General features: G+C 52.5%; 68 protein-coding genes and 1 other annotated feature (1 of these 69 only partly in view). Of the genes, 1 reads left to right on the top strand and 67 read right to left on the bottom strand.

Annotated elements, in window-relative coordinates:
* Together sat and HRQ60_RS19730 are read right to left on the bottom strand one after the other, a co-directional pair.
* A protein-coding gene (gene sat, locus HRQ60_RS19735) for a sulfate adenylyltransferase (protein WP_172199176.1) crosses the window boundary here: on the bottom strand, positions 1–642 show its 5' portion. It extends 522 nt beyond the left edge of the window; the window shows 642 of its 1164 coding nt (coding positions 1–642); it begins with the start codon at positions 640–642; its stop codon lies beyond the left edge, outside the window.
* 54 nt (positions 643–696) lie between these two features.
* Complete coding sequence (locus tag HRQ60_RS19730) at positions 697–1389, bottom strand: phosphoadenylyl-sulfate reductase (RefSeq protein WP_172199174.1); 693 nt, start codon at positions 1387–1389, stop codon at positions 697–699.
* Positions 1390–1668: 279 nt separating this feature from the next.
* On the opposite strand from HRQ60_RS19730, the gene HRQ60_RS19725 reads away from it, so the two are divergent.
* Positions 1669–3423, top strand: a complete 1755-nt coding sequence (locus tag HRQ60_RS19725; protein WP_172199172.1) for a methyl-accepting chemotaxis protein — start codon at positions 1669–1671, stop codon at positions 3421–3423.
* A gap of 73 nt (positions 3424–3496) precedes the next feature.
* Here the strand turns inward: HRQ60_RS19725 and rpsI are convergent, their stop codons facing one another.
* The 65 genes from rpsI to HRQ60_RS19400 all read right to left on the bottom strand — a co-directional run bounded on the left by rpsI (position 3497) and on the right by HRQ60_RS19400 (position 55071).
* Positions 3497–3889, bottom strand: coding sequence for a 30S ribosomal protein S9 (gene rpsI, locus HRQ60_RS19720; protein WP_018978338.1), 393 nt, complete (start codon positions 3887–3889; stop codon positions 3497–3499).
* A 19-nt stretch (positions 3890–3908) separates the two neighbouring features.
* The gene (rplM, locus tag HRQ60_RS19715) at positions 3909–4346 is read right to left on the bottom strand and encodes a 50S ribosomal protein L13 (RefSeq protein ID WP_172199169.1); all 438 of its coding nucleotides are present in this window, start codon (positions 4344–4346) and stop codon (positions 3909–3911) included.
* A gap of 258 nt (positions 4347–4604) precedes the next feature.
* Positions 4605–5390, bottom strand: coding sequence for a tRNA pseudouridine(38-40) synthase TruA (gene truA, locus HRQ60_RS19710; RefSeq protein WP_172199166.1), 786 nt, complete (start codon positions 5388–5390; stop codon positions 4605–4607).
* Positions 5391–5522: 132 nt separating this feature from the next.
* On the bottom strand, positions 5523–5888 hold the full coding sequence (gene rplQ, locus HRQ60_RS19705) for a 50S ribosomal protein L17 (protein WP_018978341.1): 366 nt from the start codon (positions 5886–5888) through the stop codon (positions 5523–5525).
* 34 nt (positions 5889–5922) lie between these two features.
* On the bottom strand, positions 5923–6867 hold the full coding sequence (locus HRQ60_RS19700; protein WP_172199163.1) for a DNA-directed RNA polymerase subunit alpha: 945 nt from the start codon (positions 6865–6867) through the stop codon (positions 5923–5925).
* A gap of 70 nt (positions 6868–6937) precedes the next feature.
* The gene (gene rpsK, locus HRQ60_RS19695) at positions 6938–7333 is read right to left on the bottom strand and encodes a 30S ribosomal protein S11 (RefSeq protein WP_172199160.1); all 396 of its coding nucleotides are present in this window, start codon (positions 7331–7333) and stop codon (positions 6938–6940) included.
* Positions 7334–7352: 19 nt separating this feature from the next.
* Positions 7353–7721 carry a 30S ribosomal protein S13 gene (gene rpsM / locus HRQ60_RS19690; protein WP_172199157.1) on the bottom strand — a complete coding sequence of 123 codons (369 nt, stop codon included), beginning with the start codon at positions 7719–7721 and terminating at the stop codon, positions 7353–7355.
* A gap of 21 nt (positions 7722–7742) precedes the next feature.
* On the bottom strand, positions 7743–7856 hold the full coding sequence (rpmJ, locus tag HRQ60_RS19685; protein ID WP_026688601.1) for a 50S ribosomal protein L36: 114 nt from the start codon (positions 7854–7856) through the stop codon (positions 7743–7745).
* A 108-nt stretch (positions 7857–7964) separates the two neighbouring features.
* Positions 7965–8180, bottom strand: coding sequence for a translation initiation factor IF-1 (gene infA, locus HRQ60_RS19680; RefSeq protein ID WP_018978345.1), 216 nt, complete (start codon positions 8178–8180; stop codon positions 7965–7967).
* A gap of 2 nt (positions 8181–8182) precedes the next feature.
* On the bottom strand, positions 8183–8491 hold the full coding sequence (locus HRQ60_RS19675; RefSeq protein WP_172199154.1) for a KOW domain-containing RNA-binding protein: 309 nt from the start codon (positions 8489–8491) through the stop codon (positions 8183–8185).
* 9 nt (positions 8492–8500) lie between these two features.
* Complete coding sequence (gene map / locus HRQ60_RS19670; protein ID WP_172199151.1) at positions 8501–9253, bottom strand: type I methionyl aminopeptidase; 753 nt, start codon at positions 9251–9253, stop codon at positions 8501–8503.
* 5 nt (positions 9254–9258) lie between these two features.
* The gene (locus HRQ60_RS19665; RefSeq protein WP_141447275.1) at positions 9259–9903 is read right to left on the bottom strand and encodes an adenylate kinase; all 645 of its coding nucleotides are present in this window, start codon (positions 9901–9903) and stop codon (positions 9259–9261) included.
* 89 nt (positions 9904–9992) lie between these two features.
* Complete coding sequence (secY, locus tag HRQ60_RS19660; protein ID WP_172199148.1) at positions 9993–11291, bottom strand: preprotein translocase subunit SecY; 1299 nt, start codon at positions 11289–11291, stop codon at positions 9993–9995.
* Entirely contained in the window at positions 11291–11731 is a 441-nt protein-coding gene (gene rplO, locus HRQ60_RS19655) for a 50S ribosomal protein L15 (RefSeq protein ID WP_037291547.1), read from the bottom strand. Before rplO ends, secY begins: the two co-directional genes overlap by 1 nt.
* Before the next feature lie 57 nt (positions 11732–11788).
* A complete protein-coding gene (gene rpmD / locus HRQ60_RS19650; protein ID WP_172199145.1) occupies positions 11789–11974 on the bottom strand; it encodes a 50S ribosomal protein L30 in 186 nt (61 codons plus the stop codon).
* Between the two features lie 13 nt (positions 11975–11987).
* The gene (gene rpsE, locus HRQ60_RS19645) at positions 11988–12488 is read right to left on the bottom strand and encodes a 30S ribosomal protein S5 (protein ID WP_037291553.1); all 501 of its coding nucleotides are present in this window, start codon (positions 12486–12488) and stop codon (positions 11988–11990) included.
* Between the two features lie 23 nt (positions 12489–12511).
* Positions 12512–12880: a 50S ribosomal protein L18 gene (gene rplR, locus HRQ60_RS19640; RefSeq protein WP_141447278.1), complete on the bottom strand. Its 369-nt coding sequence runs from the start codon at positions 12878–12880 to the stop codon at positions 12512–12514.
* 80 nt (positions 12881–12960) lie between these two features.
* Positions 12961–13503 (bottom strand): 50S ribosomal protein L6, encoded by a 543-nt coding sequence (gene rplF, locus HRQ60_RS19635; RefSeq protein WP_141447279.1) that lies wholly within the window; start codon positions 13501–13503, stop codon positions 12961–12963.
* A 31-nt stretch (positions 13504–13534) separates the two neighbouring features.
* Positions 13535–13933 carry a 30S ribosomal protein S8 gene (gene rpsH, locus HRQ60_RS19630; RefSeq protein ID WP_141447280.1) on the bottom strand — a complete coding sequence of 133 codons (399 nt, stop codon included), beginning with the start codon at positions 13931–13933 and terminating at the stop codon, positions 13535–13537.
* Between the two features lie 33 nt (positions 13934–13966).
* Positions 13967–14152, bottom strand: a complete 186-nt coding sequence (locus HRQ60_RS19625; RefSeq protein WP_037291562.1) for a type Z 30S ribosomal protein S14 — start codon at positions 14150–14152, stop codon at positions 13967–13969.
* A gap of 72 nt (positions 14153–14224) precedes the next feature.
* Positions 14225–14767 carry a 50S ribosomal protein L5 gene (rplE, locus tag HRQ60_RS19620; RefSeq protein WP_172199142.1) on the bottom strand — a complete coding sequence of 181 codons (543 nt, stop codon included), beginning with the start codon at positions 14765–14767 and terminating at the stop codon, positions 14225–14227.
* 32 nt (positions 14768–14799) lie between these two features.
* A complete protein-coding gene (gene rplX, locus HRQ60_RS19615; protein ID WP_172199139.1) occupies positions 14800–15156 on the bottom strand; it encodes a 50S ribosomal protein L24 in 357 nt (118 codons plus the stop codon).
* A gap of 58 nt (positions 15157–15214) precedes the next feature.
* On the bottom strand, positions 15215–15583 hold the full coding sequence (rplN, locus tag HRQ60_RS19610) for a 50S ribosomal protein L14 (RefSeq protein ID WP_018978358.1): 369 nt from the start codon (positions 15581–15583) through the stop codon (positions 15215–15217).
* 35 nt (positions 15584–15618) lie between these two features.
* Positions 15619–15885, bottom strand: a complete 267-nt coding sequence (rpsQ, locus tag HRQ60_RS19605) for a 30S ribosomal protein S17 (RefSeq protein WP_172199136.1) — start codon at positions 15883–15885, stop codon at positions 15619–15621.
* A gap of 51 nt (positions 15886–15936) precedes the next feature.
* Positions 15937–16137: a 50S ribosomal protein L29 gene (gene rpmC / locus HRQ60_RS19600; protein ID WP_018978360.1), complete on the bottom strand. Its 201-nt coding sequence runs from the start codon at positions 16135–16137 to the stop codon at positions 15937–15939.
* Complete coding sequence (rplP, locus tag HRQ60_RS19595; protein WP_172199133.1) at positions 16127–16561, bottom strand: 50S ribosomal protein L16; 435 nt, start codon at positions 16559–16561, stop codon at positions 16127–16129. Before rplP ends, rpmC begins: the two co-directional genes overlap by 11 nt.
* A gap of 2 nt (positions 16562–16563) precedes the next feature.
* The gene (rpsC, locus tag HRQ60_RS19590) at positions 16564–17229 is read right to left on the bottom strand and encodes a 30S ribosomal protein S3 (protein ID WP_141447285.1); all 666 of its coding nucleotides are present in this window, start codon (positions 17227–17229) and stop codon (positions 16564–16566) included.
* A 12-nt stretch (positions 17230–17241) separates the two neighbouring features.
* On the bottom strand, positions 17242–17574 hold the full coding sequence (rplV, locus tag HRQ60_RS19585; RefSeq protein WP_141447286.1) for a 50S ribosomal protein L22: 333 nt from the start codon (positions 17572–17574) through the stop codon (positions 17242–17244).
* Positions 17575–17613: 39 nt separating this feature from the next.
* The gene (gene rpsS / locus HRQ60_RS19580) at positions 17614–17892 is read right to left on the bottom strand and encodes a 30S ribosomal protein S19 (RefSeq protein ID WP_141447287.1); all 279 of its coding nucleotides are present in this window, start codon (positions 17890–17892) and stop codon (positions 17614–17616) included.
* Positions 17893–17962: 70 nt separating this feature from the next.
* Positions 17963–18793 carry a 50S ribosomal protein L2 gene (gene rplB / locus HRQ60_RS19575; RefSeq protein WP_172199130.1) on the bottom strand — a complete coding sequence of 277 codons (831 nt, stop codon included), beginning with the start codon at positions 18791–18793 and terminating at the stop codon, positions 17963–17965.
* 14 nt (positions 18794–18807) lie between these two features.
* Positions 18808–19101 (bottom strand): 50S ribosomal protein L23, encoded by a 294-nt coding sequence (gene rplW, locus HRQ60_RS19570; RefSeq protein WP_088491090.1) that lies wholly within the window; start codon positions 19099–19101, stop codon positions 18808–18810.
* Positions 19101–19724 carry a 50S ribosomal protein L4 gene (rplD, locus tag HRQ60_RS19565; RefSeq protein ID WP_172199127.1) on the bottom strand — a complete coding sequence of 208 codons (624 nt, stop codon included), beginning with the start codon at positions 19722–19724 and terminating at the stop codon, positions 19101–19103. Before rplD ends, rplW begins: the two co-directional genes overlap by 1 nt.
* Before the next feature lie 30 nt (positions 19725–19754).
* Positions 19755–20378: a 50S ribosomal protein L3 gene (rplC, locus tag HRQ60_RS19560; RefSeq protein WP_172199124.1), complete on the bottom strand. Its 624-nt coding sequence runs from the start codon at positions 20376–20378 to the stop codon at positions 19755–19757.
* A 39-nt stretch (positions 20379–20417) separates the two neighbouring features.
* Positions 20418–20726, bottom strand: a complete 309-nt coding sequence (rpsJ, locus tag HRQ60_RS19555) for a 30S ribosomal protein S10 (RefSeq protein WP_172199121.1) — start codon at positions 20724–20726, stop codon at positions 20418–20420.
* 309 nt (positions 20727–21035) lie between these two features.
* A complete protein-coding gene (gene tuf / locus HRQ60_RS19550) occupies positions 21036–22226 on the bottom strand; it encodes an elongation factor Tu (RefSeq protein WP_141447291.1) in 1191 nt (396 codons plus the stop codon).
* Between the two features lie 101 nt (positions 22227–22327).
* Positions 22328–24406: an elongation factor G gene (gene fusA / locus HRQ60_RS19545; RefSeq protein ID WP_172199118.1), complete on the bottom strand. Its 2079-nt coding sequence runs from the start codon at positions 24404–24406 to the stop codon at positions 22328–22330.
* A 48-nt stretch (positions 24407–24454) separates the two neighbouring features.
* A complete protein-coding gene (gene rpsG, locus HRQ60_RS19540) occupies positions 24455–24925 on the bottom strand; it encodes a 30S ribosomal protein S7 (RefSeq protein ID WP_018978372.1) in 471 nt (156 codons plus the stop codon).
* 46 nt (positions 24926–24971) lie between these two features.
* Entirely contained in the window at positions 24972–25394 is a 423-nt protein-coding gene (gene rpsL / locus HRQ60_RS19535) for a 30S ribosomal protein S12 (protein WP_026293957.1), read from the bottom strand.
* A 160-nt stretch (positions 25395–25554) separates the two neighbouring features.
* Positions 25555–25803, bottom strand: coding sequence for a ribosomal L7Ae/L30e/S12e/Gadd45 family protein (locus HRQ60_RS19530; protein WP_172199115.1), 249 nt, complete (start codon positions 25801–25803; stop codon positions 25555–25557).
* A 150-nt stretch (positions 25804–25953) separates the two neighbouring features.
* A complete protein-coding gene (gene rpoC / locus HRQ60_RS19525; RefSeq protein ID WP_172199112.1) occupies positions 25954–29568 on the bottom strand; it encodes a DNA-directed RNA polymerase subunit beta' in 3615 nt (1204 codons plus the stop codon).
* A gap of 43 nt (positions 29569–29611) precedes the next feature.
* Complete coding sequence (gene rpoB, locus HRQ60_RS19520) at positions 29612–33160, bottom strand: DNA-directed RNA polymerase subunit beta (RefSeq protein ID WP_172199109.1); 3549 nt, start codon at positions 33158–33160, stop codon at positions 29612–29614.
* Between the two features lie 434 nt (positions 33161–33594).
* Positions 33595–34206, bottom strand: a complete 612-nt coding sequence (locus HRQ60_RS19515) for a class I SAM-dependent methyltransferase (protein WP_172199106.1) — start codon at positions 34204–34206, stop codon at positions 33595–33597.
* Between the two features lie 107 nt (positions 34207–34313).
* Positions 34314–34673: a 50S ribosomal protein L7/L12 gene (rplL, locus tag HRQ60_RS19510; protein ID WP_172199103.1), complete on the bottom strand. Its 360-nt coding sequence runs from the start codon at positions 34671–34673 to the stop codon at positions 34314–34316.
* A gap of 222 nt (positions 34674–34895) precedes the next feature.
* Entirely contained in the window at positions 34896–35402 is a 507-nt protein-coding gene (gene rplJ, locus HRQ60_RS19505) for a 50S ribosomal protein L10 (RefSeq protein WP_172199100.1), read from the bottom strand.
* Positions 35403–35505: 103 nt separating this feature from the next.
* Positions 35506–35640 (bottom strand) — a sequence feature (ribosomal protein L10 leader region).
* A gap of 74 nt (positions 35641–35714) precedes the next feature.
* Positions 35715–36407 (bottom strand): 50S ribosomal protein L1, encoded by a 693-nt coding sequence (rplA, locus tag HRQ60_RS19500; RefSeq protein ID WP_172199097.1) that lies wholly within the window; start codon positions 36405–36407, stop codon positions 35715–35717.
* 90 nt (positions 36408–36497) lie between these two features.
* Entirely contained in the window at positions 36498–36923 is a 426-nt protein-coding gene (rplK, locus tag HRQ60_RS19495; RefSeq protein ID WP_018978381.1) for a 50S ribosomal protein L11, read from the bottom strand.
* A 24-nt stretch (positions 36924–36947) separates the two neighbouring features.
* The gene (nusG, locus tag HRQ60_RS19490) at positions 36948–37481 is read right to left on the bottom strand and encodes a transcription termination/antitermination protein NusG (RefSeq protein ID WP_141447301.1); all 534 of its coding nucleotides are present in this window, start codon (positions 37479–37481) and stop codon (positions 36948–36950) included.
* Positions 37482–37505: 24 nt separating this feature from the next.
* Positions 37506–37697, bottom strand: a complete 192-nt coding sequence (gene secE / locus HRQ60_RS19485) for a preprotein translocase subunit SecE (protein WP_026293958.1) — start codon at positions 37695–37697, stop codon at positions 37506–37508.
* A 21-nt stretch (positions 37698–37718) separates the two neighbouring features.
* Positions 37719–37868 carry a 50S ribosomal protein L33 gene (gene rpmG, locus HRQ60_RS19480; protein WP_083923737.1) on the bottom strand — a complete coding sequence of 50 codons (150 nt, stop codon included), beginning with the start codon at positions 37866–37868 and terminating at the stop codon, positions 37719–37721.
* Between the two features lie 236 nt (positions 37869–38104).
* Positions 38105–38752, bottom strand: a complete 648-nt coding sequence (gene sigH, locus HRQ60_RS19475) for an RNA polymerase sporulation sigma factor SigH (RefSeq protein WP_172199095.1) — start codon at positions 38750–38752, stop codon at positions 38105–38107.
* A 183-nt stretch (positions 38753–38935) separates the two neighbouring features.
* Complete coding sequence (locus HRQ60_RS19470) at positions 38936–39457, bottom strand: NYN domain-containing protein (RefSeq protein ID WP_172199093.1); 522 nt, start codon at positions 39455–39457, stop codon at positions 38936–38938.
* 8 nt (positions 39458–39465) lie between these two features.
* Positions 39466–40212, bottom strand: coding sequence for a 23S rRNA (guanosine(2251)-2'-O)-methyltransferase RlmB (rlmB, locus tag HRQ60_RS19465; RefSeq protein WP_172199090.1), 747 nt, complete (start codon positions 40210–40212; stop codon positions 39466–39468).
* Between the two features lie 55 nt (positions 40213–40267).
* A complete protein-coding gene (locus tag HRQ60_RS19460; RefSeq protein ID WP_246281407.1) occupies positions 40268–40735 on the bottom strand; it encodes a Mini-ribonuclease 3 in 468 nt (155 codons plus the stop codon).
* Between the two features lie 76 nt (positions 40736–40811).
* Positions 40812–42215, bottom strand: a complete 1404-nt coding sequence (cysS, locus tag HRQ60_RS19455; protein ID WP_172199087.1) for a cysteine--tRNA ligase — start codon at positions 42213–42215, stop codon at positions 40812–40814.
* 30 nt (positions 42216–42245) lie between these two features.
* Positions 42246–42929 (bottom strand): serine O-acetyltransferase, encoded by a 684-nt coding sequence (gene cysE / locus HRQ60_RS19450; RefSeq protein WP_172199084.1) that lies wholly within the window; start codon positions 42927–42929, stop codon positions 42246–42248.
* 417 nt (positions 42930–43346) lie between these two features.
* Positions 43347–44804, bottom strand: a complete 1458-nt coding sequence (gene gltX / locus HRQ60_RS19445; RefSeq protein WP_172199081.1) for a glutamate--tRNA ligase — start codon at positions 44802–44804, stop codon at positions 43347–43349.
* 35 nt (positions 44805–44839) lie between these two features.
* Positions 44840–45328, bottom strand: coding sequence for a 2-C-methyl-D-erythritol 2,4-cyclodiphosphate synthase (gene ispF, locus HRQ60_RS19440; protein ID WP_172199184.1), 489 nt, complete (start codon positions 45326–45328; stop codon positions 44840–44842).
* Positions 45328–46026: a 2-C-methyl-D-erythritol 4-phosphate cytidylyltransferase gene (gene ispD / locus HRQ60_RS19435; RefSeq protein ID WP_172199078.1), complete on the bottom strand. Its 699-nt coding sequence runs from the start codon at positions 46024–46026 to the stop codon at positions 45328–45330. The genes ispF and ispD overlap by 1 nt, the downstream gene beginning before the upstream one ends.
* Before the next feature lie 165 nt (positions 46027–46191).
* Positions 46192–47265, bottom strand: a complete 1074-nt coding sequence (disA, locus tag HRQ60_RS19430) for a DNA integrity scanning diadenylate cyclase DisA (RefSeq protein WP_172199075.1) — start codon at positions 47263–47265, stop codon at positions 46192–46194.
* A gap of 37 nt (positions 47266–47302) precedes the next feature.
* Positions 47303–48679, bottom strand: coding sequence for a DNA repair protein RadA (radA, locus tag HRQ60_RS19425; protein ID WP_172199072.1), 1377 nt, complete (start codon positions 48677–48679; stop codon positions 47303–47305).
* A gap of 257 nt (positions 48680–48936) precedes the next feature.
* Entirely contained in the window at positions 48937–51393 is a 2457-nt protein-coding gene (gene clpC, locus HRQ60_RS19420; protein WP_172199069.1) for an ATP-dependent protease ATP-binding subunit ClpC, read from the bottom strand.
* Positions 51394–51459: 66 nt separating this feature from the next.
* A complete protein-coding gene (mcsB, locus tag HRQ60_RS19415) occupies positions 51460–52524 on the bottom strand; it encodes a protein arginine kinase (RefSeq protein WP_172199066.1) in 1065 nt (354 codons plus the stop codon).
* Between the two features lie 15 nt (positions 52525–52539).
* On the bottom strand, positions 52540–53064 hold the full coding sequence (gene mcsA, locus HRQ60_RS19410; protein WP_172199063.1) for a protein-arginine kinase activator protein McsA: 525 nt from the start codon (positions 53062–53064) through the stop codon (positions 52540–52542).
* A gap of 51 nt (positions 53065–53115) precedes the next feature.
* Positions 53116–53583, bottom strand: coding sequence for a CtsR family transcriptional regulator (locus HRQ60_RS19405; protein ID WP_172199060.1), 468 nt, complete (start codon positions 53581–53583; stop codon positions 53116–53118).
* 306 nt (positions 53584–53889) lie between these two features.
* Positions 53890–55071, bottom strand: a complete 1182-nt coding sequence (locus tag HRQ60_RS19400; RefSeq protein ID WP_172199057.1) for a glycosyl hydrolase family 28-related protein — start codon at positions 55069–55071, stop codon at positions 53890–53892.
* Positions 55072–55425 lie beyond the last annotated feature (354 nt).

Genomic DNA, 55425 nt, shown 5'->3' with positions numbered 1-55425 from the left:
ATCTACCGTCTCAAGCGCCGACTTCTGGATATACTCGTGCGCGCGGTGTACCGGATTGCGGGTCTGGAAGCCTACAACCGACTTCCAGCCTTTTTCCGCAAACAGACGCCGCGTCTCCGAAGGGTCAAAGTAAAACTCGTTAAACCGTTCCGGCTGCGGACGATTGAGCACACGTACCGATCCGCCGATCCGCTCTACCGGACGCTCAAAAAGCTTTTTCACGCCAGGATGCTCGGGATCGTCCGTCTTGAACACATTGACCGCTTCCTGCTTGCGATCGATCGTGTAGACGCTCTCCACGTCCAGGATGGCGTACACGATACCGTCATTCTCCCCAATCAGTGCCACACGTTCTCCCTGAAGCGCGGCGTCCGCCCCTTCGAGCGGCAGCGTGATCGGAATACTCCATACCGTGCCATCCGCCAATCTCATCCGCTGGACCACACTTTGGTAATCTTCTTCATTCAGGAATCCGGTCAATGGGGAGAATGCGCCTACCGCGATCAGATCGAGGTCGGACAGCACCCATGTGTTGATCGGGATTTGACGCAGGCTTTTCGCTTCTTCCAAAAGAGTATCGCGTTCCGCACCTTCGGCGAGACGGTTGATCAACGTGCCGCCGTGCGGCTTGATGGCAGTCATAATGGGGAGTCGCTCCTTTATCGGATGGTAGAGTACGGAATTCGGTCTTATGCCTTACTTATGCAGTCCGCATTCCGTCTTGTCATTGCCGGCCCAACGTCCCGCGCGCGGATCTTCGCCAGGCATAACCTGGCGGGTGCACTGCTCGCAGCCGATGCTCGGGAAATTGCGGTCGTGCAGCGGGTTATAGATCACATCGTTGTCACGGATATATTTCCAGACGTCTTCACTGGTCCAGTCCGCAAGCGGATTGAATTTCATCAGACCAAACTTGTAGTCGTACTCGACCTTTTTGGAGTTGGCACGGGTTGGAGCCTGATCGCGGCGGATTCCGGTAATCCAAGCCTCGTAGCGTGACAGATTGCGGGTCAGCGGTTCCACCTTGCGGATATTGCAGCAGAGGTTCGGATCGGACGTCCACAGCTCGGGAGCATGCTTCACAGCTTGTTCCCCAGGCGTCAGCAGCGGAGAGACCCGGACAAACTCCAGACCGTAGCGGTCTGCCATGCGGTCTCTCGTCTCGTAGGTTTCTTGGAAATGAAAGTCCGTATCGAGATAGAAAATATCCGTAGAAGGACTGACATGCTGCAGCATATCGACAATTACTACATCTTCCGCCCCAAAGCTGCAGGCAAACGTCAAACTTGTATACTGCTGCGCGGCGAAACGGATTACTTCTTCCGCGCTCAGCTGTTCCAGCTCTTCGGCTTTTACACGTGCGAATTCTTCTTTTTCCAATAAGTTCATCTTAAAAACCCTCCATCTCTGAATGGCAAATTGAATAAGGATTGAAGCGCCCGTGCGGCAGCAGATAAGAAGAAGGAAGCCGGACAGGACGTACATCTACGGGCAAATCAGTACGTTAACGGGTAAAACCAACTATTCTAATCTGAATTATTTATAAGTATAAAACTTTACGCGGCAACAATCAATTCTTTATTTCAAAATGACAAAAACTTTTGGGCCCCTATCAAATAAATGCAGCCATAGTACAATGAACACAGAGAAATCAGAGAGATGGAACTCATGTCAATTCTTACTAAAAAACTTGCCTTCAAGTTGGCGTTGGTCATTCTTCTTGTACTGGCGGTGCTGTTCTCGGTATTCGTCTACATGCAAAATGAAAACGTCAAAAAAGCGAGCGAGTACACGATCAGCAGCTTTAACCTGAAAATGGCCGAAGCGTTTGTTACCCAGTTTGACGTAAAGGAATACGAAGACTATTTATCCGACACCCAGGAGAACGAACAGTATTGGCAGCTGCGTGAAAAACTGGACCGGTATCGAACGGAAATCGGAGCTATGTATGTGTATACGGTCCGTATCGATTCCAGCAAACAGCCTATTCTGATTATCGACGGACAGCCTGCGGATTCGCAGACCGCTTCGCCGATCGGGGAAGTCACGGATATTCCCGATGAAGCGATCGAAGAGCTGCTCAAAGGCAATGCGGCCAAAACCGGCATACTCGTTCATCCCGACTACGGGAGCTACATCTCTTCCTATGTCCCTCTGCGCAATGCCGGCGGCACCGTGATCGGTATTTTGGGAATCGACACCGACGTGGCCGTAGCCAATCAAATCTCCAAGCAGTTTATCGACAGCAGCTTTTTGTTCTATCTGCTGATGGGGGCTCTAACGTTGATTGTTTTTGCTGTCATTGCTTGGTTCCTTTACCGGGCGCTGCGGCCTTTGAGCTTCATCGTGCAGGGAGCGCAGGCGATAGCCGCCGGAGAAATCGGACGAGCCAATCAGGTATTAAGCGCTGTAGGCAAACCTTCCAAAGACGAAATCGGTCAAACCTATGAAGCCATGGTCAAAATGAGTGCTCGGCTCGGAGTAACCCTTGGCTATGTGATGCGCGATATGCAGCATACGACACAGACCCTGGTTCAATCTTCGCAGCGTTTTACTTCGGAGGCGAATCTGCTGCTGCATATGAACCATCAGCTGAATGAATCCGCCGGCACTTTGGCTCTGGAAGCCCGAAGTCAATACGCAGGTGCCGAAGAGTCTGCTCGCTCAATGCAGGAAATTACTTCCGCTATCGAACGCGTTACGCATTCCTCAGCCAACGTGTCCTCCGTTTCTACGGAAGTGCTGGAAGCTGCTGTGCAGGGCAAAACTTCGATGGACAGCCTGCAGCGGCAAATTACAGAAATGTCGAAGCTCGTCGCACATACGACAGCTTCCGTCGAAACGCTTCATGATTACATGAAAGAGATCGAACCTGTACTGCAGGCTATCACAAGCATCGCCGACCAAACTAACCTCCTGGCCCTGAATGCTTCGATCGAAGCCGCCAGAGCCGGAGAAGAAGGCGCCGGGTTCGCCATAGTGGCCGGAGAGATTCGCAAGCTTGCCGGGTTGTCTTCGACCTCCGCTTCCCATGTTGCCGGGCTGCTGACCAAGATCGGTCGGGAAACTTCGACGATCGGAGAACGGATGAATGAAGAAAGTGCCGAGATAAGAAAAAGCAGCGAGCTTTCGACTCGAGTCGGCCAGTTGTTCGAACATAACGTTGTCCGGTTTAACGAAATCGCTCTTCACATGGAGGAACTTTCGGCTTCTGCCGAAGAAATTCTTGCCGGTTCCGAAGAAGTCTCTTCTTCCATTCAGGAGATTTCCCGAACTTCCAAAGCGGCTTCCGATTACAGCGACTCTCTGCAGCAGTTGGCGGTCCAGCAGTTGGAAGCTTCCAAAGCAATCTCGGACACTACCAAACATCTCGAACAAAGCAGCTCCAGTCTTGAAAAAACGATTGCCAAATTCGAATTGTAAGTCCCAGGAAAACAAAAAAAACAGCCTGCCTCCGATATCGGAAGCAGGCTGTTTGGGTAATAAGAGAAATCTCTTAACGTTTCGAGAACTGTGGAGCGCGACGTGCGGCTTTGAGGCCGTACTTTTTGCGTTCCTTCATACGTGGGTCACGAGTCAGGAAGCCCGCTTTTTTCAGCGAACCGCGCAGCTCAGGATCTGCTTTGAGCAGAGCGCGCGAGATACCGTGACGGATTGCGCCGGCTTGGCCCGAAGTGCCGCCGCCGTGTGCGAGTACGATTACATCGTACTTGCCAATCGTTTCAGTCAGGTTCAGCGGTTGGTTGACGATCAGTTTGAGCGTCTCCAGACCGAAGTATTCGTCGATTTCACGTTTGTTGATGACGATGCGTCCTTCACCCGGTACGAGACGAACACGTGCTACCGAATGTTTACGACGACCAGTCCCATAGTATTGTACAGTTGCCATGAAAGGGTCCTCCTTTTATTTAGCCGCGAAGTTCGTAAACTTCCGGTTTTTGGGCTGCATGTGGATGCTCTGCTCCGGCATACGCTTTGAGTCTGAGTTTCATTCTGTCGCCCATACGAGTCTTAGGAAGCATGCCGGCTACGGCGAGTTCCAGGATCCGTTCAGGTTTGTTTTTGATCATTTCGCCCGCGCTTGTTACTTTCAGACCGCCCGGGTGCATCGAGTGACGATAGTACTTCTTGTCCTGCAGTTTGTTGCCTGTCAGGTGAATCTTCTCTACGTTGATTACAACAACGAAATCGCCGCCGTCAACGTGTGGAGTGAATTGGACTTTGTGCTTGCCGCGGATGAGGGCAGCTGCTTCGCTAGCCAGACGGCCCAGCGTTTTGCCTTCGGCGTCGATGATATGCCAGTTGCGCTCAACTTCGCTCGGCTTAGCCATGTAGGTAGTACGCATGAATAAGTTCCTCCTTCTAATCTTTGCAATAAATTCATTTTCGGTGTCAAAACGTTCCATGCCGCCGGGCTAAGATCCGGGGCTGCCGGAACGATGTATATTTGCGATCATGGATAGTAAAAGTTAAAATCGGTTGATTCTACGCGTTTTTCTTGATTGGGGGCCGTGGGAAGCCTTCAAGAAAACACAACTTTTATTCTACATGATCCTTACTCAAACTGCAATAGATTTTGAAACGATTCTCAAAAGAACTTTCGGTTACTCGGGCAGCAGATCGCCATAATCGACATTCCACAGCGCGAGGCCTTTCCCCACCGCGGTCGGTCCTGCCGCTGCACGGTCGCAAGCCAGCAAAATGTTCTTCATCTCATCGGGTTTACGCTTGCCTTCTCCCACTTGAAGCAGCGTTCCCGTAATAATGCGGACCATATGCTGCAAAAACCCGGTACCGGTCAGGAAAATGTGAATGAAGCCCTGATCGACCGTTCCCGGCCGGCAGGTACTGGCATCCACCTCGATATGCGCTTCGAGCAGCGTCCGTACGTGATCCGCTTTCTGGGATTGCGTGGAGGCGAACGACGTGAAGTCGTACGTGCCTACCAGATGCTGCAGCGCTTCTTCCATCGCCCCGATATCGAGCCGGGGAGCCGGATGATGAAACTGCATATGCCGCTGGAATACGTCCGGATGGCGGTTGGCGTTAATCGTATAGCGATACGTTTTGCGCTTGGCCGCATGACGGGAATTGAATTCCGGCGAAACTTCCCAGGAGCGGGTCACGACGATATCCTGCGGCAGTCGGGCATTAAGCGCGAGCGGCCAGCGATCCGCGGGGATCTGCGAAGTCGTATGAAAGTTGAATACTTGGGCATAGGCATGCACACCGGCGTCCGTACGGCCCGAAGCAATGATCTTGGGCTTGTCACCCGTCAGAGACAAGATAGATGCTTCCAGCTCGTCCTGAACGGTGCTGCCGATCGGCTGCGTCTGAAATCCATTGTAATTCGTGCCGTCGTAGGCGACGGTCATGCACAAATTGCGCAAGGAATCGCCTCCATATCTCTTCGAAGTTCAAAAAAAAAGAAACGGCTCTGCCGCCTTGGACAGGCGGCATACGTTTCTCGGAATCCCGCAGGCAGGGTTACCCCTGCCATAAACGGTTTAACCGGCGGCTAACTAGGCGCGGTCAACCAGTTCCAGGTAAACCATAGGCGCTGCGTCTCCGCGGCGTGGTCCCAGTTTAAGGATACGTGTGTATCCGCCCGGACGGTCCGCGTAGCGCGGTGCCAGATCTGCGAACAGTTTTTGGATTGCATCCTGTTCACCGTCGATCGTTTCGCGACGAACATATGCAGCCACTTGACGGCGTGCATGCAGGTCTCCGCGTTTGGAAAGGGTGATCAGTTTCTCGGCAACGGAGCGAGCTTCTTTTGCTTTCGCTTCCGTTGTTTCGATGCGCTCGTACAGGAACAGGTCGGTTACCAGGTCGCGAAGCAGTGCTTTACGAGCGCTGGAGTTACGTCCCAACTTTTGGTATGCCATTGTTTTCCCTCCTTCTACATCATGCTCTTCGTTCTTAGTCTTCTTGACGAAGACCGAGGCCCAGCTCTTCGAGCTTCTCTTGAACTTCTTCCAAAGACTTGCGGCCCAGGTTGCGGACTTTCATCATGTCTTCTTCCGATTTCGTAGTCAGCTCTTGTACCGTATTGATACCGGCACGTTTCAGACAGTTGTAAGAGCGTACGGAAAGATCGAGTTCTTCGATCGTCATTTCCAATACTTTCTCTTTCTTGTCTTCTTCTTTTTCGACCATAATCTCCGCGTCGCGGGCTTCGTCGGTCAGACCTACGAAGAGCAGCACGTGCTCGGTCAAAATTTTGGCGCCAAGGCTTACTGCTTCTTCTGGACGAATGCTGCCATCGGTCCAGACTTCCAAAGTGAGCTTGTCGTAGTTTGTGACTTGTCCGACCCGCGTATTTTCAACCGCGTAGTTCACGCGGGAAATCGGGGTGTAGATCGAATCGATCGGAATAACACCAATCGGCTGATCGTCACGTTTGTTTTTGACGGATTGAACATATCCGCGGCCACGGCCTGCGAAGATGCGCACATGCAATCTCGATCCCGGTGCCAGAGTGGCGATATGAAGATCCGGATTCAGGATCTCCACATCACTATCGGCGCGGATGTCTCCAGCCGTTACCAGGCCTTCGCCTTCCGCGTCGATTTCCAGTACCTTTTCTTCATCGGAATGAATCTTCAGCGACAAAGCTTTCAGATTCAGAATGATTTCCGTTACGTCTTCCGTAACGCCGGGGATCGTCGAGAACTCGTGCAAAACGCCGTCGATTTGAACCGAATTGACCGCTGCGCCGGGAAGCGACGACAGCAGGATGCGACGAAGCGAGTTTCCAAGCGTCGTACCGTATCCACGTTCCAGAGGCTCAACGACAAACTTACCGTACGTGCCTCCGTCGTTGATCTCGACGGTCTCGATTTTCGGCTTTTCGATTTCTATCACTACAATACCCCTCCTTCAAAACGTCGCTTCCGTGAAACAAAGCATACTGAATGCACAATGCTTATGATTACTATACGCGGCGACGCTTAGGAGGACGGCATCCGTTGTGAGGAACCGGTGTTACGTCCTTGATCAGGTTGATTTCCAGACCCGTAGCTTGCAGGGAGCGGATAGCCGCTTCCCGGCCTGCGCCAGGACCTTTAACCATAACTTCAACGGTTTTCAGGCCGTGCTCCATTGCAGCTTTAGCAGCTGATTCGGCAGCAAGCTGAGCGGCGAATGGAGTCGATTTACGGGAACCTCTGAAACCGAGACCGCCCGAGCTTGCCCAGGAGATCGCGTTTCCGTGCGGATCCGTAATCGTGACGATCGTATTGTTAAACGTGGAACGAATGTGTGCCACGCCGGATTCGATATTTTTACGGTCGCGACGTTTCGTACGTACGACTTTTTTCGGTTTAGCCATTGTCAGTTATCCCCCTTTCTTACTTCTTCTTGTTCGCTACAGTACGACGAGGACCTTTACGAGTACGAGCATTCGTCTTCGTACGTTGTCCACGAACGGGCAACCCACGACGATGACGGATACCGCGGTAAGAACCGATCTCGATCAAACGTTTGATGTTCAGAGAAACTTCACGGCGAAGATCGCCCTCTACTTTTACATCAGCGTCAATCGCTTCACGCAGCTTGCCTACCTCATCCTCAGTCAGATCGCGAACACGAGTCTCGGAGCTGATTCCTGTTTGGCTCAGGAGTTTTTGGGAAGTCGTTCTACCGATTCCGAAGATATAAGTCAAGGCGATCTCAACGCGTTTGTCACGTGGTAAATCCACACCAGAAATACGAGCCATTACGCTACACCCCCTTCTAATTTATCCTTGTTTTTGTTTGTGTTTCGGATTTTCGCAGATTACCATGACAGTTCCTTTGCGACGAATGACTTTGCATTTTTCGCACATTGGTTTGACCGACGGTCTAACCTTCATGATTATTACCTCCTCAAAAGCATTCGGTTTGATCGTGCCGGAACGTGCCGGCCAGACCGGAAGCGTTCCCTGCACCAGAACGTTGTATATCCAAAAAGCGACGTATCCTTATTTGCGGTAAGTGATACGGCCGCGAGTCAGATCGTAAGGCGATAACTGTACGACCACTTTATCTCCCGTCAGAATACGGATAAAGTGCATGCGCAGCTTACCGGAAACGTGAGCGAGAATTTGATGACCGTTCTCGAGTTCCACCTTGAACATCGCATTCGGCAGTGGTTCGATAACCACGCCTTCGATTTCAATGACATCTTCCTTGGCCATAATCATTCTCCTTTCTGCTTAACATTGTGTGCGTCGGATTCCAGAAATACGTTCACTGCATGACGCAGCTTCGCATTCGTAACCCTGCCGCTCTCCTGCAAACTGTTTACGACTTCGCTGCTGATCGTGGCCTGGGGCTCGAGATGAAGCCGGTTTTTTTTCTTCGGGCGGTCAAACTTGCGTTTGTGTCCGTCCGCAATCCAAATCCCTTGTTCTTCGTCCAGCCTTACAACCACCGCCGCCTGCCCCGCATCGCGGCCTTTCCGGATCTTCACGAGTTGACCGATCTGCAGGGGATGTTCCTTTTTCAAGTTTATCACCTACGCGCTCAATTTTGTGAAAATTTCCAATCCGTTTGAGGTGACCGCCACCGTATGCTCGAAATGAGCACACAGCGAGCCGTCGACCGTCACGACTGTCCATTGATCCTCGAGCGTCCGAACTTGTCTTCCGCCGAGGTTGACCATCGGTTCGATAGCCAGCACCATACCGGGTTTCAGTTGGGGACCGCGACCTTCGATACCGTAGTTCGGTATATTCGGTTCTTCATGCAGGTTCCGGCCGATGCCGTGACCCGAGAATTCCCGAACAACCGACATTCCGGATGCTTCGATGTATCGCTGAATCGCATGCGAAATGGTAAACAGACGCACATCCGGCTTAATAAGTGCCAGTCCTGCGTACAGGGAGCCTTCCGTAACGTCCAGCAGCCGCTGGGCTTGATCGGAAATTCGCCCTACCGGGTAGGTCCAGGCGGAATCGCCGTGATAACCGCGGTACTGCGCGCCGATATCGAGAGTGACGATATCGCCTTCCCGAAGCTTGCGCTCGCTGGGGAATCCGTGAACCAGCTGGTCGTTGACCGACGCACATATGCTGGCCGGAAAACCATTATAGCCTTTGAAAGACGGCACCGCATCCTGGCTGCGGATGGTTGCGTCGGCCAGCGCATCAAGTTCGGACGTCGTAACGCCCGGCTTGATCGCTTTTGCCAACACACGGTGAGTCTCAGCCACAATCCGTCCCGCTTCTCTCATAAAGCCGAGCTCCGTTTCGGACTTGCAAATGATCATTACAGTTAACCTCGCAGTACGGATAGGATACCTTCCGATACCGTACCGATCTCCTGGTCTCCGTCGATCTGCCGCAGCAAGCCTTTGTTTGCATAGTAATCGATCAGAGGCGCCGTTTTGCTTGCATATTCCTCAAGCCGCGTGCGTACGCTCTCTTCATTGTCATCCGGACGCTGGTAAAGTTCACCGCCGTCTTTGTCACACACGCCTTCCTGCTTTGGCGGGTTGAAGATCACATGATAAGTCGTCCCGCAAGTTCTGCAGATCCGACGACCCGTAATCCGGACAAGAAGCTTCTCCGGATCGACATTCAGGTTGATAACATGATCAAGCTTACGGCCAGACTCGAGCAAAAGTGTATCCAAAGCTTCGGCCTGCAGCAGAGTTCTCGGAAATCCGTCGAGCAAGAAACCTTTTTCGCAATCCGGCTGGCTTAGCCGTTCGCGGACGATACCGTTCGTTACGTCATCCGGTACGAGCAGTCCCTGGTCGATGTATTCTTTGGCTTTGACACCAATCGGAGTTCCTTCTTTGATCGCCAGACGAAATGCATCGCCTGTTGAAATGTGTGGAAGCCCAAATGCATCGACAATGACCTGCGCCTGTGTTCCTTTACCTGCCCCGGGAGGCCCCATGAATAGAATGTTCACGTCATGTCCACTCCTTACGTCTTACCCATGCCTAACCGCACAAAAGGCGCCGGGCGAGCGCATGGAGTCGGACCCGTCCGGAACCTGAGCTATTTATTGATAAAACCTTTATAATGCCGTTTAATCAGCTGACTTTCAATCGTCTTCATCGTATCCAGCGCAACCCCGACGACGATCAGCAGCGAAGTGCCGCCGATTTGAACCGATTGGGGAAGACCAGAGAGCGAACCGAACGCGATCGGCAGCAAAGAAATGACTGTGAGGAATACTGCGCCGGTAACGGTGAGACGCGACATCACGCGAGTGATGTACTTCTCGGTCGCTTTACCCGGACGAACTCCAGGGATATATCCGCCGTTTTTCTTCATGTTCTCCGCCATCTGCTGCGGATTGATCTGCACGAAGGTGTAGAAGAACGTGAAGCCGATGATCATGACCGCATAGAGGACCATGCCAAGCGGCTGACTGTAATTCAGGTTGGCTTGCACCCACTCTGCCCAGGCATAGCCTGCCCAGAAGTTTGCAAGGATAACCGGGAACTGCAGCAGGGATACGGCGAAGATGACCGGAATGACACCCGCAGCGTTAACTTTCAACGGAATGTGAGTGTTTTGACCGCCATACATTTTATTGCCGACTACCCGCTTCGCATATTGGACCGGAACTTTCCGGATCCCCTGCTGAATAAAGATAACACCGACAATGATCAGGATCAAGACGAGAGCGATAATCACGGTTTTCATTACGTTAAGGAACGTTTGACCGTCCACGATGAAATCGGATTGAGCTGTTGTCGAGATGTAACCTGGAATGTTTGCGACGATCCCGGCAAAAATGAGAATCGAAATCCCGTTGCCGATGCCCTTTTCTGTGATCTGTTCACCCATCCACATCAGGAGGGATGTACCCGCAGTCAGGACAACCGCAATCAGAATATAATCGACGGTCGTAGCATTCGGAATCATTTCCGCATTATAAATACGGTTGAAGCCGATTGCTGTGGCGAACGCCTGAACCAAACCCAGAACTATGGTGCCGTATCGAGTGATCTGCGCCAGCTTTTTCTTCCCGTGTTCACCTTGTTTGGACCACTCGGTGAATTTCGGAATGACATCCATCGACAGCAGCTGTACGATGATCGATGCCGTAACGTACGGGTAGATGCTGAGCGCAAAGATCGAGAACTGCATGAGCGCCCCTCCGGAGAAGGTGTTAAGCAGTCCCATCAACTGGCTGCCGGCTTCGTTAGCCGACTGAAGCACGTCCGTGTTTACTCCCGGAACCGGGATGAACGTACCGATACGGTAGATCACCAGAACCATCAGCGTAAACAGGATCCGTTTACGGAGGTCGTCGACCCGCCATATATTCTTCAGGGTGTTGAACATTAGATCACCTCGGTTTTACCGCCGGCAGCCTCGATTTTCTCCACCGCAGATTGAGAGAACTTGTTTGCTTTGACAGTCAACTTCACCGTCACATCGCCATTGCCGAGGATCTTGATACCGCTCTTCGTATCTTTAACGATACCTTGTTCCTTCAGCAGCTCAGGAGTGACTTCGGTATTTTCTGCAAAGTTGTTCAGTTCTTCGATGTTCACGATGGCATATTCTTTACGGGTCGGATTAACAAATCCGCGTTTCGGCAAACGACGATACAGTGGGTTCTGACCGCCTTCGAAACCTGGACGAACACCGCCGCCGGAACGGGAGTTTTGGCCTTTGTGACCGCGTCCGGCTGTTTTACCCGTACCGCTACTCGTACCGCGACCGATGCGTTTCCGCTCTTTTGTGGAACCTGGAGCAGGAGAAAGCTCATGTAACTTCATCGTTCGTTGCACCTCCTTGATTCATTCTATTGATTCGCTCCTTGCGGAGCGATGGAATTAAGCTTCGATTTCTTTTACGGAAACCAAGTGCTTGACTTGGTTAACCATACCACGCATCGCAGCGTTGTCGTTTTGAACGACTACTTGATGCATTTTACGCAGTCCCAGCGTGTTAACGGTCGCGCGTTGGTTTTTCGGACGTCCGATCAGGCTGCGTACGAGGGTAATTTCCAATTTAGCCATTGTTGTTCCCTCCTTAGCCTCTCAGTTCTTCGACGGATTTTCCGCGAAGCTTTGCCACATCTTCGGCACGCTTCAAACGGGACAATCCTTCCAAAGTCGCGTTGACCATGTTCATGGAGTTCGAAGAACCCAGGGATTTTGTCAAGATGTCGCCTACGCCTGCCAGTTCCAGTACAGCACGTACAGGACCGCCAGCGATGACGCCGGTACCTTCGGATGCTGGTTTCAGCAGTACGCTGCCCGCTCCGAATTTACCTGTGACCAGGTGAGTAATTGTTGTTCCGACGAGAGGAACGTGGATCAGGTTTTTCTTGGCATCTTCGATACCTTTACGGATCGCATCCGGAACTTCTCCGGCTTTGCCAATTCCTGCTCCAACGTTGCCTTGGCCGTCGCCTACGACAACCAGTGCACTAAAGCTGAAACGGCGACCGCCCTTTACAACTTTAGCAACGCGGTTGATGTGTACAACGCGTTCCGTCAGTTCTCCTACAGTGCTCATATCTACACGCAAGTGGTTAACCTCCTTTTTTCGTTTTAGAATTCCAGTCCGGCTTCGCGGGCTGCGTCGGCCAGTGCTTGAATCCGTCCATGGTAGAGGTATCCTCCGCGGTCGAAGACGACAACGGCATGACCTTTTTCCTTGGCACGGTTTGCAACCAGTGTGCCAACCTTAGCAGCAGCTTCAACGTTGCCGCCGTTTGTGATTTCGCTCTTCAGCTCTTTGTCCATAGTCGATGCGGAAACGATGGTTACACCGTTCACGTCGTCGATCAGTTGGGCATAGATGTGTTTTTCCGAACGGTATACGTTCAGACGAGGGCGCTCAACCGTACCTTGAATTTTCTTGCGTACACGCAAGTGTCTTTTCAAGCGAGCTTTATTTTTATCACCTTTGGTAATCATGAGTACTTTCACTCCTTCCCGATCTGCTTATTTAAGCAGCTTCACATGAACAAGCTAAGGGTATTTCGAAAGGCGTCGGCTTATTTCTTCTTGCCGGCTTTACCTTCTTTACGGATGATGCGTTCGCCTTCGTACTTGATACCTTTGCCTTTATACGGCTCAGGCTCACGTACTTTACGGATTTGAGCAGCATAAGCGCCTACGCGCTCTTTGTCAATTCCGCGAACGATGATTTTCGTGTTCGAAGGAACTTCAAACTCGATTCCCGATTCCGGTGTGATTTCAACCGGGTGGGAGTAGCCTACGTTCAGGACGATCTTCTCTCCGGACTTGCTGGCACGGTATCCGACCCCGACCAGTTCAAGCGACTTGGAGAATCCTTCCGTTACACCACTTACCATGTTGCTGACAACGCTGCGGGTCGTTCCGTGAAGGGAACGGTGCTCTTTGTTGTCGGAAGGACGTTCTACCGTAATTGTGTTAGCTTCCACCGTTACTTTCATATCTCTATGAAGTTCACGAGTGAGAGTACCTTTAGGACCTTTGACCGTAATCGCCGTGTTGTTCAGCGTTACTTCAACGCCGCCCGGTACTTCGATTGGTTTGCGACCAATACGCGACATATGTGTTGCACCTCCTTGTGTTCTGACGTAATTACCAAACGTAGCAGATTACTTCGCCGCCAGCTTTCGCTTGACGAGCTTCTTTGTCGGTCATAACTCCCTTAGACGTGGAGATAATCGCGATACCCAGGCCGCCCAGTACGCGAGGAACTTCGTTGCTCTTCGTGTACACGCGCAGACCAGGCTTACTGATTCTTTTCAGACCAGTAATGACGCGTTCGTTGTTTTGACCGTATTTCAGGAAAATACGAATCATGCCTTGTTTGTTATCCTGTACGAATTCCGCGTCGCGGATAAAACCTTCGCGTTTGAGGATCTCGGCAATTTGCTTTTTCATCGCGGAAGCCGGCATTTCGACTTTCTCGTGACGTACCACGTTCGCGTTGCGAATGCGTGTCAGCATATCTGCAATCGGATCGGACATAGTCATAATATGTGAACCTCCTTCCTTGTTATGCGGTAATTACCAGCTTGCTTTTTTAACGCCAGGAATCTGGCCTTTATGAGCCAATTCGCGGAAGCAAATACGGCAGATCTTGAACTTTTGTAACACCGAGTGTGGACGACCGCAACGTTCGCAGCGCGTGTAAGCACGCACTTTGAATTTAGGTGTACGTTGCTGTTTAACTTTCATCGAAGTTTTTGCCACTTTAGCCTGACACCTCCTGGATAGTTTCGGAAGAACAGGGTCATGGATCATGGCCCTAGATACTGGCCGATATTATTTTGCGAAAGGCATTCCGAGACCTGCGAGCAGCTCGCGGCCTTCTTCGTCCGTTTTCGCCGTAGTTACGATGACGATATCCATACCGCGGACTTTGTCCACTTGATCGTATTGGATTTCAGGGAAAATCAACTGTTCTTTCAGACCTAGTGTGTAGTTACCGCGGCCGTCGAAGGCTTTGTTGGATACACCTTGGAAGTCACGTACGCGTGGAAGCGCAACGTTGAACAATTTGTCGAGGAACTGGTACATGCGCTCGCCGCGCAGTGTAACTTTTGTTCCGATCGGCATATCTTCACGCAGTTTGAAACCTGCGATCGATTTTTTGGCACGAGTGATTACAGGCTTTTGACCTGCGATCTGCTCAAGCTCAGCTACGGCAGTGTCAAGGATCTTGGAGTTGGATACGGCCTCGCCGACACCCATGTTGATCACAACTTTCTCCAGCTTAGGAACCTGCATTACCGTTGTGTAGTTGAACTTCTGCATAAGAGCAGGAGTGCTTTCGTTCAAATAACGTTCTTTCAGTCTTGTTACCATGAAAGATGAACCTCCTTTCCATAAAAATGATATTATTCGATGATTTCTCCGGACCGTTTCGCAACGCGCACTTTTTTACCGTTATCCAGTGTCTTGTAACCTACGCGGGTTACTTTGCCACCGTCTTTAGGATCAACGTGCATCACGTTCGATACGTGGATCGAAGCTTCTTGTTCCACGATTCCGCCTTGTGGGTTCGTTTGGCTTGGCTTCTGGTGTTTCTTCACCATATTCACGCCTTCGACCAACACGCGGTTTTCACGAGGATAAGCGGCGATTACACGCGCTTTTTTGCCTTTGTCTTTACCGCTGATCACGATAACGACATCGTCTTTTTTTACGTGAAGTTTGTTGTTGTGGGATTCCAGAACTTTTTTCACTCTTGCCATCAGGTACACCTCCTATGACTTACCGACCGGCAGGCCGCTAAGAAAATCGTGCATTATATTAGATAACTTCCGGGGCCAAGGAAACGATTTTCATGAAGTCCTTGTCACGAAGTTCACGGGCTACTGGTCCGAAGATACGCGTGCCGCGCGGGCCGCGATCGTCTTTTACCACAACTGCTGCGTTTTCGTCGAATGCGATGTACGATCCGTCTTTACGACGTACCGAACGCTTCGTGCGAACAACTACCGCTTTAACTACGTCGCCTTTTTTGACAACGCCTCCTGGTGTTGCTTGTTTTACCGAGCAAACGATCAGGTCGCCGATGTTAGCCGTACGACGTCCCGTACCGCCGAGGACGCGGATACACATCAGTTCCTTCGCGCCGGAGTTATCGGCTACAGCCAAACGTGTAAATGGTTGAATCATTTATATTTCCTCCTTTCGGACGAGCTTATCGTTCATTAGATGATGATTGCTTTTTCAGTGATTGCAGCCAGTCTCCAGCGCTTGTCTTTCGACAACGGACGCGTTTCAACGATTCTTACCGTATCGCCGATTTTAGCTTCGTTGTTCTCATCATGCGCTTTGAACTTCTTAGTCGATTTGATACGTTTATGATAGAGTTCGTGTTTTTTGTAAGTTTCTACAACAACTACGATCGTCTTGTCCATTTTGTCGCTTACGACTTTACCCACCAACACTTTACGCGAGTTGCGTTGTTCGGTCATGGTTAGCCTCCTTCCTGAATAACGGGTCTATACCCGGAGGGTTAAAAAGAATTACGAAGTGATCCCGAGTTCTCTTTGACGCAGAACCGTTTTGGCACGAGCGATTTCCTTGCGGACAACGCTGATGCGAGTCGGGTTATCGAGCTGACCGGTAGCGAGCTGAAAGCGCAGATTAAAGAGTTCTTCTTTAAATCCGGAGACCTTCTGTTCGATTTCGGCAGTAGTCAGGTCACGCAGTTCCTTAGCCTTCATTTGCTTCACCACCCACTTCTTCACGTTTCACAAACTTGGTTTTGACAGGCAGTTTGTGAGAAGCAAGACGCATCGCTTCACGAGCGATTTCTTCGGATACGCCAGCAAGTTCGAACATGATCTTGCCCGGTTTTACAACCGCTACCCATTTCTCAACGTTACCTTTACCGCTACCCATCCGAACCTCGAGAGGCTTTTGAGTAATCGGCTTGTCAGGGAAAATCTTGATCCAGACTTTACCGCCCCGTTTGATGTAACGAGTCATGGCAATACGAGCAGCTTCGATCTGACGGTTCGTGATCCAAGAAGGTTCAGTCGCCTGCAGGCCGAAATCGCCGAAGTTCAATTCAGTACCGCCTTTAGCACGCCCGGCCAGACTGCCGCGTTGCTGTTTACGGTGTTTTACACGTTTAGGTACCAACATGATTAGTTGCCTCCTTCCTGAGCAGCTTGTTTCTTAGCTGGCGGAAGAATCTCTCCACGATAGATCCATACTTTAACGCCGATACGACCATAAGTCGTGTGCGCTTCAGCTGTACCGTAGTCGATGTCGGCACGCAGGGTATGAAGTGGAACAGTTCCTTCGCTGTAGCCTTCCGAACGAGCGATTTCAGCGCCGCCGAGACGTCCGCTAACCGCAGTTTTGATTCCTTTAGCGCCCGAACGCATTGTACGTTGCATCGATTGTTTCAAAGCACGGCGGAACGATACGCGACGTTCCAGCTGTTGTGCGATGCTTTCTGCAACCAGAATAGCGTCGAGTTCTTGGTTCTTGATTTCCGCAATGTTGATGTGTACTTTTTTGCCGTTCGAGATCTTAGTGATCTCTCCGCGCAGTACTTCAACTTCTGCGCCGCCACGTCCGATTACCATACCCGGTTTAGCAGTGTGGATCGTCACGTTTACGCGGTTAGCCGCTCTTTCGATCTCGATCTTGGAGACAGCGGATTCTTTAAGTTTAGCTTTCAGGTATTCGCGAATTCTCACGTCTTCCATCAGCAGTGTGCCGAAGTCTTTACCGGCGTACCATTTGGATTCCCAGTCACGGATGATCCCTACGCGGAGTCCGACCGGATTTACTTTTTGTCCCACAGTTGTCCCTCCTTACTTTTCGGATACAGCCAAAGTGATATGGCTGGTGCGTTTATTGATCCGGCTTGCGCGTCCCATTGCCCGAGGGCGGAAACGTTTCAGAGTCGGTCCTTGGTTGACGTAAACTTGCGAGATAACCAATTTGCTGACGTCCAGCGAATGATTATGTTCTGCGTTGGCGATCGCCGAGTTCAGCAGCTTCTCCATGAGCGGGGATGCCGCTTTCGGAGTGTGGCGCAGAATTGCGATAGCTTCACCCACGTGTTTGCCGCGAATCAGGTCAGCGACCAGTTGCGCTTTACGTGGAGAAATGCGGGAATATTTCAAATGCGCTTGTGCTTCCATGCTATCATAACCTCCCTTCGGACTTTAATGATGTCCGTTTTAGCGTCTTGTTTTCTTGTCGTCGTCGGTGTGGCCTTTGTAAGTACGCGTCGGCGCGAACTCACCCAGTTTGTGTCCGACCATGTCTTCCGTCACGTATACCGGCACGTGCTTGCGTCCGTCATAAACGGCGAAAGTGTGTCCGATGAATTGTGGGAAGATCGTAGAGCGTCGGGACCAAGTTTTGATAACGGCCTTTTTGCTGGCTTCGTTCAGTACTTCTACCTTTTTGAGCAGGTATCCGTCAATGAAAGGGCCTTTTTTGAGACTGCGTGTCATCGATTGTAGTCCTCCCTTCAGCTGGCTTGTTCCATAATCCTAGCCGGCGAAGCAATGCGGGATAAGCGCATTACTTCGTGCGGCGACGGATGATGTATTGATCCGAAGATTTGTTTTTCTTGCGTGTTTTGTAACCAAGCGTCGGTTTTCCCCATGGCGACAGCGGGGATTTCCGTCCGATTGGAGCGCGACCTTCACCACCACCGTGTGGGTGATCGTTAGGGTTCATGACTACGCCGCGGACTTGAGGGCGGTTGCCCAACCAGCGGTTACGTCCTGCTTTACCGATTTTCACGAGCTCGTGATCCTGGTTGCCTACCGAACCGATTGTAGCGCGGCAAACTTTCAGAACGCGACGAACTTCGCCCGAAGACAGGCGGATCGATACGTAACGCTCTTCTTTACCCAACAGCTGAGCTTCTGTGCCGGCTGCGCGGACCATTTGGCCGCCTTTACCAGGTTTAAGCTCGATGTTGTGGATAACTGTACCTACCGGAATGTTTTCCAGTGGGAGTGCGTTACCGATCTTGATGTCGGCTTCAGGGCCGGAGTAGATCGTATCGCCAACTTTCAGACCTTTAGGCGCGATGATGTAACGTTTCTCGCCGTCCGCATAGTTGATCAGTGCGATATTCGAAGTCCGGTTTGGATCGTACTCGATTGTAGCAACGTGACCCGGAATTCCGTCCTTGGTACGTTTGAAGTCGATAATCCGGTATTTACGTTTGTGTCCACCGCCGTGATGGCGAACCGTAATTTTACCTTGGTTGTTGCGACCCGCTTTTTTGAAGAGCGGCGCGAGCAACGATTTCTCCGGCTGATTCGTTGTAAGTTCTTCGAAAGTCGATACGCTCATCGCGCGTCGAGCCGGGGATGTAGGTTTGTACTTTTTGATTGGCACGTTAGTTTCCCTCCTTACTCTGCAGATTCAAAGAATTCGAGCGATTTGCTGTCAGGAGTCAGCGTTACGATCGCTTTTTTCCATTCGCTCGTATAACCGGAGTGACGGCCGTAGCGTTTCGGCTTAGCCGGAACACGCAGAACGTTGACTTTCGACACTTTCACGCCGAAGATCGATTCTACCGCTTTTTTCACTTCCGTTTTGTTTGCGCTCATTTGAACTTCAAACACATATTTCGACTGACTCATTGCTTCAGCCGTACGCTCCGTGATGATCGGACGTTTGATAAGGTCGCGAGGATCTTTCATTATGCGAATACCTCCTCTACCTTTTGAACTGCGTCCTTAGTGATGATAAGTTTATCATGCACAAGAACGTCAAGAACATTGATGCCATCAGCCTGGACGAATTTCACGCCCGGGATGTTACGTGCGGACAAAGCTACATTGTTGTCGTATTCCGGAGCCACTACGAGGGCTTTACGGTCTACGTTCAATTTGCTCAGGATTCCCGCGAATTCTTTTGTCTTCGGCGAGCTCAGGTTCAGTGTATCCAGAACGATGATTTCGTTCGCGATCACTTTCGAAGACAGTGCCGATTTGATCGCCAGACGACGAACTTTTTTAGGCAGTTTGTAGGAGTAGCTGCGCGGAGTTGGTCCGAAGACGATACCGCCGCCTCTCCACTGTGGAGAACGGATGGAGCCTTGACGTGCGCGTCCTGTACCTTTTTGTTTCCAAGGTTTACGACCGCCGCCACGAACTTCCGAACGTCCTTTGACTTTGTGCGTACCGGAGCGCAGCGATGCTTGTTGCATCACAACCGCTTGGTGAAGCACGTGTCCGTTAGGGTTAATACCGAATACCGAATCGCTCAGTTCGATCTCGCCGACCTGGCTGCCTTCGATATTGTAGACTGCTACTTTAGGCATTTCATGTTCCTCCTTTCTTCTAAAGGTTTATTATTTCTTGATCGATGCACGGACTTTTACGAAGCCGTTTTTAGGACCCGGAATGGAGCCTTTAACCAGCAGTACGTTGCGTTCCGTATCGACTCTTACGATTTCGAGGTTTTGAACAGTGATCGAGTCATGGCCCATGTGTCCTGGCAGGCGTTTACCTTTCGGTACACGGTTAGCCTGGATGGAACCCATCGAACCCGGTCTGCGGTGGTAACGCGAGCCGTGCGCCATTGGTCCGCGGCTTTGTCCCCAACGTTTGATAACGCCGGCAAAACCTTTACCTTTGGATACGCCGCTTACGTCAACGAATTGCCCTTCGGCAAACACGTCCGCTTTAAGCACTTGTCCAACCTCGTAACTTCCGAGGTCAACACCGCGAAGTTCGCGAATGTAGCGCTTAGGTGCAGTATCAGCCTTTTTGGCGTGGCCTGCCTCCGGTTTGTTGGAACGGCTAGCTTTCTTGTCCGCGAAACCGATTTGTACCGCTTCATAACCGTCATTTTCCAGGTCTTTCTTCTGCAGAACCACACATGGGCCTGCTTCGATAACCGTTACCGGAACGACGTTACCTTCAGCGGTGAACACTTGGGTCATACCCAGTTTTTTCCCTAAGATACCAGTCATGTTGACACCTCTTTTCATTTATGTCCTTATTCAGGAGTCTTACAGTTTGATTTCGATATCCACGCCGGACGGCAGGTCCAGACGCATCAAAGCGTCCACGGTTTGTGGAGTTGGGTTCACGATGTCGATCAGACGTTTGTGTGTACGCTGTTCGAACTGCTCACGCGAATCCTTGTACTTATGCACCGCACGAAGAACGGTAATGATTTGTTTTTCAGTTGGCAGCGGGATCGGTCCGGAAACACCGGCACCCGAACGTTTTGCTGTTTCAACAATTTTCTCTGCAGATTGATCCAGAACTCTGTGATCATATGCTTTCAAACGGATACGGATTTTTTGCTTTGCCATTTCAAATTCCCTCCTTCTATCGCCCAATTTGGTATCGGACATACTCCGCGAAAATTTTCCGCGCACACTTACTATGGCAAAGGAGCCGGGTGTGTCGGTAACCTCTCGCATCATCGCAACGTCGCAGAACAACATTCATTATTATATAAAAGAAGTCGCGACAATGCAATACCTTTTTAAAATTACACAAAAATAAAGCGGGGCGATTATCCCGACACCGGGATAATCGCCCCGCTTTCGCGCTTTCGTTTACAGTACAATGTTGCTCGTTCCAGTACACTGTTGCTTTATAAACGGTTATTCACCGTATTATTTTTGGATCGATGCTACGGCACCGGCGCCTACTGTACGGCCGCCTTCACGAATGGAGAACTTAGTTCCTTCTTCGATAGCGATCGGAGCGATCAGCGAAACCGTAACTGTGATGTTGTCGCCCGGCATTACCATTTCCGTACCTTCTGGCAGGTTGATGATGCCCGTTACGTCAGTTGTACGGAAGTAGAACTGAGGACGGTATCCTGTGAAGAAAGGCTTGTGACGGCCACCTTCTTCTTTAGTCAGAACGTAGATTTGAGCTGTGAACTCCGTGTGCGGTTTAACCGAACCTGGTTTCGACAGAACTTGTCCACGCTCGATTTGCTGACGGTCTACACCGCGCAGCAGGGCGCCAATGTTGTCGCCGGCTTGAGCGGAATCCATCAGTTTACGGAACATTTCTACGCCCGTAACAACCGATTTTTTGGATTCTTCAGCAATACCAACGATTTCGATTTCGTCGCCGATCTTAACTGTACCGCGTTCGATACGGCCTGTTGCTACCGTACCACGGCCAGTGATCGAGAACACGTCCTCGACTGGCATCAGGAAAGGCTTCTCAGTGTCGCGCTCTGGAGTCGGGATGTACTCGTCGATGATGTTGAACATTTCAACGATCTTCTGAGCCCATTCGCCATCAGGGTTTTGCAGCGCTTCACGAGCGGAACCTTGGATGATTGGAGTGTCGTCGCCTGGGAAGTCATATTCGCTCAACAGGTCACGTACTTCCATTTCAACCAGTTCCAACAGCTCTTCGTCTTCAACCATGTCGCATTTGTTCAGGAATACGACGATGTAAGGAACGCCTACTTGACGGGAGAGAAGGATGTGTTCGCGAGTTTGCGGCATAGGGCCGTCAGCTGCGGATACAACCAGGATCGCTCCGTCCATTTGGGCAGCACCGGTGATCATGTTTTTAACATAGTCGGCGTGTCCTGGGCAGTCTACGTGTGCGTAGTGACGAGCTGGAGTTTCGTATTCAACGTGAGCCGTCGAGATCGTGATACCACGTTCTCTTTCTTCCGGAGCCTTGTCGATTTGGTCGAAGGCTACAGCGGCACCGCCGTAGGTTTTGGACAGTACAGTCGTGATTGCGGCAGTCAGAGTCGTTTTACCATGGTCGACGTGACCGATAGTACCGATATTGACGTGCGGCTTATTACGTTCAAATTTAGCTTTTGCCATTTGAAACAGTTCCTCCTTAATGTAGAAAGATTATTTGGGTTAAACTGAATCCGGAAGACGAATTCCCGAAAGAGTCCGTCGACCGGCGGTGAAAACGAGGATTACTCCCCTGCTTTGTTCTTCGATACGATTTCTTCGGCGATTGTCTTAGGCACTTCTTCATAATGAGAAAGTTCCATCGAGAACACGCCGCGTCCTTGCGTACCGGAGCGCAGAGTCGTCGAGTAACCGAACATTTCGGAGAGAGGCACCTTCGCACGGATGATTTGAGCGCCACTGCGGGAATCCATACCTTCGATACGGCCGCGGCGGGAACTCAGCATACCCATAACGTCGCCCATGTACTCCTCGGGAACCGTTACTTCGACTTTCATGATTGGCTCAAGCAGGACAGGGTTACACTTTTCCTTCGCTGCTTTGAGTGCCATCGAACCGGCAATTTTGAACGCCATTTCGTTGGAATCGACATCGTGATAAGAGCCGTCGACGATTGTCGCTTTAACGTCTACCAGCGGGAAGCCCGCGATAACGCCGCTCTTCATCTGTTCTTCGATACCGGCAAGTGCTGGCTGTACGTATTCGCGAGGAACCGAACCGCCGACTACCTTGCTTTCGAATTGGCTGCCTGTACCCGGCTCCAGCGGTTCGAACTCAACCCATACGTGACCGTATTGACCACGGCCGCCGGATTGACGAACGAACTTGCCTTCTACGCGGGCTGCTTGACGGAAAGTTTCGCGGTAAGCAACCTGTGGTTTACCCACGTTGGTTTCTACCTTAAATTCCCGACGCATCCGGTCGATAATGATATCAAGGTGGAGTTCACCCATACCTGCCAGAATCGTCTGGCCGGTTTCTTCGTCCGTGTGAGCACGAAGGGTCGGATCTTCTTCTGTCAATTTACCAAGAGCGACGCCCAATTTATCTTGGTCGGCTTTGGTTTTCGGTTCCACGGCGATCTCGATAACGGGATCCGGGAAGTTCATCGACTCGAGAATGACCGGGTTCTTCTCATCACACAGTGTATCACCTGTACCCGTATCTTTCAAACCAACGGCTGCAGCGATGTCACCGGAGTATACAACGCTGATTTCTTGACGGCTGTTGGCATGCATTTGCAGGATACGACCGATCCGCTCACGTTTGCCTTTCGATGCATTCAGTACATACGAACCGGATTGAAGCGTACCGGAGTATACACGGAAGAACGTCAGTTTACCCACGTAAGGGTCTGTCATGATCTTGAAAGCAAGTGCGGAGAACGGCTCTTCATCCGAAGAATGACGAATCGCTTCTGTACCGTCTTCAAGCGTACCTTGAATCGCAGGTACATCGATTGGAGCTGGAAGATAGTCAACAACAGCGTCCAGCATAAGCTGGATACCTTTGTTTTTGTAAGAAGATCCGCAGATAACCGGGAAGATCTTAACATCGACAACGCCTTTACGCAGGGCGGCTTTGATCTCGTCAACCGAGATTTCTTCGCCTTCCAGGTATTTCATTGTCAAATCTTCGTCCAGTTCCGAAACTTTCTCAATCAGGATCGCGCGAAGTTCTTCGACTTGAGCCAGATATTCTTCCGGAATGTCGACAACGTCGATGTTCTGACCGAGATCGTCTCTGTACATATGAGCTTTTTGCTCGACGAGGTCAATGATACCCGTGAAGTCGTTTTCCGCACCGATTGGCAGCTGGATTGCTACCGCATTGGCTTGGAGACGCTCACCCATATCTTTGACAACGTTCAGGAAGTCCGCACCGATAATGTCCATTTTGTTGACGTATGCGATCCGAGGAACGCCGTAACGGTCAGCCTGTCTCCATACGGTTTCCGACTGAGGCTCGACACCTTCTTTGGCACTGAATACGCCTACTGCCCCGTCCAATACACGAAGGGAACGTTCAACTTCAACTGTGAAGTCGACGTGTCCCGGGGTATCAATGATATTGACGCGGTAACCGTGCCATTGAGCGGTCGTAGCAGCGGAAGTAATCGTGATTCCGCGCTCCTGCTCCTGTTCCATCCAGTCCATCGTCGCTGCGCCATCGTGTACTTCACCGATTTTGTGCGTGATGCCCGTGTAGAACAGAATCCGTTCCGTAGTCGTTGTTTTACCAGCGTCAATATGCGCCATGATCCCGATGTTACGTGTATTTTTCAAGGAGAACTCTCTTGCCATGAATGGGATTCTCCCTTCAAAATCAGTTTTGGTTGCTAAGCCGAAATCCTACCAGCGGTAGTGAGCAAACGCTTTGTTCGCTTCAGCCATTTTGTGCGTGTCTTCGCGTTTCTTCACGGATGCGCCTGTGTTGTTCGATGCATCAATGATTTCAGCCGCCAAACGCTCTTCCATCGTCTTCTCGCCGCGGTTGCGGGAGTAGTTGACGAGCCAACGGAGACCGAGAGCCGTCCGTCTTTCTGGCTTGACTTCGATCGGCACTTGATAGTTGGCGCCGCCTACACGACGGGCTTTAACTTCGAGAACCGGCATGATGTTCTTGATTGCAGCTTCAAAGACTTCCATCGGGTCGTTGCCCGTACGTTCTTGAATCAATTTGAACGAGTTATAAAGGATGTTTTGAGCTACACCGCGTTTACCGTCGATCATAATGCGGTTGATCAAACGAGTAACCAGTTTGCTGTTGTACACCGGATCCGGCAGTACGTCTCTTTTGGTAACTGGACCTTTGCGTGGCATGGATATCCCCCTTTCTCCGATAGTTGAACGCCCTCAGGCGCTCAAATTAGTTTTTCTTTTCTTTTGGACGCTTAGCGCCGTATTTCGAACGGGCTTGCATACGTCCGTTTACGCCTGCAGTATCAAGAGCACCGCGAACGATATGGTAACGTACACCCGCCAAGTCCTTTACGCGACCTCCGCGAACCAGCACGACGCTGTGTTCTTGCAGGTTGTGTCCGATACCCGGAATGTAAGCAGTCACCTCGATACGGTTCGTCAAACGAACACGGGCATACTTACGAAGCGCGGAGTTTGGTTTACGTGGAGTCATCGTACCTACACGAGTGCAGACACCGCGTTTTTGCGGGGCGCTCAGGTTCGTTTCTTCACGTTTGAGTGCGTTGAAACCCTTTTGCAGAGCTGGGGATTTCGACTTCACGACTTTCGCTTGACGTCCTTTACGGACGAGTTGGTTAATAGTTGGCATTTTCATTGCCACCCCCTTCCTATATTGGTAAACATCCTTGTTACAAACCAGCTTCCCAAGTCCACAGACCCAGGCGGTTCATAAAAGAACAAATGAAAGTTCTTGTCTCGACCGCTTGACGCTCCCGAAACAAAAACGTTCTTACATCGTTATGGCTTACTCACTTCAGAACCGCAACCATCGCCGCCCCGACTTCAATCCCGCAAGCTTTGCCGAGCTCTCGCATCGTTTCCACTTCGGTGATCTTTACGCCGGTCTTGCTGCACAACGATGTGATCTTTGCGATCATCCGCTGCTCTGCGTCCATGGCTACATAAACTTCGGAAGCTTCTCCAAGTTCGACCGCTCGCACAGTCTGCTTGGTACCGATTTTGACATGAGCATCCTGGAGTCCTTTATCATTAGACATTCGGCATATCCTCCAAAAGACAGGATCAGCACTACCTGCTCACGCACCTTTGCTATATTAGCACTTGGCGGAGCTTTATGTCAAGCAAAGAATTTCAGGACTTGAGGGAAGATTGCTCTTCCCCTCCGTCCCGATCTCTCTACTCCGATGTTACTCGGTAGTCACGGGTTCAAGAGACTCTTGCCCGCTTTTTGTACCTTCCGGATCTTCGAAACGCACATTGCGATAACGACTCATACCGGTACCGGCAGGAATCAGTTTACCGATCAACACGTTTTCTTTCAAGCCGAGCAGTTGGTCGACCTTGCCTTTGATCGCAGCATCGGTAAGTACCCGTGTCGTTTCCTGGAATGATGCGGCCGACAGGAAGGAATCGGTCTCCAGGGACGCTTTGGTAATACCCAGCAGGATTGGTTTGGCTACAGCCGGATCCTTGCCGTTCAGCATCGCTTCTTTGTTTGCTTTTTCGTACTCGTGAATTTCCACGAACGATCCCGGCAGCAGTGTCGTTTCGCCTGCATCGACGATGCGGATCTTGCGCAGCATCTGACGAATCATGACTTCGACGTGCTTGTCGTTGATTTCTACGCCCTGGTTCCGATATACGCGCTGAACTTCCTGAAGGATATAGTTCTGCACGCCGCGGATTCCTTTGATACGCAGCATTTCTTTTGGATCGATCGAACCGTCCGTCAGCTCGTCGCCGGCTTCTACAGTCACACCTTCGCGTACGCGCAGACGGGAACCGTAGGTGACCAGATACGTTTTGCTTTCGGCTTCGCCCTGAATTTCGATCTCGCGACGGTCTTTCGCTTCGCGGATTTCTTTCACGACGCCGTCGATTTCACTGATCGTGGCCTGACCTTTAGGGTTACGGGCCTCGAACAACTCCTGGATACGCGGCAGACCCTGCGTGATGTCATCGCCGGCAACGCCGCCGGTATGGAACGTACGCATAGTAAGCTGGGTTCCTGGTTCACCGATCGATTGAGCCGCAATAATGCCGACCGCTTCGCCGATTTCGACGTGTTTGCCTGTCGCCAGGTTTCGTCCGTAGCACTTTTTGCATACGCCATGACGGGCGCGGCAGCTGAGTACGGAACGGATTTGCAGTTTTTCAACACCCGCTTTGATGATTTCTTCCGCTTTGTCGGAAGTGATCAATTCATTGCGGGTTGCAATGATTTCTTTGGTTTGCGGATGACGAACGGTCTCGAAGCAGTAGCGGCCTTCAATACGGTCGTACAGATCTTCGATGACTTCTTTGCCATCTTGGATTCGGCTTACACTAAAGCCTTTATCCGTGCCGCAGTCATCTTCGCGGACGATTACGTCCTGGGCCACGTCAACCAGACGACGGGTCAGGTAACCCGAGTCGGCGGTACGAAGCGCGGTATCGGCCAGACCTTTACGCGCACCGTGTGTGGACAGGAAGTATTCGAGGACCGTAAGGCCTTCGCGGAAGTTGGACTTGATCGGGAGCTCGATGATCCGACCCGATGGGTTAGCCATCAGTCCACGCATGCCGCCCAACTGGGTGATCTGCGATTTGTTGCCCCGTGCCTTGGAATCGACCATGAGCATGATGGAGTTATAACGGTCCATCGATTTCATCAGAATATCACTGATTTGATCTTTGGCATGCGACCAGATTTCAATAACCCGATCATACCGTTCTTCGTTGGTAATCAAACCGCGGCGATACTGGTTGGTAATAACCGCGACTTTCTTGTCCGACTCTTCCATCAGCGCTTTTTTCTCCGGCGGTACGACAACATCGGAAACGGCTACGGTTACGCCCGAACGAGTCGAGTACGTGAAACCGAGCTGTTTGATTTCGTCGAGGATCATCGAAGTTTGAGTCGTTTGGTAAATCTCGAAGCAGCGTCCGATGATTTCGCCCAAATACTCTTTGCCGATGCCTTTTGTTTGCGGAGCGTTCATGATGCGATCGGTAACATGCTCACCTTTTTCATAGATAAAGAAGTCTTCTGCTACACCATCAAACAAGTTTGCACGGGTCGCGTCATTGATATACGGGAAGCTTGCCGGGAAAATCTCGTTAAAGATGATCCGACCTACTGTCGTAATCAGCATTGCGTCCTGCTGTTTCTCGGTAAAACTTGTTTTGTTGAGCGCTTTAACCGGAATGGCTACGCGAGCATGCAGTTCGGCCGTGCCGCGCTGATAAGCGGACACCGCTTCATTGACGTTCCGCAAGATCATGCCTGCACCCATCGCCTGATTATTATCCATGGTCAGGTAATACACACCGAGAACCATATCCTGCGAAGGGGTAACGACTGGCTTGCCGTCTTTCGGGTTCAGGATGTTACCGGAGGCCAGCATCAAGATGCGGGCTTCCGCCTGTGCTTCCGCGGACAGCGGAACGTGCACGGCCATCTGGTCACCGTCGAAGTCGGCGTTGTAAGCCGTACATACGAGCGGGTGAAGGCGAATCGCTTTGCCTTCGACCAGAATCGGTTCAAATGCCTGGATACCCAGACGGTGAAGCGTAGGGGCACGGTTCAAGAGAACCGGATGCTCCTTGATCACTTCTTCAAGTACGTCCCATACCTCGGCACTCACGCGTTCAACTTTGCGCTTTGCACTTTTGATGTTATGGGCCAGACCTTTATTGACCAGTTCTTTCATAACGAAAGGTTTGAAGAGCTCAAGCGCCATTTCCTTCGGAAGACCGCATTGGTACATCTTCAGGTTAGGACCTACGACGATAACCGAACGGCCGGAGTAATCGACCCGTTTACCGAGCAAGTTCTGACGGAAACGCCCTTGTTTACCTTTAAGCATATGGCTGAGGGATTTGAGCGGACGGTTACCCGGACCTGTGACCGGACGACCGCGACGGCCGTTGTCGATCAGGGCATCTACCGCTTCCTGCAGCATGCGCTTTTCGTTCTGTACGATAATGTCCGGAGCGCCCAGATCGAGCAGTCTTTTCAGACGGTTGTTCCGGTTGATGACGCGGCGGTACAGATCGTTAAGGTCGGAGGTCGCGAAGCGGCCGCCGTCCAGCTGTACCATTGGACGCAGTTCCGGAGGAATGACCGGAAGCACATCGAGAATCATCCAGTCCGGGTTGTTGCCCGAGCTTTTGAAAGCTTCGATGACTTCCAGACGTTTGATCGCCCGGCTTCTGCGCTGCCCTTGCGTCGTACGAAGCTCCTCTTTGAGGAACTCCAGTTCTTTTTCGATATCCATATCCTGAAGGAGTTTTTTTACCGCTTCGGCACCCATTCCGGCATGGAATCCGTAGCCGTATTTTTCACGGTAGCTGCGGTATTCCTTTTCGGACAGAAGCTGCTTTCTTTCCAGCGGCGTTTCGCCCGGATCGGTTACGACATAAGAAGCGAAGTAAATGACTTCTTCGAGCGAGCGCGGCGACATATCCAGCGCCAGGCCCATACGGCTCGGAATCCCTTTGAAGTACCAGATGTGGGAAACCGGAGCGGCGAGCTCGATATGGCCCATCCGCTCGCGGCGTACTTTCGCACGGGTAACTTCAACGCCGCAGCGATCGCAGACGACGCCTTTATAACGTACCCGTTTGTACTTACCGCAGTGGCATTCCCAGTCTTTGGTCGGTCCGAAGATCTTTTCGCAGAAAAGACCTTCTTTCTCCGGTTTGAGCGTACGATAGTTGATCGTTTCCGGCTTCTTCACCTCGCCGCGGGACCAAGAACGAATCTTGTCCGGCGAAGCGAGCCCGATCTTGATAAACTCGAAGTTGTTTACATCCAACAAGGAGCAACCCTCCCTATATGCGGTTCCTGATTTTTAAAAAAGATTATTCTGCGGTGACTTCCGAACCTTCAAGGTTGAGGCCCAGTTTGTCGCCGCCGGTCGGTTCTTCCTCGTCGTCCAATTCCTTCATTTCGATCTCCTGCTCGTCTTCGCCAAGGATTTTGACGTCCATGCCCAAGCTCTGCAGTTCCTTGATCAAAACCTTGAACGCTTCCGGTACGCCAGGTTCCGGAACGTTCTCGCCCTTGACGATGGATTCGTACGTTTTCACGCGGCCGACCACGTCATCGGACTTGACCGTCAGAATTTCCTGCAGCGTGTATGCCGCGCCGTAGGCTTCCAGTGCCCATACTTCCATTTCCCCGAAACGCTGTCCGCCGAACTGTGCTTTACCGCCCAGAGGCTGCTGCGTAACGAGCGAGTAAGGACCCGTGGAACGGGCGTGGATTTTGTCGTCGACCATGTGCGCCAGCTTGATCATGTGCATGACGCCAACCGTAACTTCGCGCTCGAAGCGTTCGCCGGTACGGCCGTCGTACAGAATCGTTTTGCCATTGCGCTGCATGCCGGCTTCTTCCATCGTATCGAATACGTCGTATTCGTTCGCTCCGTCGAATACCGGAGTGGCTACGTGGATACCGAGACGCTGCGCGGCCATGCCGAGGTGGACTTCCAAAATCTGTCCGATATTCATCCGCGAAGGTACGCCCAGCGGGTTCAGTACGATCTGAACCGGCGTGCCGTCCGGCAGGAACGGCATATCTTCTTCAGGCATGATACGCGATACGACACCTTTGTTACCGTGACGTCCCGCCATCTTGTCGCCTTGGGAGATTTTGCGTTTCTGCGCGATGTAGACGCGTACGAGCTGGTTAACGCCCGGAGGCAGCTCGTCCCCGTTTTCGCGGGTAAAGACTTTGACGTCCACGACAATACCGTCCGTACCGTGAGGCACTCTCAGGGAAGTATCGCGCACTTCGCGTGCTTTTTCACCGAAGATCGCATGCAGCAGACGTTCTTCCGCCGTCAGCTCCGTTACGCCTTTCGGCGTCACTTTGCCTACGAGGATATCGCCGGCAGCGATTTCCGCGCCGATGCGGATAATGCCGCGATCGTCGAGGTTCTTCAGTGCTTCTTCGCCGACATTCGGGATGTCGCGCGTAATTTCTTCCGGTCCGAGCTTCGTATCGCGCGCATCGGATTCGTATTCTTCGATATGGATCGAAGTATATACGTCTTCCTTAACGAGCTTCTCGCTCAGCAGGATCGCATCCTCGTAGTTGTAACCTTCCCAAGTCATGAAGGCTACGACAACGTTGCGGCCCAGAGCCAATTCGCCCATTTCGGTCGAAGGACCGTCCGCCAGGATGTCGCCTTTTTTCACAACATCGCCCGCACGTACAATCGGACGTTGGTTGATGCATGTTCCTTGGTTGGAACGCATAAATTTGTGTAATTTATGAGTAACCAGGTCGCCTTTGACTTCCTGACCGTCAACCATTTCGACGCGGCGCAGCGTGATTTCGCTGGCAGTCGAACGTTCGATATAACCGTCATGCTTGGCTACGATACATACACCGGAGTCTTTGGCCGATTTGTGTTCCATACCGGTGCCGACGAGCGGCGCTTTCGGAATCAGCAAAGGAACGGCCTGACGCTGCATGTTCGATCCCATCAGTGCGCGGTTGGAGTCATCGTTCTCGAGGAACGGAATGAGCGCCGTCGCGACGGATACGACCTGTTTCGGCGAAACGTCCATGTAGTCGACGCGATCACTCGGCATCGGCAGGATGTTGTCGGCCTGTTTGTTGTAACGGACGATAACCATGTCGTCGGCGAAGGCATCATCTTCGGTCAGTTGGGCGTTTGCCTGTGCGACCACATAGTTGTCTTCTTCGTCGGCTGTGAGGTAATCGATATGTTCCGTTACTTTGTTGGTCTTCGGATCGACACGGCGGTAAGGCGCTTCAATAAACCCGTACTCGTTGATCCGCGCGAACGTGGACAAGGAGTTGATCAGACCGATGTTTGGTCCTTCCGGCGTTTCGATCGGACACATCCGGCCGTAGTGACTGGCGTGAACGTCTCGAACTTCGAAACCGGCGCGTTCGCGTGTCAGACCGCCGGGTCCGAGTGCGGACAGACGACGTTTGTGCGTCAGCTCGGCCAGAGGGTTCGTCTGGTCCATGAACTGGGAGAGCTGCGAACTGCCGAAGAACTCCTTGATCGATGCGATAACGGGACGAATGTTGATCAAAGCCTGCGGCGTGATCACGTTCGAATCCTGAATCGACATCCGTTCGCGCACAACGCGCTCCATACGGGACAAACCGATACGGAACTGGTTCTGCAGCAGTTCGCCGACGGAACGCAGACGACGGTTGCCCAGATGGTCGATATCGTCGGTATCGCCGATACCGTGCAGCAGATCGATAAAGTAGCTGATCGATGCAATGATGTCGGCCGGGGTAATGTTTTTGACGCCTTTGTCGATCAAGCCGTTGGCGATGACTTTAACGACTTTTCCGTCTTCGATCGGGGAGAACACTTCGATCGATTGCATCGGAATATCGTTAGCGTCAAGAACGCCGCCCGCGACATGATAAGTTTTCACGCTGTGTTCGCCTTCCAGATACGGCAGAATTTCGTCAAGAAGACGACGGTCTACCATCTGCCCCGCTTCCGCGATGATTTCACCCGTTACGGTATCGATCAGCGTTTCGGCAAGTTTTTGGTTGAACAAGCGGTTTTTGATATGAAGCTTTTTGTTCATTTTGTAACGGCCTACGTTTGCCAGATCGTATCTCTTCGGATCGAAGAAACGTGCGATAAGCAGGCTTCTTGCGTTATCCAGCGTAGGCGGTTCGCCCGGACGCAGACGTTCGTAGATCTCGATCAGCGCTTTCTCTGTCGAGTCCGTGTTGTCTTTGTCGAGCGTATTGCGGATATACTCGTCGTTGCCGAGCAGATCCAGGATTTCGGCATCGCTGCCAAAGCCGAGTGCACGCAGCAGTACCGTTACCGGAATTTTGCGTGTGCGGTCGATCCGGACGTAGATGATGTCCTTGGCGTCCGTCTCAAGCTCGAGCCAAGCGCCGCGGTTCGGGATGACAGTCGCGCTGTATGTTTTCTTTCCGTTTTTGTCCACTTTATTATTGAAGTAGACGCTTGGAGAGCGAACCAACTGACTGACAATAACCCGTTCCGCACCGTTTATGATAAACGTACCGGTTTCGGTCATCAGCGGGAAGTCACCCATAAACACTTCCTGCTCTTTGACTTCGCCCGTTTCTTTGTTAATCAGGCGGACTTTCACACGAAGCGGTGCCGCGTACGTTACGTCACGCTCTTTGGCATCGTCCGTCGTGTATTTCGGTTCCCCGAGGCTGTAATCGATAAATTCCAGAATCAGATTTCCGGTGAAGTCCTGGATCGGCGAAATGTCATGAAACATTTCCCGAAGTCCTTCTTCAAGAAACCAACCGTAAGATTTCTGCTGAATCTCGATCAGATTCGGAACTTCGAGCACCTCATGAATTCGCGAATAACTCCGCCGAGTGCGTCGACCATATCGAACAAGATGTCCCGTCAACTATACTCACCCCTCAATGTCTACTCAACTTTAGGCACTTTTTGGATGAAAATGCCGAGTTTAAAAATTCCATTGCGGCCCGCACTTTGAATCACGTATAATGAACTCAAAACAGGCACGCCCCTTACATGCAGAAAAGCCCTTATCGAGTTTATTCGAAAAAAGAGCGTCGCATGGCCGGATCAAATGAATCAATGCTGGATACTGAAACGTCGCTGCGTGTCTTTCACGCTGTCTTCAGAAATGTCCATATACGCACCTCGGCACATCAAAATAGTAAGCCCCAAACAAAACCGCGCTTCTTTGCTGTTTTGCGGAGCCTCTCAACGTTTTAATATGCTAAAGCCACGTAGGGCATTCTATACTGACATTTTGTAACTATAACACGGTGTTCCGGGCAGGTCAATACCTTCTTCGTTTTTCCACGAAAAATTTCAATTCCCCGCTTCGCTTCCTTTGGATGCTTTATAGATCCGGTACCCTTTGTCTTTCGTGATTTCCTCTACCCGTTCGAACATGGTTTCCAGCTTGGCTTTTGCCGATGCGGCACCCTGCTTTTTTTGAATGACGATCCACAACGAACCGTTTGCTTTCAAACAGGAAAAAGCCTGTTCGAACAGCCGGTGTACCGTTTCCTTGCCCGCTCGAATCGGAGGGTTGCTGATGATGATATCGAAACGCTTTTCCGCCACCGCTTCCAGCAGATCGCTCTGCATCGCCTGGATCTGCAGCAGGCCGTTGGCCGCCGCATTCTCACGTGCAAGCTCTACGGCTCTCTCGTTGACGTCCAGCATTACGACACTTGAGGCTCCCATGATTCCGGCGGCAATTCCGATCGGTCCGTAACCACATCCCACGTCCAAAACGTCCACTCCTGCCGGAAAATCCAATGCTTCGATCAGCACGCGGCTTCCGTAGTCCAGGCCGTTTTTGGAAAACACCCCTGCGTCGGTAACGAGTCGAACTTTTCTGCCGCGCAGATCGACTTCGACCGTCTTGCGGTCATGTGCCGCAGAAGGACGGTTGGCGTAATAATGATCCGACAACTGTTTCCACCCCTTTGCCGTTGGTCCGAGGCTTAAATACGAGAACAGACCCCCGAAGCAGGATAACTTCGAGGGTCTGCCCTGTGTAATGCTAATTTGAGAAGAAATTACTTAACTTCTACGGAAGCGCCAGCTTCAGCCAGTTTTGCTTGAACGGCTTCTGCTTCTTCTTTGGATACTTTTTCTTTGATTGCTTTTGGAGCGTTGTCTACAACTTCTTTTGCTTCTTTCAGGCCAAGACCTGTGATTTCGCGAACAACTTTGATAACGTTGATCTTCGAAGCGCCAGCGCCTGTCAGGATAACGTCGAATTCAGTTTGCTCAGCTTCTGCTGCTACTGCGCCGCCTGCTGCTGCTACTGGAGCTGCTGCAGTTACGCCGAATTCTTCTTCGATTGCTTTAACCAGGTCGTTCAGTTCCAATACAGTCATGCCTTTGATGGCTTCAAGGATTTGCTCGTTACTCATGATTGAACCTCCATTAGGGTATGTGGGATCAGCCGGTTAAGGCTGTCGGTTTTGAATCTGGATAAAAACTCCGAGTATTCAAGCAAACTTGAATACTCGGTTCCTCAAATCGCTTCGGCACGTATGAACGTTTCGGACTTCGTCCGCTCCATTCGACCTCAAGATTCGCTTTGGCAAGCCTATGCGATCTTTTCGGTACGCCTATGCGATTCTCGGAACTTGTTACGCGGATTGCTGCTCGTCTTTGTCTGCAACGGCTTTGACTGCCAGTGCGAAGTTGCGCACTGGAGCTTGAAGCACGCTGAGGAGCATGGACAGCAAACCTTCGCGGGAAGGAAGGGAAGCTAGTGCTTTCAGTTCGTCGGCACCCACTACACGGCCTTCTACAACTCCGCCTTTAAGTTCCAGAGCTTCGTTCGCTTTTGCGAAGTCGCTCAGGATCTTGGCTGGAGTTACTACGTCTTCCGTTCCGAAAGCGATCGCCGTAGGTCCTGTAAGGACTGCGTCGAGCTCGCTCAGTTCGGCAGCTGCAGTCGCACGGCGAACCAGCGAGTTTTTGAGAACTTGGAACTCGATGCCCGCTTCGCGCAGCTGCTTACGCAGCTCGGTAACTTGAGAAACGTTCAGACCACGATAATCGACAACGACGGTCGATACGCTTTCGCGCAGTTTTCCGGCGATTACGTCTACCGCTTCTTGTTTCGTTTGAATCACTTTTGCGTTAGCCAAATCGTACACCTCCTGTTGAATTCGAGTGAAACGCCGGACCACCGCTGCGGGCGAGCCGGCCGCTCCCACTTTTGCCACATTCAAGTCAAACTTAACGTGCGGCGCATGCAATAAGAAAAGCCTCCGCAGAAGTACGAAGGCTTGACTGAAATCAGCAGAGCTGACATTCTATCACACACCTCGGTAGGAAATTAAGCCCGAAAGCACCTACTGTCTACGGTAAGCATATTCAAATTTACCAGACCGTTACGAATAACGGAATGAAACAGCTTCTACAATGTATCGAAAATGTCGACCGGAGTCAACACTTTTTTATTTGTAAGAAGTTGTGTTAACGCGAACGCTCGGTCCCATCGTTGCGGACACGGCTACGCCTTTCAGGTAAACGCCCTTGGCAGCAGCAGGTTTAGCGCGGTTGAGCGCCTCCATCAGTGCTTTCAAGTTTTCGTTCAACTGATCCTCACTGAACGACGCTTTGCCGATCGGTGCATGGATTTGGCCCGCTTTGTCCAGACGGTATTCGATTTTACCGGCTTTGATTTCTTGCACAGCCTTGGTAACGTCGAAAGTAACTGTACCTGCTTTAGGGTTAGGCATGAGGCCTTTACCGCCGAGCAGACGACCCAGTTTACCGACTTCGCTCATCATGTCAGGCGTTGCTACGCAGACGTCGAACTCGAACCAACCTTGTTGGATCTTGTTGATCATGTCCTGATCGCCTACGAAGTCAGCTCCGGCAGCTTCCGCTTCCTTTGCTTTTTCGCCTTTTGCAAATACCAGTACGCGCTGCGTTTTGCCTGTGCCGTGTGGCAGGACAACGACGCCGCGAACGGCTTGGTCTTGCTTACGTGGGTCTACGCCCAAACGCACTGCCGCTTCGACAGTTTCGTCGAATTTAGCTGTTGCTGTCTTTTTGACAAGACTTACAGCTTCGGCTGGTTCATAAACTGTTTCGCTGTCGAACAGCTTAGCAGCTTCTACGTATTTCTTACCGTGTTTAGCCATTGTGTATTCCTCCTTTGTGGTGTTAGCGGGTTACCCTCCCACATATGCCGCACTGCCTTGGGGCTCGGCTTTGGAACGATGGATCAAGAACTAGTCTTGAATCGTGATACCCATGCTGCGGGCAGTACCTTCGACCATACGCATAGCGGACTCTACGCTCGCTGCGTTAAGGTCAGGCATTTTTTGTTCGGCGATTTGACGAACAGTATCGCGGTTAACGGTAGCCACTTTCTTTTTGTTCGGTTCGCCCGAACCCTTCTCGATCTTCGCAGCGACACGCAGCAGAACTGCAGCCGGCGGAGTTTTCGTGATGAAAGTGAACGAACGGTCTTCAAATACGGAGATCTCGACCGGAATGATCAGACCTGCTTGGTCCGCTGTGCGAGCATTGAATTCTTTACAGAATGCCATGATGTTCACACCTGCTTGACCCAGTGCTGGACCTACTGGAGGCGCCGGGTTAGCTTTGCCTGCAGGAATTTGAAGTTTCACCATTTTAATGACTTTCTTTGCCATTGAGAAACACCTCCTTGCGCTTAGTTAAATCTTCTCGACTTGCGTGTAATCCAGCTCAAGCGGCGTTTCCCGCCCGAACATGTTGACGTGAACCTTGAGCTTGCTTTTCTCGAGCAGAATTTCTTCCACTGTTCCGACAAAGTTCGCAAAAGGACCAACTTTGATACGCACGGATTCCTTCAGATCGAATTCGATCTTCGGTTTCGGTTCGGACATGCCCATGTGCTTCAGAATTTGTTCTACCTCTTCCGGAAGCAGGGCTGTCGGCTTGGAACCGGAACCCGTCGAACCTACAAATCCCGTGACACCCGGCGTGTTGCGGACAACATACCACGAGTCATCGGTCTGGATCATTTCCACCAAGACATATCCCGGATAGACTTTACGCATGACGGTTTTTTTCTTGCCGTCTTTGTCGACTATTTCTTCTTCCATCGGAACAAGAACCCGGAAAATCTTGTCTTCCATGCCCATCGATTCTACGCGTTTTTCCAAATTGGCTTTGACTTTGTTCTCATACCCGGAATAGGTATGAACGACGTACCATCTTTTTTCCATATCAAGCCACCTACAGGCCCTTCCTTAAATTATCGCTTCAATCGCATAGGAGAGTCCGATGTCGATTACCCAAAAGAATACAGCCATCACAACAATCGTTCCCAAAACAACAAGCGTGTAATTGGTCAGTTCTTTGCGATTGGGCCAGCGAACCTTTTTAAGTTCAGCCCAGCTTTCGGAGAAAAAGGAAAACATAGACTTGAAGCTTTTTTTCACGCCCATGACACCTCCAACAGACTATCTGGTTTCGCGATGAGGAGTTTGCGAGTTACAGTACTTGCAATACTTCTTCATCTCCATGCGGTCAGGGTGATTACGTTTGTTTTTCATCGTTGTATAATTGCGCTGTTTGCACTCCGTGCACGCCAACGTGATAATAACCCGCATAGATTTACACCTCCCGAAGATATCCTTCAATCAAGAAGAACTCGTATTGAGCCTAAAATCATGATTTTAGGCCTACCTAAAACACTTTAGCATAGCTGGTATTGGCTGTCAACGAAAAGCTTGAAGGGGGTTCGTTCTTCTTTTTCGCAAAAAAAAAGACTCCGCTGACGGAGTCTTTGCGTTCCGCCCGCTTGGCGGGCAGCCCTGTTGTTTATGTAGATCCCTGCTTGTTCCCGTCACATCTGATCCCGAACTTCCAAATACCGTTCCAGTTTCCGCTTTACCCGCTGCAGCGCATTGTCGATCGACTTCACGTGTCTGCGCAGGTCGACGGCGATTTCCTGGTACGAACGCCCATCCAGATACAGCATCAGCACCTGGCGTTCAAGCTCGCTCAAGATCTCCGACATCTTGTTCTCAAGACCGGTGAACTCTTCGCGATTGATAACCAGTTCTTCCGGATCGCATACCTGGGACACACAAATGACGTCAAGCAGCGTACGGTCCGAATCTTCTTCATAAATCGGTTTGTCGAGAGAAACGTAAGAATTCAGCGGAATATGCTTCTGACGAGTCGCCGTCTTGATCGCCGTAATGATCTGACGCGTAATGCAGATCTCGGCAAAAGCCTTGAACGAAGCGAGTCTGTCCCCGCGGAAATCGCGTATGGCCTTGTACAGACCGATCATGCCTTCTTGGATGATATCTTCGCGGTCGGCTCCGATCAGGAAATAAGATCTGGCCTTCGCACGCACGAAATTCCGGTACTTGTGGATCAAATACTCCAGTGCCTCACTATCGCCGGCACGAACCGCTTCCACGACTTCTTCATCGCATTGGAAATCGTAAGATGAAACTGTGACGTCTTTGAGATCTACACTCACCAGCAATCCCTCCGGCCGCGGCGCAAGTTTCGAGCCTGTCTTAAAAGTTAGCCTCAGTATATATTATGTCACCTTACACCGTCAACCGCAGAACGACCAAAAGAGGGGCCTTGTGCCGGATAATTCCTTTTTGTACACGGAGTTGTAAAAGAACGCTTACTTTTGGGGCCCAAAGCCCTTCTTTCACTGCCGCCGCCAGCGCTCGAACAACCGCAGCTGCTCGGGGGTAAGCTTGCCGTCGATCGTATTGCGGCTTTCTTTTTGAGCCTGTTCCGCGATTCTTTTCCCGATTTCTTTCTCGCTCTGTTCGACTTCGACCAGAAGCTCCAAAGCGGGGAGCCGAAGGGCGCCCTGCGCAAAAGCGACGCTCTGCTCGACAAAATCGCTCGTAGCCACATAAACGTCGCGCCGCTTTCTGCGGAACTGCCCGGCAAAACGTTCCACCGCTTCGTCCGCCGTTTCCTTTTCCCGTGTAAAGTAAACCTCGACCCGGCTCTGCTCAAGCGTTCTGCCTTTACCCGGCACCCGGTAAGCATCGAACACCACAATGACCCTTCGCCCCGTGTACGCCTGATAATCGGCCAACCGTTCGAGCAGGCGGTCGCGGGCCTCGTTCATGTCGATTTGCGACAGCGGAGCCAGGTCGGGCCAGGCTCCGATCATGTTGTAGCCGTCCACCAGAAGTACGTCCCGCAAATCGGCCATGGTTCACACTACTTTCTGCCGCTGCGCTGGCGCAGCACTTCATACATGACGACGCCTGCGGCAACGGAAGCGTTCAGCGAATTGATGCGTCCCTGCATTGGAAGTTTGATGAGCACGTCGCATTTCTCGCGGACGAGCCGCCCCATGCCTTCCCCTTCGTTGCCGATCACGATCGCAAGCGGTCCTTTGAACACGTCCGTCTCATAGATCTCGCCTTCGGCCCGCACATCGGTACCGGCGATCCACACACCGGCTTCTTTGAGCTTTTCCATCGTCTGAACGAGGTTCGTCACCCGTGCGACCGGCACGTATTCCGCCGCGCCCGCACTTGTTTTCGAGACGGTTACGTTCACCTGCGCCGAACGGCGCTTCGGAATAATAACGCCGTGTACGCCCGTGCAGTCGGCCGTACGCAGAATCGAGCCCAGATTGTGGGGATCTTCGATCTCGTCCAGGATAAGCAGAAACGGATCTTCGTCTTTGGCTGCCGCAGCCGCGAGCAGGTCTTCGACCTCCGCGTAGATGTAAGGAGCGGCCTGGGCAACAACGCCCTGATGCTGGATTCCCGGCACAAGCGTGTCGAGTTTGCGTTTATCGGCTGTTTGTACGATGATTCCGCGCGATTTGGCTTCCGTCAGAATCGGCTGCATCTGCTTTTGCTGCGTTCCCTCCGCGATCCAGATCTTGTTGATGCTGCGGCCGGCTCTAAGCGCCTCGACGACCGAGTGCTTGCCGGCAATCAATTCTTCTTCCATGTGGGTTGTTCCTTTCCGCCGGCGGCGTTCGGCCGCCGCTTGGTTAGTTTTGTGTTCATTTCCGTTCGGGCGGTTCCGCCGAAGGAGGCGAATCCGGCTTATCCGCGGATCCTCCCGAGACTGCTTCTTCGCCGAGTTCGATTCCCTTACGGATTAGCTGTTCCAATCGCCCCGTACGGCCGCTGTAATACAGATAGCCGGCCAGACTCTCAAGCGCTGTCGCATGCCGGTATTCGAGCGCGTCGGCGTTTTTGGGAATGGAACCCGACTTGGCATTGCGGCCGCGCCGGACGATATCCGCTTCCTCTTCCGTCAGTTCCCCTTCGATTCGAAACAGCATCCGCGCCTGCGCACCGGCCGAGACGAGCTTGGTCGCTTCCCGGTGAAGATGGTGCGGACGCAGATTCGTATGACCGATCAGATACTGCCGAATCGCCACTTCAAATACGGCATCGCCGATATAAGCGAGTACGATCGGAGGCAGCAGCCCCGGCGTCTTTGAAGGAGGGAAATCGAACAGCATTCTGCCCGGTTGCCCGTTGTTCCGATTGGTTTCCGGCGCTCCGCCCGTCTCTTCCGTCTTATCGTGTCCGGTCATTTTATTTTCTCCGCCATCTCATGCCCTGCGGCGTATCTTCCAGAGCAATGCCCCGCTCGGCCAGCAGATCGCGGATTTCGTCGGAACGCGTCCAATTCTTCGCTTTGCGGGCTTCGGTGCGCTCGGCGATCAGCTGCTCGACTTCTTCGTCCAACAGTTCCGTTCCCGGCTCGGCCGCAATACGCAGTACGCTGTTCATCTTCGCAAAGACTTCGAGCAGCGCTTCCAGATCGGCTTGATAAGCGATATCTTCCCGCAGTACGCGGTTTGCTTCGTTTACCCATTCGAACATGGAAGTCACTGCGTCCGGCGTATTGAAGTCATCGTCCATCTTCGCGTAAAAATCATTCAATACGGCATCGAGCTTCGTCCGCAGCGCATCCGTTACCGTTTGGCTGCCGGCCGTTGCCGCTCCCAGACGATGATGAATGGCGCCGACGGCATTTTCGATCCGTTCGACGCTGTTGAGTGCCTGATCCATGTTGTCTTGGCTGAAGTTGAGCGGGTTCCGGTAGTGCGTAGACAGGACGAAGTACCGCAGAGCTTCTTTTTTATAGCGGCTGCGCAGGTCCTGCACCGTAATGCCGTTGCCGAGCGATTTGGACATTTTTTCATTATCGATATTGACATAGCCGTTGTGCATCCAGTAGTTGGACAGCGGGTGGCCGGTCAGGCATTCGGATTGGGCAATCTCGCATTCGTGGTGCGGGAACTGAAGATCCTGGCCGCCTCCGTGGATATCGAGCGTGTCGCCGAGATAACGACGGGCCATCGCGGAGCATTCGATATGCCAGCCCGGACGCCCTTCTCCCCAAGGACTTTCCCAAGAGATTTCGCCCGGCTTTACGCCTTTCCAGAGCACGAAGTCTTCCTGGTTTTCTTTGCGCGCGTCGACTTCGATCCGGATGCCGAACTGCAGCTGTTCCAGGTTCTGACGCGACAGTTTGCCGTATTCTTCGAAACTCGAGGTACGGAAATACACATCGCCGCCGCTTGGGTAGGCATGGCCCGTGTCGACCAATTCGCCGATAAAAGTGATGATGTCGTCCATATTCTCCGTGACGCGGGGGTTCAGGGTCGCTTTTTCGACGCCGAGTCCTTCGAGATCTTCGTAATACGCCGCGATAAACTTCTCCGCTACTTCCGGAACCGTCGTATTCAAGGCTTCGGCTTTGCGGATCAGCTTGTCGTCCACGTCGGTGAAGTTAACCACGTAATTGACGGCATATCCCCGATCTTCCAAATAAGCGCGTACCACGTCGAAAAAAATCACCGGCCGGGCGTTTCCGATATGAATATAGTCGTATACGGTCGGACCGCACACATACATATTCACTTTTTCCGGTTCCACCGGCACGAATTTTTCTTTTTCTCTCGTCATCGTATTATAAATTTGCAGGGTCATTTGTCCACTTTCCTCTCTCGTTCTTGTTGCTTACTGCTGGCTGTCTCCGCGGCCTGCCGCACGGGGCGGCTCTACATACGACGCATCCCGGCGGACCTCTCTGAGCTCCTGCTGCAGCTGCGCCACCTGGCGGCGCAGCTCGCAGAGCGCATCGTGTGAAGGATCGGGCATCTGATGGCTGAGCCTGTCGACCTTGCGGCCGTGCTGGCGTACGATCTGACCGGGTATCCCCACCACCGTGCTGTTCGTCGGCACTTCCTTGAGTACAACAGAGTTCGAACCGATATTGCTCTGATCGCCGACGGTGATAGAACCGAGCACTTTCGCGCCCGAGCCGATGACGACGTTATTGCCTATGGTCGGATGCCTTTTCCCTTTTTCTTTCCCTGTTCCTCCGAGCGTAACCCCCTGATAGATGACCACGTCGTCGCCGATCTCGCAGGTTTCGCCGATGACGATGCCCATCCCGTGGTCGATAAACAGCCGGCGTCCGACTGTCGCACCCGGATGAATCTCGATCCCCGTGAAAAAGCGGCTGGTCTGCGATACGATTCTCGCCAAAGTGAAACGCCGCCACTTGTACAGCTTGTGCGCGATCCGGTGAGCCCAAATCGCATGCAATCCCGAATAGGTAAAAACGACTTCAAACATACTTCTCGCCGCCGGATCGTTGTCGAATACCGCACGGATATCGGACTTGACCGATTTGAACATCACGCTTCCTCGCTTCCATTGCCCAAAATAAAAACGCCCCGGCAGCATTATGCTGCAGAGGCGTTAGACCGCGGTTCCACTCTGCTTGGACAACCATCAATCGGCGTCCATCTCGTTCAAAGCCCGTAACGGGGACCGGCCGGCGGACTCTAGACCCCGACCTCCCTCGAGAGGGCCGGGCTTCGAATCCGCAGCTCCCAGGCGCATTTCCGTCTGCCGAACCCGGACGGCTCCCAGCCTGCAAACGGACACCGACCCGGCATCCGTTCGCGGCCGTCCTCTCTGGGGGATTCGGCGTACGACGTACTTCTCCTGTTCTTCGCTATAGAAATATTCGATTAAAGACGTAGTTGGATAGATGTTGTTTAGCCATTATAAACGAATCGACGCGGTCTGACAATCCGAATCGTGCAGGGTTCAGGCCGTCTGCGCCTTCAAGCGTCCGATCACGCGTTCTCTGCCGAGCAGGTAGATCGTCCGGTTCAGGTCGCGCCCGTGCATTTGCCCGGTCAGCGCGACGCGAATCGGCATGAACAGCTGCTTGCCCTTGATGCCGTTCTCCTTCTGCACTTCCTTGATCAGCGCAGCCATGCGTTCCGGCGAGAACTCGTCCGAAGCTTCGACTTTGGCCAGGAAAGCGGCCAGCGCCACCGGCGCCTTCTCGTCGGCCAGCACTTCGCGTTCTTCATCGCCGAACTCCACTTCGTCGCGGAAGAACATCTCGGACAGCGACACGATATCGGAAGCGGCGTTCATCTGCTCGCGATACAGCTCCACGAGCCGTTCCGCCCAGTCCCTGCGGTCGGCATCGAGCGTTTCCGGCAGCAGGCCCGCTTTTTGCAGGTGGGGAATCGCCAGGTCGGCGATCCGCTGTGCATCGGCGTTTTTGATGTAATGGTTGTCGATGTGCGCCAGTTTGTTCGGATCGAACACCGCAGGGCTTTTGGACAGCCGTTTGGCATCGAAGATCGAAATCAGTTCTTCGCGCGTAAAGATCTCTTCTTCGCCTTCCGGAGACCAGCCGAGCAGCGCAATGAAGTTAAACAGCGCTTCCGGCAGATAACCCCGTTCTTCATACTGCGAAATGAACTGGATGATCGACTCGTTGCGTTTGCTGAGCTTCTTGTGGTCGTCGCCCACGATCAGCGTCATATGGCCGAAGCGCGGCGGCTCGAAGCCCAGCGCTTCGTAGATCATGAGCTGGCGCGGCGTATTGGAGATATGGTCTTCCCCGCGCAGCACATGGCTGATCTTCATGAGATGGTCATCGAGCACGACGGCGAAGTTGTACGTCGGGATTCCGTCCCGCTTCACGATAACGAAATCGCCCGTGTCTTCGGTGGTAAAGGAAATCTCGCCTTTGACCATATCGTCGAACGTGTACGTCTTGTTCGCCGGCACGCGGAAACGCACGCTCGGTACGCGGCCTTCCGCCGCAAAAGCTTCGCGCTGCTCCAGCGTCAGATCGCGGTGCTTGCCGGAATAGCGGGGCGTCTCGCCCGCGGCCATCTGCTCTTCGCGTTCTTTTTCCAACTCTTCTTCGGTGCAGTAGCACAAATAGGCCAAACCTTTATCGAGCAGCTCCTGCCAGTATTTCTTGTAAATGTCGAGGCGCTCCGTCTGGCGGTAAGGTCCGTACTCTCCACCGACATCGATACTTTCGTCCCAGTCGATTCCGAGCCATTTCATGTAGTTGAGCTGGCTTTCTTCGCCGCCCGCCACATTGCGTTTGACGTCCGTATCTTCGATCCGCACGATGAATTTGCCGCCTTGGCTGCGCGCGAACAAATAGTTGAACAGTGCCGTTCTGGCGTTGCCGATATGCAGATGGCCCGTAGGGCTCGGTGCGTAACGTACGCGTATTTCCTGACTCATGATTGTGTGCCTCCCGTATCGTTTCTAAAATTCTTTCAAGATGATAGCATACCCTTCGTCAAGCAGACAACGGCCTGTGCCGCGATGCCTTCGCCCCGTCCGGTGAAACCGAGCCATTCGGTGGTCGTGGCTTTTACGTTGACCTGCGATTCCTCTGCACCCAACGCACCCGCGATTACGGTAACCATCTGCGGGATATAGGGCGCCATCTTCGGCTGCTGCGCGATGATTGTCGCATCCACATTGCCGAGCACGTACCCGCGTTCTTCCGCCATTTTCCAGACGTGCTGCAGCAGCTTCAGACTATCGGCGTCTTTGAACTCCGGATCGGTATCGGGAAAATGACGTCCGATATCGCCCAGCGCAAGCGCCCCCAAAATCGCATCGCTGATCGTGTGCAGCAGCACGTCAGCGTCGGAATGTCCGAGCAGGCCTTTTTCATGCGGAATAGTTACGCCTCCGATGATGCAGGGCCTTCCCTCCACCAGCTGATGCACGTCGAATCCTTGTCCCACTCTGATCATCATGTTCTCTCCTTCGGCTTCGCCCGAAGCAAAAACTCCGCGTAATCCAGATCTTCGGGCGTCGTAATCTTGATATTCGTATAATCCCCCCGGGCGACGGTTACCCGGATTCCCTGACGCTCGATCAGCATCGAATCGTCGGTCCCGAGAAATCCTTCGGCGGCCGCACGCTCATGCGCGCGCAGCAGTTCTTCCGTGCGAAACCCCTGCGGAGTCTGAATCGCCCACAGCAGACTGCGGTCGGGCGTATCGACGATCAGGCCGCCTTTTCCCACAGTCTTGATCGTGTCTTTGACCGGGACGGCCAGCACAGCCGCTCCACTGCGCCGCATCTCGTCGTAGCAGGCTTCGATGTCCGGTTCCCAGATAAACGGCCGTACGCCGTCGTGGACCATGACCCAGGGGCAGGAAACCGCCTTAAGCCCTTCATGGACAGAGTGCTGGCGTTCCTTCCCTCCGGCCACTACCGTTTTCACAAGCGGACAGTCCGCTTCTTCGATATAACGGCGGCAGCGCTCGACATCGGCTTCCCCAGTAACCACAATAATTTCGGCCGTCGCTCCGAAACGTCCAAACGCCTCGATCGCCCGAAGAAACAGCGGACGTCCATCAAGCTCGAGGAACTGTTTGCTTTCTTTCGTACCCATACGAGAGCCGCGTCCGGCCGCAACCACGATTACGCTCAAGTTTCGCTCCATTCGTCTACGCCCGCCTTTATACCCGTTTCGCTATTCCCGCGTCTCTTTAGTATACCCGCGGCAGACCTCGAAAACTACAATCGCTCTTGAAAACTTGCCGGCACACAGATCAAAAAAGCGCCTTCCCACGGGAAGACGCCTCTTTTTACGCCGCGGCCGTTAAACCTAAACCTGACGTTCGATAAACACTTGATCCTGCAAGCGGCGCAGCCCTTCCTTGATCGTACGGGCGCGCGCTCCTCCGATGCCGTCCACTTCATCCAGCTCTTCCAGTTCCGCCCGCATCACATCCGCCAATTTGCCGAAATGTTCGGTCAAATTATGCACAATGACATTGGGCAGACGCGGAATCTTGCTCAATACGCGGTAACCGCGCGGAACCAGCATCTCGTCGCTGACCGACAGCGAAGCGGAGTAGCCGAGCAGACGCACAATATGCGCCGTATCCAGCAGCTCATCGTCGGTCGAACGGCGAAGCGACGCCAGAATCTCTTTGGCTTTTTCGTCGCCGGGCTGGGCCGTATAGTCTTTGAGCAGCAGCAGAACTTCGCGTTCGGTATTGCCGACCAGCTCTTCCATCTGCATGGAAATCAAGCGGCCTTCATTACCGAGTTCGCTGACATAACGCTGGATTTCCGTCTTGATGCGCAGCACCATTTCGACGCGGCGAATGACGCCAACCACTTCCGCCAGCGTAACCAGTTCCTCGAACTCCGAAGCGGTCAGATTGGTCAATGCCTGGGTCAGTACGGCTTTGTACCGCTCCAGCGTCTGGATCGCCTGGTTGGCTTTGGTGAGAATAACTCCGATCTCTTTGAGCGTATAACGCAAATTGCCGAGATACAGCGTGATGATATTGCGGCGCTGCGAGATGGATACGACAAGTTTACCCGTCTGCTTGGCTACGCGTTCCGCTGTCCGGTGGCGGATTCCCGTCTCCGACGACGATATGGCGGAGTCCGGAATCAGCTGCGTGTTGGCGTACAGGATACGTTTGAGATCTTCGCTCAAAATAATCGCCCCGTCCATCTTCGCCAGCTCGTACAAATAGTTCGGCGAAAAATCGCAGTTGATGGAGAATCCCCCGTCGACGACTTCCATCACTTCGGGACTGTAACCGACGACGAGCAGAGCACCGGTCTTGGCGCGCAGCACATTCTCAAGCCCGTCGCGGAAAGGAGCTCCCGGTGCGACGAGTTTGAGCAGTTCGTTCATTTTTGTGGATTCCGATTCTTTCATTGCCTGCCTCCCCTTGCGTCAACCCCCGGTTAACGCCCTACTCTAGCGCCGCTTTGAGCGCCTGTGAAACGGTCTCGACACCAATCAATTCGATCCCTTTTGGGTGCTTCCAACCTTTTAAACTCTTTGTGGGCATAATGACCCGTTTAAAACCGAGTTTCAGCGCTTCCTTGACACGCTGTTCCGCCCGCGAGACCGCCCGAACTTCGCCGGTGAGCCCGATCTCGCCGAACACGACGTCATAGGGGCGCGTCGGCTTGTCCTGAACGCTCGAGGCGAGACAGACCGCTACGGCCAGGTCAACCGCCGGTTCGTCCAGTCGTACGCCGCCCGCCACATTGACGTAAGCGTCCTGCGTCTGCATGTACAAGCCCATACGTTTTTCCAGTACCGCAATGATCAGGTTCAAACGATTGTAATCGATCCCGGTTCCCATTCGCCGGGGCGAAGGAAAATGCGTCGTGGCCACCAGCGCCTGCAGTTCGACCAATACCGGCCTTGTGCCTTCCATACTGGCGACGACGGTCGTGCCGGACACGCCCATCGCCCGCTCGGACAGGAACAATTCCGACGGGTTCGTGACTTCGTCGAGCCCATCTTCGCGCATTTCGAAAATGCCCATTTCGTTCGTCGAACCGAAACGGTTTTTGACCGCGCGCAAAATCCGGTAAGTATGATGGCGTTCTCCTTCAAAATACAGGACGCAGTCCACCATATGTTCCAACATACGCGGTCCGGCAATCGCGCCTTCTTTGGTCACGTGGCCGACGAGAACGGTAGCGATTCCACCGTTCTTGGCGATCCGCATAAAGCGGGCCGTACACTCCCGCACCTGAGAGACGCTGCCCGGCGCGCTCGTCACATCCGGCTGGTACACCGTCTGAATGGAATCGATCACAAGAAAATCCGGAGCAATCTGTTCGATCGCAAGCTCCACCTGCTCCATATTGCTTTCGCACAACACATACAGCTGAGGCGACAAAGCGCCCAACCGCTCCGCACGAAGTTTGGTCTGCTTAACCGATTCTTCCCCGGAAATATACAGCACTTTCAGGCCCGAAGCGGCCAACGAATGCGACGTCTGCAGCAGCAGCGTCGATTTGCCGATCCCGGGATCCCCGCCGACCAGAATCAGCGAACCCGGCACCATGCCTCCGCCGAGCACCCGGTTCAATTCTCCGATCTTCGTATCTACCCGCGGTTCCTGTCCGCCTTCGATATCGACAATGGATTGGGGTTTTTGCGTTCCCTGCAGCAGGGAAGAATTCATGCCGCCCATTCCCTGGGTTTTCACATTGCTGACCGTTTCCTCCACCATGGAGTTCCACGATTGGCAGCCGGGGCATTTTCCGTACCATTTGGTCGACTCGTAGCCGCACTCGGTGCAGTAAAACTTGGTTTTTGTCTTGGCCATGGGTCTCCTCTCTCACCGGCTCTCCGGCAGTCCGAAACCGTCCGTTCGCCTCCGGCAAATACGGAAAGCTCTTCCTTAAAAGTTTATCATTTATCGCGGTTAAAAGTAAGGGTCATTCCATTCTCCAAACGTCGGGTCATGCGAAAAAAGCCGGACCGGCGGAAACGAAATTCCGCGGCCCGGCTAGGGGCGGCCGGCAGACCGGAAAAGCGCAAAGCATTCCCCGGACCGGGCCTTTTATACAGTTTGGCTGTTGGTTATTCCGGCTTTTCGATCAATACTGCCGGCTCTTCGGCTTTATCGACAGACAATGCCCCGTCTTTCTCGTCGATCACCAGGTAATCGCCTTTAACGATGCTGCCGGTCAGCAGTTCTTCGGACAAACGGTCCTCGATATGCTTCTGGATCGCACGGCGCAGCGGACGCGCGCCGTAAGCCGGGTCGTAGCCTTCTTTCGCCAGGAAAGCTTTGGCTTCATCCGTGAGTTTGAAGTTTACGCCGTAATCGTTGAGACGTTTACGCAGCTCTTCCGACATCAATGTTACGATTTCGGCGATATGCTTCTCGTCGAGCGAATGGAAGACGATCGTTTCGTCGATCCGATTCAGGAACTCGGGACGGAAACTTTTCTTGAGCTCTTCCATGACTTTGCCTTTCATGTTCTTATATTCCGCTCCGCTGTCGACCGCGGCCGTGAAGCCGAGCGTCGAGTTGCGGCGAATCGCATCCGCGCCGACGTTGGACGTCAGAATGATCAGCGTATTCCGGAAATCGACCACGCGGCCTTTGGAATCGGTCAGGCGTCCGTCTTCCAGCACCTGCAGCAGAATATTGAATACTTCCGGATGCGCTTTTTCGATCTCGTCCAGCAGCACCACAGAGTACGGTTTGCGGCGTACTTTCTCGGTGAGCTGACCGCCTTCTTCATAACCGACGTATCCCGGAGGCGCTCCGACCAGACGCGAAGTCGAATGCTTCTCCATATACTCGGACATATCGATCCGGATAACCGCGTTCTCGTCGCCGAACATCGATTCGGCCAGCGCGCGGGCCAGCTCCGTTTTACCTACGCCCGTAGGACCGAGGAAAATGAAGGAGCCCATCGGACGCTTCGGATCTTTGAGACCCGCACGTGCGCGGCGAATGGCCCGGCTGACGGCAACAACTGCTTCTTCCTGGCCGATGACCCGTTCATGCAGCAGGCTCTCCATGTTCAGCAGACGGTCGGTTTCTTCTTCTTTGAGCTTGTTGACCGGAATGCCCGTCCAGCTTCCGACCACGTCCGCAATATCTTCGGGCGTCACTTCGGAATCGGTACGTCCTTGTTTCTCTTTCCACTGGTTGCGCGTCATTTCCAGCTCTTCGCGGATCTTCTGCTCAGTGTCACGCAAAGCGGCCGCTTTTTCGAATTCCTGGCTTTGAACCGCCGAGTCTTTCTCTTTGCGGATATCGTCCAGACGGTTCTCCAACTGCTTCAGGTTTGGCGGTACCGTATACGAATTCAAGCGGACTTTGGAACCCGCTTCGTCGATCAGGTCGATCGCTTTGTCCGGCAGGAAGCGGTCCGTGATATAACGGTCCGACAGCTTCACGGCCTGTTCGATCGCTTCGTCCGTAATCTTCACCCGGTGATGCGCTTCGTAGCGGTCGCGCAGACCGTGCAGGATCTGAATGGCTTCGTCCACGGAAGGCGGTTCTACCTTGATCGGCTGGAACCGGCGCTCAAGCGCAGCATCCTTCTCGATATATTTGCGGTACTCGTCTAGGGTTGTCGCTCCGATACACTGCAGTTCTCCGCGTGCCAGCGACGGCTTGAGGATATTGGACGCATCGATTGCGCCTTCCGCCCCGCCCGCGCCGATCAGCGTGTGCAGCTCGTCGATAAACAGAATGACATTGCCTGCCTGGCGAATCTCATCCATGATTTTTTTGAGACGGTCTTCGAATTCGCCGCGGTATTTGGTACCTGCCACGACCGAACCCATATCGAGCGTCATGACGCGCTTTTCGCGCAGCGTTTCCGGAATTTCGTTGTTGATGATCTTCTGTGCGAGACCTTCGGCGATCGCCGTCTTGCCGACGCCGGGTTCGCCGATCAGAACCGGATTGTTTTTGGTCCGGCGGCTGAGCACCTGAATCACGCGTTCGATCTCTTTGCTCCGGCCGATAACCGGGTCGATGTTGCCGTCTTTGGCGTAAGCCGTCAAGTCGCGCGCCAGGCTGTCCAGCGTTGGCGTGCTGACGTTGGCAGGCGTTCCGTGATGGCTCGAAACGGCTTCGCTGCTGCCCAGCAGCTGAAGAACCTGCTGGCGGGCCTTATTCAGGCTAATCCCGAGGTTGTTCAGTACGCGAGCCGCGACACCTTCGCCTTCGCGAATCAGGCCCAGCAGGATATGCTCGGTTCCCACGTAGGTATGGCCGAGTTTACGCGCTTCGTCCATCGACAGTTCGATGACCTTTTTGGCGCGCGGGGTATAAGCGATATTGGTCGGTTGTTCTTGGCCCCGTCCGATGAGCGTTTCGACCTCGTTTTGGATCTGTTCCAGACCCAGGCCAAGTCCGATCAACGCTTTGGCTGCGATGCCTTCGCCTTCACGAATCAAACCCAGCAGGATATGCTCGGTTCCGATATTGTTGTGTCCGAGTCGAACCGCTTCTTCTTGAGCAAGAGCGAGAACTTTTTGCGCACGTTCCGTAAATCTGCCAAACATCATATGCAAAGCACCTCCACAAAGTAGTAACCTTACGACCGGACCTGCATCCGGCCGCCGAACGGGGTGTTATTCCTTGTTTTTAAGCAGCCTGTCCCGGATCAACTGCGCCCGGTACATGTCCTTCTCTGCTGTATTCATTGTAGCACCGAACGTTTTCTGAAGGAAATTCGGCTGGGTCAAAATCGTAAGTTCATTCAGCAGCGTAGTCGTCAGCTTGTCGATCCATCCCAGGTCGACCCCCAGACGCAAATCGGACAGCCGTTGGGCCGCCTCTTTGCCGTCGATGATCGCCGCATGGGTCAGAATCCCGTACGAACGCATCACACGGTCATAGAGACGAATCTTCGATTCGGCGACAAGCTTGCTGCGTGCCTGACGTTCATATTCGATAATCTGGGCCGCTATTCCTTCCAGATTGTCCACAATCTCGTTCTCGCTTTGACCCAGCGTAATCTGATTGGAGATTTGGAACAGATTCCCCTGGGCTTCACTGCCTTCTCCATAGATGCCCCGTACGGTAAGTCCCACCTGGGAAATAGCGTTCAGAACGCGCCCGATCTGGTGTGTCATGACGAGGGCGGGCAGATGAATCATCACGGAAGCCCGCAGTCCCGTACCGACGTTGGTCGGACAGCTGGTCAAATAGCCGCGCCGGTCGTCGAAAGCATAATCGATATGGGCTTCCAGTGCATCATCTACAAGTGTAGCCCGTTCCCAGGCCCGCTTGACTTGGAAACCGGAGTAGAGGCACTGGATCCGGATATGGTCTTCTTCGTTCACCATAATACTGAGCGATTCGTCCTCGCTTAGGACGACTGCCGCTTCCTGCGATTCGTTGGCAAGCGTCGGACTTACCAAGTGCTTTTCTACCAGCACCTGCCGCTCGATTTCGTTCAATTCGTCGAGCCGGATCGGATACAGCAGCCCAAGCTCTTCCGAAGCCTGCCTGGCCGCTTCCACGACCCGGTTGCGAACCTGCTCGGCCTGCTCTTCATTGGCGACAAGCGGAAACGGGAAAGTTCTGAGATTGCGTGCAATTCTCACCCGGCTGCTGATGACAATATCGGACTCGTCTCCGTCCGCTTTCATCCAACTGCTGAGCGCATGTTCCGTAAAAGAAAAATCCGACATGACCCGTAACCTCCCTTAACGCTGCGACCGCTGCAGCTCGAGTTCGCGAATGCGGTCCCTCAGCTGAGCAGCCGTTTCGAATTCCTGTTTCTCGATACGTTCCTGCAGTTCCTGCTTGAGCGTATCGATCTCGCGCTGCACCTGCAGATCGGCACCTCCGCGTTTGGGCACTTTGCCGACATGTACGGTTCCGCCGTGGACACGCTTGAGCAGCGGATCGATCTTGTCGTCAAAATGCTTGTAGCAGGAGCTGCAGCCGAACCGCCCGATCTTGCGGAACTGCGCGTAGGTCATCCCGCATTCGTCGCACCGAAGCTGTTGGGGCTGGGCGGCATTTCCCGACTGCGACTTGCCTGCGATATCGAAGTCGAGGAATCCGGACAGCAGATTGTGAATCGAAAATCCACCCGATGTCCCCGGAATCATCTCGCCCTTTTCTCTCGCACAGTGCTCGCAAATATGGAATTCGTTTTTTTCACCGTTGATAATTTTCGTAAAATGCAGGGTTGCGGGTCTCTGCTGGCATTCCTGACAAAGCACTCGCTCACCTCCTTCACAAAATAAACGCCACGTATTCAAAAAGAATAAGGCTTACCCTTGTTGTCCCATGAGCGCAATCAGCATCGCCTTCATAATCCGTGCACGCATTTCGTCCCGATAGGGAAGTTTGAGCAGCAGCGTGTTGCGCAGAACAGCCGAGCGCATGAGCGCCGCTTCCCGTCCGGTAATCAGATCCGCATCCACCAACCGGTAGATCAGCCCTTCGGCCGCCGACTGGCTCATTTCGCTTCCGATTGTTTCATGAACGTGGGCATGCAGCTCGGAATGGGTCGGAAGCTCTATGCGCTGGATCCGGATATACCCTCCGCCTCCGCGCTTGCTTTCGACCAAATATCCTTTTTCTAAAGTAAAGCGCGTACTGATTACGTAATTGATTTGAGACGGTACGCAGGAGAATCGATCGGCCAGATCGTTTCTCTGAATCTCGATCATGCTTCCCGGACTTTCCTGCAGAACCGTTTTTAAATAATGTTCGATGACATCGGAAATATTGCGCATCGATCCACCCTCCATTATCTGCCTGAGCCGCTGTACGGATGTGGAACCTACTCTTAAAATAACCCTTCCGCAAAAAGGAAGAAACGTCTGGTCGTTTCAGGCACCTTGGCCTCTTGAGCAAACCTGTTCAAGGTGCGAGGCACCATTCGTGTGCGGCATGTCGCAGGGCATCAAAATAAATACACACAGTTGACTTTGACTTTCTTTGACTTTTTATCTATTATACCATATATTTTTTTGTTGCCAAGAGTCCTCTTCAAAAGAAGACAGCAAAAAACCGCGGCTGCCCGCGGTCGAAAAATCCAATCAAAACCCTCTGTTGCCTTCGGCGTGAATCCGGCCTTTTTTGAACGTGGTAGCTGACGCTCCCGGATTGTTGACTTCATTGGAAGTAAAATAAATATTGCCGATCTCTCCGTCTCCCCAGATGCCAATTCCCGCATTGACCGAGTCGGAGATGATATTCCCTGTAAACCGCACCTCATCGATCCTGCCCTGGTCGGCAAAAACAAGGATGTTGGGATGATCGTTGGTCGGACGGGTCCCGGCATTTACAATGGTGTTCGTATTGACGGTCACATCCTTAACATCGCGTGTATTCCAGTTCTCCTCAACGGCAATATAAATCCCGGCCATTTCGGTATTGCTGATCTTGTTGTTCTCGATGGTCACTCCGCTGCCGCCGACCACCGAAATTCCGCGAGCTTTCGAAGAGTATCCTACCGAATTCCCGCGTATCACGATATCGCTTGCCGGCTCCGGATCTTTGTGATAGCTGACGACTGCGATCGCATCGTCTCCGGTTTGTTTAACCGTATTGTTCTCGACCGTAATCCGTTTGCTTCCATCCGTCAAATGAATGCCGTCGGCTTTGGTGTTTTTGATTACATTCCCCGAAATCACACCGTCGGTTGATCCATCGCGCACCAAAATACCGGCTGTGCTCGCCCCTACCACCCTCACGTTACGAATGGAAAAGTTGGAAGCGCCCAGTACGGTAACGCTGTTTTTCGAGTCGGCTCCATCGCGGGAACTCGTGCTTTTATAAATATGCGTCACATTTTCCAAAGCCGGACTTTTTCCTTTTAGATTAATCGATCCGTTTAACGGATTCGTTGATGTCAAAATACTGCGCTGCGCTCCGGCGCCGATGATTCGCACCCCCGTAACCTGAAGCTTAGCGCTGAGCAGGAAGTTGCCCGGAGGCACGTAGAGCACTTTCTTTTGATTGCGTGCCGCTTTGATCGCTTTGTTAAAAGCCGCCAACGAATCCGTTTTCCCGTCCCCTACCGCTCCATACGCCGTTACGGATATGGAATTGGCAGGCTTCAGGCTATGTACCGAAGGAGCCGTCTTTTCTTTGGCGAATGCCTGATCGATTGTCCCGGCACCTCCGCCTATCCCCTGCAAAAAGATCGCTCCGGCTGTTCCCCATACCAACAAAGACAGCCAGGGCCTCTGTTTTTCTTTGGTTCCTTTGTGTTTCATCTTTCTCCTCCATTCCCAAACTTACTCTTTTTTATAGTTATATAAAACGTATTTGAAGCGCCCTAAACAAATTGGGGATAAATTGTGGGTAAATAGATGAAAATCAAGACAGCTTACGGTTTAGGCTTTGAAATCGAAGTGGGAATTAAGTTGAATGTGGAGAATATGTGGATAGAATTGCGGTAATTGGTTATAAAGCAGGTCTCGAAGACATCCGCTTGAGAATAATGTGGATCTTTTGTGGAAAACTCAAAGCATTTCTGGAAAAGAAAACAACAAAAAAGCCTTTACCGCGATTGCGGTAAAGGCTTTTTCTCTTCGGCTTGGCAGCTTCCTACTCTCCCAGGACCCTGC

The organism is Saccharibacillus qingshengii (assembly GCF_013185195.1).
GTDB lineage: Bacteria > Bacillota > Bacilli > Paenibacillales > Paenibacillaceae > Saccharibacillus > Saccharibacillus qingshengii.
This window is presented reverse-complemented; position numbering and strand designations above follow the sequence as displayed.

Coding starts and splice junctions, on each gene's coding strand:
- HRQ60_RS19730 (WP_172199174.1), bottom strand. CDS start 1,389: ATGAACTTATTGGAAAAAGAAGAATTCGCACGTGTAAAAGCCGAAGAG.
- HRQ60_RS19725 (WP_172199172.1), top strand. CDS start 1,669: ATGTCAATTCTTACTAAAAAACTTGCCTTCAAGTTGGCGTTGGTCATT.
- rpsI (WP_018978338.1), bottom strand. CDS start 3,889: ATGGCAACTGTACAATACTATGGGACTGGTCGTCGTAAACATTCGGTA.
- rplM (WP_172199169.1), bottom strand. CDS start 4,346: ATGCGTACTACCTACATGGCTAAGCCGAGCGAAGTTGAGCGCAACTGG.
- rplQ (WP_018978341.1), bottom strand. CDS start 5,888: ATGGCATACCAAAAGTTGGGACGTAACTCCAGCGCTCGTAAAGCACTG.
- rpsK (WP_172199160.1), bottom strand. CDS start 7,333: ATGGCTAAACCGAAAAAAGTCGTACGTACGAAACGTCGCGACCGTAAA.
- rpsM (WP_172199157.1), bottom strand. CDS start 7,721: ATGGCTCGTATTTCTGGTGTGGATTTACCACGTGACAAACGCGTTGAG.
- rpmJ (WP_026688601.1), bottom strand. CDS start 7,856: ATGAAGGTTAGACCGTCGGTCAAACCAATGTGCGAAAAATGCAAAGTC.
- infA (WP_018978345.1), bottom strand. CDS start 8,180: ATGGCCAAGGAAGATGTCATTGAAATCGAAGGCGTGGTTATCGAACCA.
- map (WP_172199151.1), bottom strand. CDS start 9,253: ATGATCATTTGCAAGTCCGAAACGGAGCTCGGCTTTATGAGAGAAGCG.
- secY (WP_172199148.1), bottom strand. CDS start 11,291: ATGTTCAACACCCTGAAGAATATATGGCGGGTCGACGACCTCCGTAAA.
- rplO (WP_037291547.1), bottom strand. CDS start 11,731: ATGAAGTTACATGAGCTTTCTCCTGCTCCAGGTTCCACAAAAGAGCGG.
- rpmD (WP_172199145.1), bottom strand. CDS start 11,974: ATGGCTAAATTGGAAATTACCCTCGTACGCAGCCTGATCGGACGTCCG.
- rplR (WP_141447278.1), bottom strand. CDS start 12,880: ATGATTACCAAAGGTGATAAAAATAAAGCTCGCTTGAAAAGACACTTG.
- rplF (WP_141447279.1), bottom strand. CDS start 13,503: ATGTCGCGTATTGGTCGCAAACCAATCGAAGTACCGGGCGGCGTTGAA.
- rpsH (WP_141447280.1), bottom strand. CDS start 13,933: ATGACTATGTCCGATCCGATTGCAGATATGCTGACACGCATTCGCAAC.
- rplE (WP_172199142.1), bottom strand. CDS start 14,767: ATGGTAACAAGACTGAAAGAACGTTATTTGAACGAAAGCACTCCTGCT.
- rplX (WP_172199139.1), bottom strand. CDS start 15,156: ATGGCAAGAGTGAAAAAAGTTCTGGAATCCCACAACAACAAACTTCAC.
- rplN (WP_018978358.1), bottom strand. CDS start 15,583: ATGATTCAACCATTTACACGTTTGGCTGTAGCCGATAACTCCGGCGCG.
- rpsQ (WP_172199136.1), bottom strand. CDS start 15,885: ATGACCGAACAACGCAACTCGCGTAAAGTGTTGGTGGGTAAAGTCGTA.
- rpmC (WP_018978360.1), bottom strand. CDS start 16,137: ATGAAGGCTAAGGAACTGCGTGACCTGACTACTGCCGAAATCGAACAG.
- rplP (WP_172199133.1), bottom strand. CDS start 16,561: ATGTTGGTACCTAAACGTGTAAAACACCGTAAACAGCAACGCGGCAGT.
- rplV (WP_141447286.1), bottom strand. CDS start 17,574: ATGGAAGCACAAGCGCATTTGAAATATTCCCGCATTTCTCCACGTAAA.
- rpsS (WP_141447287.1), bottom strand. CDS start 17,892: ATGACACGCAGTCTCAAAAAAGGCCCTTTCATTGACGGATACCTGCTC.
- rplW (WP_088491090.1), bottom strand. CDS start 19,101: ATGAAAGATCCTCGCGACCTTATCAAACGTCCGATCATCACGGAGCGT.
- rplD (WP_172199127.1), bottom strand. CDS start 19,724: ATGCCTAAAGTAGCAGTCTACAATATCGAAGGCAGCCAGGTCGGCGAG.
- rplC (WP_172199124.1), bottom strand. CDS start 20,378: ATGACTGGTATCTTAGGGAAAAAACTGGGTATGACCCAAGTGTTCACC.
- rpsJ (WP_172199121.1), bottom strand. CDS start 20,726: ATGGCAAAGCAAAAAATCCGTATCCGTTTGAAAGCATATGATCACAGA.
- tuf (WP_141447291.1), bottom strand. CDS start 22,226: ATGGCAAAAGCTAAATTTGAACGTAATAAGCCGCACGTCAATATCGGT.
- fusA (WP_172199118.1), bottom strand. CDS start 24,406: ATGGCAAGAGAGTTCTCCTTGAAAAATACACGTAACATCGGGATCATG.
- rpsG (WP_018978372.1), bottom strand. CDS start 24,925: ATGCCACGCAAAGGTCCAGTTACCAAAAGAGACGTACTGCCGGATCCG.
- rpsL (WP_026293957.1), bottom strand. CDS start 25,394: ATGCCAACTATTAACCAACTCGTCCGTAAAGGACGTCAAGCGAAAGTC.
- HRQ60_RS19530 (WP_172199115.1), bottom strand. CDS start 25,803: ATGTCTAATGATAAAGGACTCCAGGATGCTCATGTCAAAATCGGTACC.
- rplL (WP_172199103.1), bottom strand. CDS start 34,673: ATGAGTAACGAGCAAATCCTTGAAGCCATCAAAGGCATGACTGTATTG.
- rplA (WP_172199097.1), bottom strand. CDS start 36,407: ATGGCTAAACACGGTAAGAAATACGTAGAAGCTGCTAAGCTGTTCGAC.
- rplK (WP_018978381.1), bottom strand. CDS start 36,923: ATGGCAAAGAAAGTCATTAAAATGGTGAAACTTCAAATTCCTGCAGGC.
- nusG (WP_141447301.1), bottom strand. CDS start 37,481: ATGGAAAAAAGATGGTACGTCGTTCATACCTATTCCGGGTATGAGAAC.
- rpmG (WP_083923737.1), bottom strand. CDS start 37,868: ATGCGGGTTATTATCACGTTGGCGTGCACGGAGTGCAAACAGCGCAAT.
- HRQ60_RS19470 (WP_172199093.1), bottom strand. CDS start 39,457: ATGGCCGATTTGCGGGACGTACTTCTGGTGGACGGCTACAACATGATC.
- rlmB (WP_172199090.1), bottom strand. CDS start 40,212: ATGGAAGAAGAATTGATTGCCGGCAAGCACTCGGTCGTCGAGGCGCTT.
- HRQ60_RS19460 (WP_246281407.1), bottom strand. CDS start 40,735: ATGCTGTTCGATTTCCCTCCTTCAAAGACGCCGGGGCTGCTGCCTCCG.
- cysS (WP_172199087.1), bottom strand. CDS start 42,215: ATGACCCTGCAAATTTATAATACGATGACGAGAGAAAAAGAAAAATTC.
- cysE (WP_172199084.1), bottom strand. CDS start 42,929: ATGTTCAAATCGGTCAAGTCCGATATCCGTGCGGTATTCGACAACGAT.
- gltX (WP_172199081.1), bottom strand. CDS start 44,804: ATGAGTCAGGAAATACGCGTACGTTACGCACCGAGCCCTACGGGCCAT.
- ispF (WP_172199184.1), bottom strand. CDS start 45,328: ATGATCAGAGTGGGACAAGGATTCGACGTGCATCAGCTGGTGGAGGGA.
- ispD (WP_172199078.1), bottom strand. CDS start 46,026: ATGGAGCGAAACTTGAGCGTAATCGTGGTTGCGGCCGGACGCGGCTCT.
- disA (WP_172199075.1), bottom strand. CDS start 47,265: ATGAAAGAATCGGAATCCACAAAAATGAACGAACTGCTCAAACTCGTC.
- radA (WP_172199072.1), bottom strand. CDS start 48,679: ATGGCCAAGACAAAAACCAAGTTTTACTGCACCGAGTGCGGCTACGAG.
- clpC (WP_172199069.1), bottom strand. CDS start 51,393: ATGATGTTTGGCAGATTTACGGAACGTGCGCAAAAAGTTCTCGCTCTT.
- mcsB (WP_172199066.1), bottom strand. CDS start 52,524: ATGTCGGATTTTTCTTTTACGGAACATGCGCTCAGCAGTTGGATGAAA.
- HRQ60_RS19405 (WP_172199060.1), bottom strand. CDS start 53,583: ATGCGCAATATTTCCGATGTCATCGAACATTATTTAAAAACGGTTCTG.
- HRQ60_RS19400 (WP_172199057.1), bottom strand. CDS start 55,071: ATGAAACACAAAGGAACCAAAGAAAAACAGAGGCCCTGGCTGTCTTTG.